Origin of the sequence: Sphingomonas flavescens (genome assembly GCF_030866745.1) — a bacterium.
GTDB lineage: Bacteria > Pseudomonadota > Alphaproteobacteria > Sphingomonadales > Sphingomonadaceae > Sphingomicrobium > Sphingomicrobium flavescens.
The window spans coordinates 112,013-169,683 of the sequence record NZ_CP133016.1; the positions used below are offsets into that span (position 1 = coordinate 112,013).

Genomic DNA, 57,671 nt, shown 5'->3' on the forward strand with positions numbered 1-57,671 from the left:
CGGTATTGCCGCTGCTGCTGCTCATGAAGCGCGGCAACAAGGCCGGCAGCGGCGGGCCGCCCCACGTCGCCATGGATTAAAAGGAGAAGCTCATGTTTCAGGTTGGCAAGCGCCGTCTCGGCAAGAACGGACCGGAGGTTTCCGCCATCGGTCTTGGTTGCATGGGCATGAGCGAATTCTACGGCAGCGGTGACGAGCAGGAATCGATCGCGACGATCCACCACGCGCTCGACCGCGGTTTGAACTTCCTGGACACGGCGGACATGTACGGCGTCGGCCGCAATGAGGAACTGGTCGGAAAGGCCATCCGTGACCGACGCGACGACGTATTCCTGGCGACCAAGTTCGGCAACGTGCGCGGGCCGAACGGCGAGTTCCTCGGCGTGAAGGGCGATCCCGCCTACGTGCGCTCGGCTTGCGAGGCGAGCCTCAAGCGGCTCGGCGTTGACGTCATCGACCTCTATTACCAGCATCGCGTCGACCAGAACGTGCCGATCGAGGATACGGTCGGCGAGATGGCGCGGCTGAAGGAAGAGGGGAAGGTTCGCTTCCTTGGCCTCAGTGAAGCGGCGCCCGTCACCATTCGCAAGGCGCATGCCACGTCGCCGATAACGGCGGTGCAGACCGAGCTGTCGCTGTGGAGCCGCGATGCGGAAGGTGGCGTGCTGCCGACAGTGCGCGAACTTGGCATCGGTTACGTCGCCTACTCACCGCTCGGCCGCGGTTTTCTGACGGGACAATTTAAGTCGCCCGACGACTTCCCTGAAGGTGACACGCGACGAAATCATCCGCGTTTCCAGGGAGAGAATTTCGCGAAGAATCTGCAGCTGGTCGATGAGGTTGGTTCGATGGCGCGCGAGAAGGGTTGCACTACCGCGCAGCTGGCGCTTGCCTGGGTCTTGGCGAAGGGCGACGATGTTGTGCCGATCCCAGGGACGAAGCACATCCGCTATCTCGACGACAACATCGGTGCGTTGGAGGTGAAGCTGACCGAGGCCGACCTTCGGCGGCTTGACGATATTCTACCGCCGGGCGCGGCGGCGGGCGATCGTTATCACGCCGCGGGTATGCAGACGATCAACGGCTGACGGCTTGCGTGACTGACGCAGCGCATTAACTTCGCGCAAAATCGCGGGGGATTCGCTGTGCGTCGAAACACTATTTTGGCATCACTGCTGGCAGTGACATCGTCGGCCGCCATCGCGGCGACGCCGGCGCTGAGCTTGCCGATCGAGAGCTATACGCTTAGCAATGGGCTGAAAGTTGTGCTGGTCCCGAACAGCAAGACCGGCACCGTCAACGTGAAGCAGTTTTACGGGATAGGCTTTCGCGTCGAGCCGCGCGATCGCACCGGATTCGCGCACCTGTTCGAGCATCTGATGTTTCAGGGATCGCAGAATGCGCCGAAGGGCCGGTTGATCGGCGACGTGACCGCAGCCGGCGGCTACATCAACGGCTCGACGCGCTTCGATTACACCGATTACGTCGAGTGGGTGCCGTCGAACGCCCTGGAGCGCATGCTTTGGCTGGATAGCGACCGCATGGCGCGTCCGGTCATCAACGACGTGGTGCTAAAGAACCAGCAGGGCGTCGTCGGCAATGAGGTAAAGGTCAACGTCCTCAATGCGCCCTATGGATCGTGGCCGTGGATCGACCTGCCGATGCTGGCCAACAGCAACTGGTACAATTCCCACAATTTCTACGGCGACCTGAAGGAAATCGAGGCGGCTACCGTGGCCGACGCCAAGGATTTTTCAGCCAGATATTACCGCCCCAACAATGCCTCGCTGGTCATCCAGGGCGACTTCGACCCGGTCCAGGCAAAGGCCATGGTGCAGAAATACTTCGGACCGATACCCGCCGGGCCGCCGGTCGCGCTGCCCGATCTTTCCGAAGCTCCGCAGACCAAGGCGCGCGTGGGCTCGCGTGTCGATCCGCTTGCACCGAAGCCGGGCTACAGCTTCGCATATCATGTCCCGCCCCGCGGCGGTCAGGACTGGATCGTCATGGGTCTGATCGATCAGATGCTGCTGAAGGGCGCCGACAGCCGCCTGAACCGCGCGCTGTCGATCGACCGCTCGATCACCGGCGACCTCGATGGCGGCATCAACGGCTATCTCGGAGACATGTACAGCTACAAGGGCCCTGCCTTGTGGATGGTCAGCTTCACCCACGATGCGTCGGTAAGCGATGCGGAAATCAAGCAGGTCGTCGACAAGGTGATGGACGATTTCCTTGCCGCGCCGCCCAGCTCCGAAGAACTGGCGCGCGCGAAAACCAAGGCAAAGTCCTCGCTCTATCGTGCGATCGCAGATGAGAGTGGAGCTCAGCTGGCGGACTTGGTTGGGCTTGCAGCTTTATTTGGCGACGACCCGCGAATGGTCAATTCACTGCCCGAGCGCTTCGACGCGGTTACCGCGGCGCAGGTTCAGGACGTTGCGCGCCGATATCTGAGACCCGAGCAACGATCGACCTTCACGATCGTCGCCGGCAAGGACGCAGGAAAGGCAGGCCAGTAATGCGTGCATCCATTCTTCTCGCCGCTGCCCTCCTAGCGCCGCCGGCGATCGCCCAGACGGCTCCGGCCGCGCCGCCGATTGGTACCCCAAGGCCGTTCAAGATGCCTACGATCGAGCGTGTGCGGCTGGCCAACGGCATGACGATCGCGTTCGTGCCCTTCGGGTCGGTGCCGCAAACCACCTTGGTGCTGACCACCTTCGCGGGCGATCTCGACGCCCCGGGCAAGCCGTGGTTGCCGGCGATCAACGCCGATCTCGCGAAGGAAGGGGCGGGGGGGCTGTCGGCTACCCAGCTAGCCGAGGCATTTTCCGGAATGGGGGGATCGTTGTCCGCGCGGGCGGACGCCAACCTGACGCAATATTCGACGACCGTGCTTGCGGAGCGCGCGGGGGATGCGGTTACCCTGCTTGGGGATGTGATGCGGCGTCCGACGCTTGCACAAGCGGACTTCGACAGGGTCATGGCCAATCGCAAGCGTGCCTTGGCGCAGGCGGAAGCAACGCCGCAGTCGATGGCCGACGCTTTGCTCGCCAAAGCGTTGTATGGTTCGCATCCCTATGGAACGCCGCTCCCGACCGCAGTGCAGTTGGCCGGCTATCGCCTCGCGGACGTGAAGCAGTTCCACGACACGCAATTCGGCGCGCGACGGTCGACCCTCTATGTCATCGGCCAGTTCGACAAAGCGGCGGTACGCGCTGCCGCCGAGCGCGCATTCGGATCCTGGACGGCCGGGCCGCCGCGCAAGCAGTTGTTGGCTCGGTTCAATGCCGGGCCCAAGCTTGTTCTCGCGGATCGGCCGGGAAGTGAGCAGACGACGGTGCGCCTTGCATTCGCTGCGCCAGCGGTGGGATCTGCGACGGATGTTCCATTTCGCGTAACCGATGCGCTGCTCGGCGGGTCGTTCGGCTCGCGCATCACGGCCAATATCCGCGAGGACAAAGGCTTCACCTATTCGCCTTACTCCAACATCGCGGGAAGGCCGGGCGGCGCCAGCTGGGTTTGGTCGGGCGACATCACGCCATCGGTCACCGGAAAGGCGATGGCCGAAGTGTTCAAGGAGATCCGCCGGTTGCAGGCGGACCCACCCGCTGCGGCGGAAGCGCAAGGCATGAAGACCTATGCCGGCTCCTATCTCCTGATGCGGACGACCAGTGCCGACCTGATCGCAGGACAGCTCGTTCGCGCCGACCTGCTTGGCCTCAAGCCCAGCTATTTCGACAGCTACGTCCAGCGCGCGATGGCGGTTACGCCGGCGCAGATCAGCACACTTGCCAAAACCGACCTCCCGATCGACCGGCTGGTAATGGTGGTGGTTGGCGACGTGAAGAGCGTCGAGCCGCAGTTGATGGAATTGCCTGAGCTTAAGCGCGCTGCTGTGCAGCGGGTCACGCTTCCGACAGGCAAATAGCTAAGGCGCGCGAACGACTTTCCCGCCCTTGATCACCAGACGCACCTGTCGCACGGCTTTGACGTCCAAGGTCGGATCGCCATCGACGGCGACAAGATCAGCAAGCAGGCCCGGCTTGATCGCGCCGCGGTCAGTCAAGTGCAGGATGCGTGCATTGCCGGCAGTCGCGGCGCTCAGGACCTGCGCGGCCGGCATCCCGGACGACTGCATCGCCTCCATCTCGCGCCAGTTCTCGCCGTGCGTGAAAACGCCGACGTCCCCGCCCATGCAGATCGGTACGCCAGCTTTGACGGCGAGCCGAAAGGCGCGCCGATTTTCCTGAACGCTTTCGGGTGCGGGTTCCTGGCCGTTCCAGTTTTGAAAGTAACGGGCGTAAGCTTCGGACGCGCCAAGGGTTGGGCAGAGTGCGACCTTCTTCGCTGCCATTTCCTTGAACACCGTTTCTGTGCCGCCGTACCCGTGTTCGATCGTATCTGCGCCGGCGCGGACCGCGCGCATCATGCCTTCCGCGGTGCTGGCGTGCACGGCGACCATCCGGCCGGCATCGTGCGCCGCGGCCACCCCTGCGTCGAGCTCGGCCTGCGACAGGGTAGGGCGGCTCGGCTCGCCCTTGCCCCAATGGTAGTCGGCGTAGAATTTGATGAGGTCGGCGCCGGCCGCGATCTGGTCGCGAACCGCGCGGATCGTCTCTTCGACGCCGGCGACTTCCTGGGCCCCCTGCGGAATCGGCACGCCCGGCTCGTAGCCCTTCGGCCCGTAGGCGCCGCGGGCGACGATCGCCTTGGTCGCCACGAGCAGCCGCGGCCCCGGGACGATGCCCTTGTCGATCGCCTGGCGCAGGCCGACGTCCGCAAAGCCGGCCCCTTCAGTTCCAAGATCGCGCTCCGTGGTGAAGCCCGCGTCCAGGGTGCGTTCCGCCTGCACGACGGCGCGGGCGGTGCGCAGCGCGAGCGGCTCGTGAAGGACCTGATCGTCCCACAGGGTCTCGTTGTACGGGTGCAGGAAGAGATGCGAGTGACCCTCGATCATGCCGGGCAGCAAAGTGGCGTTGGGCAAGTCGATGGTGCGGGCGCCGGCGGGTGCGGTGGGATTGGGGCCGGCGGCGGCTATGCGGTCGCCATCGACGAGTACCCTCCAGCCCAGGTGATTCGTGACGCCGTCGAAAACACGGGCGGGGCGGATCAGCAGGCTTTCGGCCGCAACGGGCGCCGAACATGCCAAAAGCGCGGCAATCGCGATGCCAAGGCGAGCAACGTGCTGACCCAGCCGCGACCCTCGGCGCTCCGGTAACTTTCCTAAGGTCGCAAGAGTCACGGGGACAGGCGCATTTTTCGTGACCTTAAGAAGCCTGGCGTCGGCGCGAATGGGCAAAGCGGCAAGTTGCTGCATCATCGGGCGAGTGGACCACAAAACAGGCCAGATAGGAAAGCCGCTTTTGCCGGTTTGAGGCGCGCGCGGCTTTCGCTACTCGGGCCGGATGCGCGTTGCCCTCTTCGAACCTGAGATCGCCGGGAATGTCGGCGCGGTGCTGCGGCTGGGCGCGTGCATGGGCGTGGCGGTCGACCTGATTGAGCCGACGGGATTCGCCTGGGACGACCGGCGCGTCCGGCGGACGGCGATGGACTATATCGACCATGTCGAAGTGCTGCGGCACGCGAGTTTCGACGCGTTTCGCGAAACGGTTGGCGCCGGACGGCTGGTGCTGTTCACGACGAAGGCGCAGCAGTCGGCCTACGAGTTTGAATTTCGAGCAGACGATGTGCTGCTGTTCGGCAAGGAAAGCGCGGGTGTGCCACAGGCGGTTGCAGATACTTGCGATGCCCGCGTGCGCGTTCCCATGCGCGATGAGGTGCGGTCGCTGAACCTTGCGACCACAACGGCACTCGCTGTCGGCGAGGCGCTTCGCCAGACGGGGATGCTACCGTCTCGACGTTGACATCGTACATTTCTGAAATTACAGAAATTACAAATGAGCGGATTGATCGAGATTCCCGAAGCCGAGGCCTTCATCCTCCATTGGGGGCAGATGGGGACCAATTGGGGCGTCAACCGCTCGGTCGCCCAAATCCATGCTTTGCTGTATCTGTCCGACCGGCCGCTGAACGCGGAAGACATCAGCGAAACCCTGAAACTCGCCCGGTCCAATGTATCGACCGCGCTGAAGGAACTGCAGTCGTACAGCATCGTGCGGCGACAGCATGTCAGCGGCGACCGACGCGACCATTTCGTGGCGGAGACCGACTTGTGGGAACTGCTGATGCGAATCAGCGCGGAGCGAAAGCGGCGGGAAATCGATCCTACCATCGATCTGCTCGCACGATTGAAGGAAAGCATCGCCGACCGAAAGGATGTGCCGGCCCACGTCCGCGAGCGGATCGGGCGCATGCACGAATTCATCAGCACGCTGACCAATTGGTACGACCAGGTTCGCAGGCTGCCCAAGCCCACGCTCATCACGTTGATGAAGCTGGGATCCAAGGTCGCTGCCCTCATTCCGGGCTCCAAACGCAAATCTGACTGAAGGGAGAAGTGAACGCAACGATCCGAACCACGCCTATCTATTTCTGTATTTTCAGAAATTCCGGTAACAGGAGGACTTCATGACCGAACTGGCTTATACACTCTATCTCGCAATCTCGCTCGGAATGACCGTCTGGGTCGCGCACACTCTGTCCACCAATGGCGAAGTCTTTTTGGTCCAGTGTTTCGGCCACAATGCGCAGGTGGCACGATCGACCAATCATTTGCTGGTGGTCGGCTTCTACCTGGTCAACATTGGCTTCATCACCCTGACACTCAGCAACGGCAGCGAGCCGGAGACCTGGCCACAGATGATCCGCTTCCTCAGCGGTAAGGTCGGGCTAGCGGTGATCGTGCTCGGCGGCATGCATTTCTTCAACATGCACGCCATCGCGAGGTTCGGCCGCAAAGTATCTGACTGGCTCGTCGAAGGTCAGTCATATCGGGCCGCGGCTTAGCGGTTTCTGCGGAAGGAAGGCGGAGCCATGGACCCGTATTCAATCGTCAAGACGGTCCACATTCTGAGTGCCAACATATTGTTCGGTACGGGCATCGGTACCGCCTTCTTCTTCTGGCGCGCTCATCGGGCGGGGAACGAGACCGGCCGATTGTTCGCGGCCAAAACGACGGTGCTGGCCGACCTGCTGTTCACCACGCCGGCAGTTATCGTGCAGCCACTCAGTGGCGCGTGGATGATCTGGCGAGCCGGACTCCAGTGGAATGACTTGTGGCTGACGACGACTTACGCGCTCTACCTGTTGGCTGCACTCTGCTGGCTCCCGGTCGTCGCAATCCAACTCCATCTGAAAGGGATGCTCGAGCGTGAAGCTGCCGGACATGGGCTGGACCGGACGCGCTATGAGCGACTTTTTCGAATTTGGTTCATGCTCGGCTGGCCCGCATTCGGCGGGCTTGTGATCGTCTATTTCCTCATGGTCATGAGGCCAAGCTGGTGACACGCGTCCTGATCCTCGGCGGCTACGGAAATTTTGGAAGCCACATCGCGCGTTCCTTGGCGCCGAACCCAAACGTCCAATTGGTGGTTGCCGGACGATCCTTGCAGCGCGCGGCGTCATTTGCCGCCTCACTTGGGGCCGCCAATCCCGCAGAAGCGTATGCGATTGATGTGCGCAGGGATTTCGGCCGGCGCTTGCGAGAAATTGCGCCGGGCATGGTCATCCATACCGTAGGGCCGTTTCAGGGTCAGGACTATGCCGTGGCCCAAACCTGCATCGATAATGGCGTCCATTATGTCGATCTTGCCGACGGCCGTGCATTCGTCGCGGGGATTGATGCGCTAGATGTGCCCGCCCGCGAAGCCGACGTTCTGGTTGTGGCAGGGGCGAGTTCGGTTCCGTGCCTTACGGCTGCGATCATTGACGAAGCATCCTCAAGGTTCGCCGCGATCGAGTCGGTCGATTATGGGATCAGCGCTGCCCAGCAGACCAACCGCGGTCTGGCGACCGCCGCAGCGGTGTTGAGCTATGTCGGCCAGCCGTTCGCGACGCTGCGTGGCGGCGCGAGCACGGTTGTCTACGGCTGGCAGGATCTTCATGGTGAGCGTTACCTCGAGCTGGGCCTGCGGCTGTTCGGCAATTGCGACATTCCCGACCTCGAACTTTTCCCGAAGCGCTATCCCTCTCTTCGCGATATTCGCTTTTGCGCGGGACATGAGATCAAGCTGCTCCACCTCGGTACCTGGATCCTAAGTTGGGGTGTCCGGCTAGGCGTCTTGCCGCCGCTAGGCCGGTATTCGAGCCGGCTGCTGAAATGGTCGTTCCTGTTCGATCCTCTCGGGTCGAGTCGGAGCGGCTTCCACATGGCGTTGGGCGGGAAAGGCCGCGGCGGTCGCGATCGAACCGAGCGTTTCTTCATCATCGCGCGCCAGGGGCATGGCCCGTACATCCCCTGTACGCCGGCGATCATCCTCGCCGAACGCCTGGCGAACGGCCAGCTGACCGAACGCGGAGCGCGGCCATGCCTCGACCTGATTGGGCTCGACGAATTTCTCGGCGCCATCGATCATCTCGACATTAGCATCATTCGCGAGGTGCCCGATGACTGAGGCCTTCAGCTACCGCGACGACCCCAAGGTCCCCGACTTTCCGGATGATAGGCCACTATTCGTGTTCGACGGCTATTGCGTGCTGTGTTCGACCGGCGTGTCCTGGCTCATGAAGTATGGCGGTGACTGCGTGCGATATGCCTCGGCGCAATCGCCGCTCGGCGCGGCGCTATTCGATCACTATCGGGTCGATCCCGACAAGACGTATTTGCTGATCGCCGATGGAAATGCTTCGGGAGAGTCGACCGGATATCTGCGGCTGTGCCGGCTACTCGGCGGGTTCTGGAAGCTCTTCCTCGTGTTCGGACTGATACCCAGGCCGCTCCGCGACTGGGCCTATCGGGTCGTCGCGCGCAACCGGTACGGCTGGTTCGGTAAGGTCGAGCAATGCGCGCTGCTGTCTGCGGAGCAGAGAGCGCGGATGCTCGGATGACCCTGGCGCCGGTATCGCTCTACGAGCGCTTGTTGGGCGACCGTTTTTCATCCCTGCCGCGCGCGGTGACATCCATGCACGCGATCGACGATGAACGCGTTGCGGTCGGCGACGGCTTTGTCGTGACCAATGGTGGTCTGTCCGGCTCGCTAATCCGCAAGGTGATGAAGCTCCCGCCAGCGGGGCACTATCAGCTTGAGGTTCGGTTTTTCGTGCGGGACGGAATGGAGATTTGGACGCGCCGTTTTGGCGACTTTCGTTTTACCAGCCGATTGTCCGCGGTGGATGGAAAGCTCGCCGAGCGCTTCGGCCCGTTGCGGCTCAGATTTGATCTCTCGCCGGACGCGAACGGTCTCCGCATGGCGCTTGCGAGTTGGGACGTGTTGGGCCTTCCGATGCCGGAATTTCTCGCGCCGCGGATCGCCGCAGGGGAATGGGCGGAGGACGATTGGTTTTGTTTCGAGGTCTGCGCGGCGTTGCCGCTGGTCGGGCCTGTTATCCGCTACTCCGGTCGGCTTACGCTGCAACCAGTTGGAGGTCGGGCATAAGAAAAAGGGCGGCTGGGGATGTCCCAACCGCCCTCGATCTTTGCTTGCCTGAACGCCTTAGCGCTTCGAGAACTGGAAGCTGCGGCGGGCCTTGGCGCGGCCGTACTTCTTGCGCTCGACGGCGCGGCTGTCGCGGGTCAGGAACCCGGCCTGCTTGACGGTCGTGCGCAGCGCCGGTTCGTAGCGGGTCAGCGCCTGGGCGATGCCGTGCAGCACCGCGCCGGCCTGACCCGAGAGGCCGCCGCCGACGACGGTCGCGACGACGTCATACTGGCCTTCGCGGTCGGTGACGCCGAACGGCTGGTTGATGACCAGGCGCAGCGTCGGACGCGCGAAGTAGACTTCCTGCTCGCGGCCGTTGACCACGATCTTGCCGGTGCCCGGCTTGAGCCAAACGCGCGCAATGGCGTCCTTGCGGCGGCCGGTCGCATAAGCGCGGCCCTGCTTGTCGAGCTGCTGCTCGCGCAAGGGGGCAGCTTCCTGCGCCGGAGCCTGCGGCGCGGCAGCTTCAGCAGCCGGAGCGTCGGCAGCGGGCGCCGCCGGGGCCGGGGTGGCGCCGAGCTGATCGGCGATCGATTCACGAGTGTCGGACATTATGCGCCCACCTTGTTCTTGCGGCTCATCGACCCGACGTCGAGAACCTGCGGATCCTGGCCGCCGTGCGGATGCTCGGTGCCGTTGTAGAGATGCAATGCGCGCATCTGGTCGCGGCCAAGAGGACCGCGCGGGATCATGCGCTCGACGGCTTTTTCCAGCACGCGCTCGGGGAAGCGGCCTTCAAGCACCTTGGCGGCGGTGATTTCCTTGATGCCGCCGGCATAGCCGGTGTGCTTGTAATAGACCTTCTGCTGGGCCTTGCGGCCGGTGAAGCGGACCTTGTCAGCATTGATGATGACGACATGGTCGCCGCAATCGACGTGCGGCGTAAAGCTCGGCTTATGCTTGCCGCGCAGGATGTTCGCGACGATCGTCGCCAGGCGGCCGACGACCAGCCCCTCGGCATCGATCAGATGCCACTTCTTGTCGACCTCGGCCGGCTTGGCCGACTTGGTCGTCTTCATCAGCGCCTTCATGGCTGAAAACCTCTTCGAAACGAGAAAAGCGGCCCATCGGAGGAGCCGCCGTGCGGCGCTAATCGCGGCGAGGGGCCAGAAAGTCAAGCAAATCCGGCACTTTCGGGACGGGTAAAATAATACCCTACGCGTTCGAACCGGTAGCGGAACGACGGGAACGGGAGCCGGCCGATTTTTGTTTCATGAGCAACACCAACAGGAGATTTGCCATGTACATCGGTCTTGGCGGTATTTTGCTTCTGATCCTTATCTTGTGGCTGCTCGGGGTAATCTAAGCCGGCGTCAATTAATGCCTTGCGCGCAGGAAATCTGCGCGATCAGCGAAAGCAGCGCCGCGGGTTCGAATGGCTTTTCGATCCGCGGCGCATGTTTAAGCCGCTCGGGAACGGACGGGCTGCGATAGCCGGTGGCAATGACGTACGCGCGGCCGGCCGCGGCCAGGCGATCCGCAATGCAGATAGCGCTTTGTCCATGCAGATTAAGGTCGAGGACGGCGCAATCGAACTCCGCCTGATCGACGACACGCTCCGCTGCTTCGACTGAAGACACTGGGCCCACGACCTCGGCACCCGCCTGCTTCAACAAGCGATATACGTCGTTCGCGATGTAAAACTCATCCTCGACGACGAGAATCCGCTTGCCGCGGAGATGCGGCTGGTCGTCGGCTTGCAGGCTTTCAACGATCACTGCGGCTCCATCGCCTTCGTCGCGCGTTGCGGTCGATAACATAGGTGAGAGTGACTCGCGATGTCCCGCCTTACGTCTGCTGCTGAATTCGTTCCCTCCTTCCCGGGTCCAGCAGTGGCGTCCAAGCTTGAAGCGTTCACCAAACTCTCCGTTGAAGATCGTGCGGCCCTTTCGGGGCTGACGCGAAACTTTCGCTTTATCGACGCGCGGCGGGACCTGATCTCCGAGGGCGACAAGCCGCGCCACGTGCACCTCGTGCTCGACGGATGGGCATGCCGTTACAAGACCCTGCCAGACGGCAAGCGGCAGATTGTCGGCCTGTTCGTCCCGGGCGATTTTTGCGACGTGAACGTCTATATTCTGAAGGAAATGGACCACAGCATCGGGGCCATCACCCGGCTCAAGGTTGCGATGATTCCACCCGACGAGATGGATGCACTGATGACGCGGCATCCCCGCATCAGCCAGGCGCTGTGGTGGCACGAACTGGTGGTGACGGCCATTCAGCGAGAATGGACTTTAAACATCGGTCAGCGCTCCGCCTACGAGCGGTTAGCCCATCTGCTACTGGAAATTTACATGCGGCTCCAGACGATCGGTCATGCATCGTTCGGACGCTGCGACTTCCCGCTGACACAGGCCGACCTTGCCGATGCGACCGGCCTGACCCCGGTTCACGTCAACCGGACGCTGCAGGAGTTGCGGCGCGACGGATTAATCGAGCTCGAGCGCAAGCAATTATACATCTGCGACATGGAACGGATGAAGAGCGTCGCCATGTTCAACCCGAACTACCTGCACCTCGACCATGAAGGACGACACCTCGACGCCAACAACGGAGGGCTCTTCTCCGAACGAGTTTGAGAGAGGAAAGCCGGGCACTGCCGCCCGCGATCAAGCCGAGGCCGCGATCGAGAAGTTGCGTCGGGAAGGGGGCGTGTTCGTCGATGCCGTGCGCGCCACCCGGATGGCGATGGCGATCACCGATCCGACGCTGCCGGGCGATCCAATCGTCTTCGCGAACGAATCCTTCCTGAAGCTGTCCGGGTACCGAATGAAAGAGGTGCTGGGGCAGCAGCCGCACTTCCTCAATGGGGCGGGAACCGACCCCAACGATGCCGCACGCTTCGCGGAAGCATTGCGCAACGACCAGGACGACCTGGTCGAGACGGTCCAATATTGCAAGAATGGGTCGCGGTTCGTTGCGACGGTGTTGCTCAGCGCGTTCAAAAACCACGAGGGGCGGACGATCCATCATTTCCTGTCGTGGTTGGACGTCACACGTCGGGTCGACGCGGAGGGGGAAGTCGCGGATCTCCGAAAGACGCAGTCGCTACTGCGCCAAAGCGAGGCGGCTCGTCGCGAAGGCGAGGAGCGGCATGCATTCCTCCTTAAACTCACCGACGCCCTTCGGCCCATCCGCGACGCAGGCGACATCCAGGCAACTACCGCGAGGATGGTTGCCGAGCACCTGAGAGCAGACCGTTCGATGTACGCGGAAGTCGAAGGCGCAGAGGGCGCCGAAAGCGGGCGGATCCGTGGCCAATATGTCCGTCGAAGAGAGGAGGTTGACGCTACCGTCCCGTTCCCGGAGCATTTCACCTACAGTCAGTTCGGCGAGCATACGATGGCGGCGCGCAATCGCGGGGACCGCTCATCGTCGCCGACGTCCAGAACGATCCGAAGTACAGTGTCGAAGACCGTGCGGCATGGGCGAAGTTTGGCGTCCGCGCTGCCGTCGTCGCGGCCCTTGCGAAGGATGGACGACTAGTGGCTGAGTTCGGCGTGCACTCGACTACCGCACGCGAATGGACTGAGAGTGAAATCGCTCTGGTTCAGGAGGCTGCCGAACGTACCTGGGCCGCGGCCGAGCGCGCGCGGTCCGAAGCGGCGCTACGCGAAAGTGAAGACAAGTATCGCTCGCTCTTTGATTGATGAACGAGGCCTATGCCGTCGTCGAGGTTCTTGAAGATGGCTCCGGCAATTGGGTCGACTTCCGCTTTGTCGAGGTCAATCCGGCGTTCCTCGAGCACACCAAGATGCCGCCGCCCGTGGGCAAGACGGCGACGGAACTGCTCGGCACTCCGAACCCGCGATGGACCGAGCTCTACGGTCAAGCCCCGGACACGGGTAAGGCGCTTCGCGTGGAGGAGGGTGAGCCGACCCTGGGGATAACGTTCGACCTCAACATTTTCACGCTTGATCGTGAGAAGAACCGGGTGGCGGTGCTGTTCACCAACATCACGGAACGGAAGCAGAGCGAACAGGCGTTACGCGAAAGCGAAGAGCGGCAAGCGTTCCTGCTCGCGCTGAGCGACGCTCTTCGCCCGCTGTCCGATCCGACCCAAATCCAGTTCGCAGCTTCGCGGATGCTGACCGAGCAACTGAACGTTCTTCGCGCTGGCTTCGGCGAGTTGGACGGAGGTGAGTTGATCGTCCGGGCAGACTATTCGCCGTCCGCTGCGTCGGTCATCGGGCGATATACAGTCGAGACGTTCGGTCCGACGTTGGCGAACATTTACCGCAATGGCGGAACGGCTGTGCTGCGCGACGCGGACACCGACTCCGGAATCACTGACGAAGAGCGCGATTTATATCGGTCCTTGCGCATTAGGGCGCACGTCACCGTTGCAATCTGCAGTGCCGGACAACCGGTGATCTCGCTCGGTGTCCAGAACGCGGATTCTCGGCATTGGTCCGATGCCGAGATCGCACTGATCAAGGAGGTGGCTGAACGCACATGGGCCGCGGTCGCGCGCGCTCGCGCCGAGAATGCGCTGCGGGAAAGCGAGCGGCACGCGAAAATCCTGCTAGCCGAACTCCAGCACCGCGTGCGCAATACGCTTGGCGTGGTCCGCTCGATCGCGCGGCGCACGGCAGAGAACAGTGACAGCGTCGAGAGCATGTTGGCCCACTTCCAGGGGAGGCTCGACGCCTTCTCGCGGGTACAGGCCGCGCTCACGCGAAGCCCTGACGCAATGGTCGATTTGGCGTCCTTGATCGAGGACGAGATGGTCGCCCACGCCGCGCGCGAAGGCGAGCAGGTTTCGATCGACGGGCCCGACGTTCAGCTGGAGCCCAAAAATGCAGAGCGGCTAAGCTTGGCGATCCACGAATTAACCACCAACGCGGTCAAGCACGGCGCCTTCGTTACTCCTGTCGGTAAGGTTCGCATTCAATGGACGGTGGAGCCGGATGATCGTGGCGGTTCCGTGCTGTGTCTGCGCTGGAGCGAAAGCGGTGTCTCGATCGATCCCGCCGAAGGGCGGCGAAAGGGTTTCGGGATGGAGCTGCTCGAGCGCTCTTTGCCCTACGACCTGCAGGCGGAGACTGCGGTAGAATTCCGGCCGACCGGGCTGCAATTTGAACTGAGGATGCCGCTCAACGATCGGCAGAAGGACAACTGACCGCCAAATCGGCTCGGATGGACCCGAACGATGGATAGTGCGCCGCGGGTTTCGCGTTGCCCTTCATCTGCGGTCAACCTACTGCCCCTATCGACATCTCATCCCGCCTGGAGTTTTCAGTGCCGAGACGCGTCAAAGACTTTATCGATATCAGCGAGTTTACGTCGCTTGACGACCTGATCCGCTACCTCGAGACCATTCGTGACAATCTGCCGCCGGAGCATCAGGCAGAGATGAAGATTCGCGGAGACGAAATCTTCGGCAAGCGGCTGACCATCACCTTTTTCCGCGAGCAGACACCGGAAGAGGCGGAACTCGAATCAAAATATGCCGGAGACGGTGAGGAGAATGCCTCGATCGATGCGCTCCGGCGTAAGCTAGATGACGTGCCCTATGCGCCGGTCAAGAAGGCGGGCGGATCGCGCTGACCACCTGTAACTTAAGTTAAATCCAAAATTGTGAGCCCGATGCACAAGTCCGCGGTTCATGATCAACGCGCATTTGAAGAAGCTGAGACGGCGTATCGACGTCAGCGCCGAGGAGGAGCGCGCGATTTGCGGCATCGTCGCCGAAACGCGCCGTGTCCCGCCGGACCAGGTGCTGATCCGCGCCGGTGAGCCACTATCGAACAGCCTGTTGTTGCTGAGCGGCTGGCTTTCGCGGAACAAGGATTTGTCAGGTGGTGAACGCCAAGTCCTCCATCTACATGTCGCGGGCGATTTCGCGGACATGCACGGTTACACGCTGAAGCGTCTCGACCACGACGTCATGACGTTAAGCGAATGCGAGATTGCCGTGGTCCCGCATGAGCGGATCCACCAACTGATCGAGCGGCACCCGCGTCTTGGCCGTTACTATTGGTTTTCGACGAACCTCGATGCCGCGATTACGCGCGAATTCGTGCTGTCGCTTGGGCAACGGTCGGCAATCGCGCGCATGGCGCACCTGTTTTGCGAACTCCATATCCGCTTGGGGATCGTGGATCAGGCGCGACCGGACGGGTTCGAGTTTCCGCTGACGCAGCGCGAGCTCAGCGAATGCCTGGGCCTGACGGTCGTGCACGTTAACCGCACCTTGCAGGAGATGCGTCGGCGCGGGCTGGTGGAACTGGAAAATCGCCAACTGACGATCGTCGATCGCCGGGGCCTCGAAGGCGTCGCTGAGTTCGACCCCAACTATCTCTACCTGGAGCGCATGCCCTTTTAGCGGGTACTGTCTTCCACCCAATGGGCATAGCTGCCGAGGATTTTGTCGACCGGCGAGCTGACGATGCAGGGCACATCGTAGCTGTGCAGGCCGGCGATGCGAGTGATCAGCGCATCGGCACGCTCATCAGATGTTTTAAAGATCGCGGCGGCTTCATTGCTTTCTTCAACGGCACCCTTCCATCGGTAAACGGACCGGATCGCGGGCAGGATGTTGATGCAGGCGGCGAGCCGCTCATCGACGACCTGCCGGCCGATGCGCTCCGCCTCATCCTCATTGGCAAACACGGCGTAAACCGAGATCACCGTCATTGCCGGCGTCCGAGTTCGTGCGCGCCCCATACGGTCGCCGCCACGAGCAGTGCCCCGGTTGCCTGGTGAAGCACAGCAAGCCAGATCGCGATGCCCGACAGCACGGTGAGGATGCCAAGGATGATCTGCGTACCGAAGGTGCTGTGGATCGCCACGGAAGCCGCACGGCCGCCTTCGGCCTTTCTCACCTGGCGCGCGAAAAGAACCATGACCACGACGACGACCCAGGCCCACCAGCGGTGCATGAAATGCAAAAGATATGGGTCATGGGTCATCGCGAAAAGCGCGCCGTGCGACCAATCGATTCCGGCAGGCACAAGGTGCCCGCCCATGTCGGGCCAGCTGTTCGAGACATAGCCTGCGCGAAACCCCGCGACCCATGCGCCGAGCAGAAGCTGGAGGAAAAGGGTCAGGAGCGCGGCCACACCCCAGCCGGTGAGGCGGGCTGGGCGCTCGTCGGCGCGCCGGAGGTCGAGCGCGGTCCAGATCAAGGCAGCGAACAGGAACAGGGCGAACAGCAGGTGGGCAGACAGTCGGTAAGGACTGACTTCAGTTCGCCCTTCGAGCCCCGACATCACCATGAACCAGCCGACTGCGCCCTGCAGACCGCCGAGGATGAACAGGGCGGCTAGGCGCCAGGCGTAGCCGCGAGGAATCGCGCGCTTGATCGCAAACCAGCCTACGCCCAGGAAAAAGACCAGTCCAAGCACACGGCCAAGCAGTCGGTGCACCCATTCCCAGAAGAAGATGAACTTGAAGCCGGACAGGGTGATCCCGGCCGGACCCGCGACCTCGCGATACTGCGGGGTCTGCTTGTAGAGATCGAAAGCCTGGACCCAGTCCGAATGGGTAAGTGGCGGAATCGCGCCACTGATCGGCTGCCATTCCGTGATCGACAGTCCGCTCTCGGTCAGGCGCGTTATGCCGCCGACAACGACCATCCCGAAGACGAGCGCGGCGACGAAGAACAGGAGTTTCGATAACCCCCGCGCTCCGCTGACGGGGAAGGAGGTGGCATCGTTCATGTTATGGCCCTTTCGCCCGCGCCGAGCCGCGGAGCAAGCGCGACCAAATGCTCATGTGATATTGTAACCGCGGCAACGTTATTCTATATCGTCGCGGCATGCATCCGCTGAGCATCTCGACGGGGCGTCTCGATCGCCTGGCGATGGGCCTATCCGGGCTGTGCGCCGTGCATTGCGTGGCAACGGCGGTGCTGCTCGGCCTGCTGGCATCGGCGGGCGGATTTCTGGGGCAACCCATCATCCATGAAGTCGGTCTTGCACTGGCAATGATCGTCGGTGCGTTCGCGTTGGGCCGCGGGATCCTGGAGCATGGTTTCATGTTGCCCAGCGCGATCGGCGCCCTCGGCCTTGGCGTGATGGCAGGCGCGCTCAGCCTGCCGCATGATGGCCGGGAGCCGGTTTACACCATCATCGGCGTGTTGATCGTCGCACTGGGGCACCGGCTGAACAGCCTCGCCAGCGAATAAGCGAGTCGCTTGCCCGTGAGTCGGGCAGGCTCTATTTCGGAGGAACGATGGGCCGGCACGATCACCAGCTCCACCAAGGAGAATCGCTCAAGGATGCCGCGCGTGAGCGGTTGACCAAGCAGGGCGAGCAGTGGACCGACATGCGTGCTGCGGTCTTCGATGCGCTGGCCGGGTTCGACAAGCCAGCCAGCGCCTACGATATTGCCGAGCAGGTGTCCGCTGCCCAAGGCCGGCGGGTCGCGGCGAACAGCGTCTACCGCATCCTCGACCTGTTTGTTGGTGCGAACCTCGCCCGCCGGGTCGAGAGTGCGAACGCCTATGTCGCCAACCAGCATCCCGGCTGCCTCCACGACTGCATCTTCCTGATCTGCGACGAGTGCGGGCAAGCGGTTCATATCGACGACGACAGCCTGACCAGCGGCGTTCGTGCGGCGGCAGCCGACGCCGGTTTTTCGGCACCACGTCCGGTGATCGAGGTCCGCGGAAAGTGCGGGGACTGCGGATAGGTCTTGAACTCCGCCGTGAGCAAAGGCTGAGCAATCGCTGAAATCGGCGTGAAGGGCCCTGCTAGCCCTTTGGGCGAGGTGACAGCGATGGGCAGGCCGCGTAAGGCCGTGAACGATGAGTGACCGCCCTGTGACACCGCTGCTCGACAAGGTGCAGCTTCCCGCCGACCTTCGCGCGCTGAGCAAGGAAGATTTGCCGCAGCTGTCCGAAGAGCTGCGCCAGGAGATGATTTCCGCGGTCTCGGTGACCGGCGGACACCTCGGCGCTGGGCTCGGGGTCGTCGAGCTTACCGTGGCGCTCCACTATGTGTTCGACACGCCGTCGGACAAATTGATCTGGGACGTCGGACACCAGGCCTATCCGCACAAGATTATCACCGGCCGCCGCGATCGCATCCGCACATTGCGGCAGGGCGGTGGTCTCAGCGGCTTCACCAAGCGTAGCGAGAGCGAATACGACCCGTTTGGCGCGGCACACAGTTCGACCTCCATTTCCGCGGCGCTGGGCTTTGCGATCGCCAATAAGCTGGCGGACAAGCCGGGCCGCGCCGTCGCGGTGATTGGCGATGGTGCAATGTCGGCGGGCATGGCCTATGAGGCGATGAACAATGCTGCGGCCGCCGGAAACCGGCTGGTCGTCATCCTCAACGACAATGACATGTCGATTGCGCCGCCGGTCGGCAGCTTGCGCAACGCGCTGGCGCGGCTGGTCAGCTCGGGCAAGTACCTGACTCCGCGCAAGCTTGCGAAGAAGCTGGCCAAGGCGATGCCGGAAGGCATGCACAGTTCGCTGCGCAAGATGGAGGAATATGCCCGCGGGATGCTGACGGGCGGCACGCTCTTCGATGAGCTGGGCTTCTATTATGTCGGCCCCGTCGACGGGCATGACGTGCGCGCGCTGGTCGAGGTGCTGGAGAATGTCCGCGACGCCGAGGACGGGCCAATGCTGGTCCACGTCGTCACGAAGAAGGGCAAGGGATACGAGCACGCCGAGAATGCGGCGGACAAGTACCACGGCGTGGTCAAGTTCGACGTCGTCTCGGGCAAGCAGGACAAGGGCCCGGGCGGCGGCCCGCCGTCGTATCAGAACGTGTTCGGCGAAACGCTGGCGAAGCTCGCCGAGAGCGACCCGAAGATCTGCGCAATTACCGCGGCGATGCCGTCCGGCACGGGCGTGGACAAGTTCGCCAAAGCGCATCCCACGCGCGCGTTCGATGTGGGGATTGCCGAGCAGCATGCGGTGACGTTTGCCGCCGGGCTAGCTGCGCAGGGCATGCGGCCGTTTGTGGCAATCTATTCAACCTTCCTGCAGCGCGCTTACGATCAGGTCGTCCACGACGTCGCGATTCAGAACCTGCCGGTGCGTTTCGCAATGGACCGCGCCGGGCTCGTCGGCGCGGATGGTGCAACCCACGCGGGTAGCTTCGATCTCGCCTATCTGTGCACGTTGCCGAACTTCGTCGTCATGGCGCCTTCCGACGAGGCGGAACTGGCGAACATGGTCACGACGATGGCCGAGCACGACAGCGGGCCTATCGCCGTCCGCTACCCGCGCGGCGAAGGACGCGGCGTGCCGCTGCCGGCCGAGCCGCAGGTGCTCGAGATTGGCAAGGGCCGCGTCGTTCGCGAAGGCAAGACGGTCGCAATCCTGTCGTTGGGTACACGCCTCGCGGAAGCCGAAAAGGCTGCAGCCGAACTGGAAGCGAAGGGTCTGTCGACCACCATTGCCGACCTTCGCTTCGCCAAGCCGCTCGACAATGAGTTGATCCGCAAGTTGCTGGCTACGCACGAAGTCGCGGTAACCATCGAAGAAGCGGCGGTTGGTGGGCTCGGCGCGCACGTGCTGACGCTGGCGAGCGACGAAGGGCTGATCGACGCGGGGCTCAAGCTGCGCACCATGCGGTTGCCCGACACATTCCAGGATCACGACAAGCCCGAAAAGCAATATGACGAGGCGCGGCTGAACGCGCCGCACATCGTCGAAACCGTGCTCAAGGCGCTCCGCCGCAATAGCGTCGGCATCGAAGAGGTGGTCGCGTAGCCAAGGTCCGCGTGGATCAGTTACTCGTGTCTCGCGGGTTGGCGGAAAGCCGGACGCGGGCGCAGGCGCTAATCATGGCGGGGGCGGTGTTCAGCGGGGAGCGGAAACTCGCGAAGGCGGGCGAGATGCTGGCCGAAGATGCGGCGCTGGAGGTGCGGGGCAAGGATCATCCGTGGGTGTCGCGGGGCGGCATCAAGCTCGATCATGGGCTGACGCATTTCGGCTTTAACGTGAACGGCGCGGTGGCGCTGGACGTCGGAAGCTCAACGGGCGGGTTCACCGACGTCCTGCTGACACGCGGCGCGGCACGGGTCTACGCCGTCGACGTCGGCACCAACCAGCTGGCGTGGAAGCTGCGGCAGGATCCGCGGGTGGTCGTCCATGAGCAGACGAACGCGCGGGCGGTGACCGCAGAAGAGATACCAGAGTCGATCGACATCGTGGTGTGCGATGCGAGCTTCATCGGGCTGGCCAAGGTGCTCGAGACACCGTTGAGGTTTGCGCGGCCGGGCGCGGCGCTGGTTGCGCTCATCAAGCCGCAATTCGAGGCCGGTCGGCCCGAAGTCGGGAAGGGCGGCGTCGTCCGTGATCCGGCCGTTCACGCGCGCGTCTGCGAAGAGGCCAAAGCCTGGATTGAAACGTTGGGCTGGACGGTGCTGGGCATCGTGCCGAGTCCGATTACCGGGCCGGAAGGTAATGTCGAATTCCTGATGGGAGCGCGGAAGAATGACTGAAGCCACGTTGAAGCAAAGCTGGTGGAAGATTGCGCTCGTCGCGGTGATCGTCATCGAGGCCATTGGGTCGCTCAGCGGATGGGTGTCGAACAGCGGGTTCGGCAACGGTTGGTTTGATTCTCTACAAAAGCCGAGTTTCATGCCGCCCGGCTGGGCGTTCGGCGTGGTCTGGCCGGTCCTCTACGCGCTGCTGGGTATTGCGGTGGCAATGATCATCGCGGCGCCGCCTTCGGACCGGCGACGGCTCGCGCTTACCCTTTTCTTCGTTCAACTCGCGCTCAATTTCGCCTGGTCGCCGTTGTTTTTCGCGCTGCACGACATCCGCCTGGCGAAGTATGTGATCTTCTTGATGGCGATCATCGCGGCCGCGGCCGCTGGTCAATTCTTCCGCATACGCCGCGCAGCAGGACTGCTTATGGTGCCCTACCTTTGCTGGCTGATCTTCGCAGCCACGCTCAATTCGACGATCGACGCCCTCAATCCGGGGGCAGGAACGTCGCTGTTCGGCTGACCAATATCTGGGGATAGTTCACCGAGTTGGGGATAGCTTGAAAGCCCAGGGTGGCGGATGACGCCACCAACCCCTATTTTCCGGCTGAAATCGAGGAGAAATTGCGATGCAGTCCGAGAACAAGCTGTTCGACGACTTCGTGAAGATGGTGAACGGCATGGCCGGAACCTTCGCCGGCATGGGCCGCGAGGCGGAATCGTCGGCGCGCGAGAAGTTCAAGGAATGGATGGGCGGCGCGGATTTCGTCGGTCGTGACGAGTTCGAAGCCGTGAAGGCGATGGCCGCTGCTGCGCGCGATGAGAATGAAGCGCTCAAGGCGCGGATCGCGGCGCTCGAGACACAGGCAAGCCCCGCAGCGCCCAAGCCAGGCAAAGGCAAGGCAGGGGCGTGAACCTGAGCGAGGAAGAATTCCAGGGGGAGCGCGATGACGGCGCGCCGATCGAGGTGCTCGAACAATATTTCGAAGCTCGCGGCTGGTCATGCGAACGCACTGCTGAGGGCGAGATCGTCGCCTCGGCGACGGGTAGCTGGGCGCAATATGAGCTGCGCGGCGTCTGGCGGCCAGAGGACCAGGTCCTGCAGTTCCTGGCTTTTCCCGATATCAAGGTCGGGCCGGAAAGGCGGGCCGCGGTCTTCGAATCGCTGAGCTTGATCAATGAGCAATTGTGGCTGGGCCATTTTGAACTCTGGTCGAGTTCAGGGCTGGTGGTCTTCCGTCACTCGACCATTTTGGACGCGCGCGGCGGCGACGGTCTCAGCCTCGATCAGGCGGAGGCGATCGCCGAAGCTGCCGTGGAGGAGTGCGAGCGGTTCTACCCGGTGTTCCAGTTCGTCCTGTGGGGCGGCAAGTCCCCGACCGAAGCCCTCTCCGCCGCGCTGATCGAAACGCACGGCGAAGCCTGATCGATGGCGACCGTGCTTCAGCTTCCGCAACCCACCTGGTTTATCGGGTGCGGCAACATGGGCGGCGCGATTATCGACGGGTGGCGGGCCGGAGGGCTGGACCTTAATCCGATCACGGTCATTCGCCCGAGCGGGACGCCGGTTGCCGGGGTGCGGACGGTTGCCAGCATCGGCGATGCGGGCTTTGAACCGAAGCTCGTCGTGCTGGCATTCAAGCCCCAGAAGCTGGATGAAGTCGCCGCCCAACTGCGCCAGTATGTTGGCAATGACACCATTGTCGTTTCGTTGCTCGCGGGCGTCGAACTGCAAAGCCTGCGCCACCGTTTCCCGGACACTTTCGCCATCGTTCGTGCCATGCCCAACCTACCGGTCGCCGTGCGACGGGGTGTGGTCGGTCTCTACGGCGAGAATTTGGATGCGCAGGCGCAGGCGCAGCGGTTCGTCAACGATCTGTTCTCCGCGCTGGGCTTCGCGATGTGGACATCGGACGAGCAGCGGCTTGCAGCGCTGGGTTCCGTTGCAGGCGCGGGGCCGGCCTATGTCGCCCGGTTCGTTGCTGCCTTGACTAAGGCAGGGATGGCGAGAGGACTGACCGAAGAAATTGCCGCCACCATCGCCCAGGAAACCGTGCTCGGCACGGTGTGGATGGCGTCGGCCAACCACGAGGACATGGCGTCAGTGGCACGTCGGGTGGCCAGCCCCAATGGCACGACCGAAGCGGGTCTAGCAGTTCTCGACGGGGACGAGCACGTGCTCGACCGCCTGATTGCCGCAACGATCGATGCCGCAGCGCGGCGCGGAGCGGAATTGGCAGCCGAGGCCCGCCGGGTTGAAGAGCCTGCCCGCCTGTCCTAGGCGCGGGCGATGGTAGCTCCTTCTCCAAATTTCGACGACCGCGACGGCTTCATCTGGTTCGACGGTGAGCTGATTCCGTGGCGTGACGCGCGGGTCCACGTTCTGACCCACGCGCTTCATTATGCTTCGTCCGTGTTCGAAGGGCAGCGGGCCTATAACGGGCAGATCTTCAAGCTCACCGAGCATAGCGAGCGGCTGCGCAAGAGCGCGGCACTGTTGGGCTTTGAACTGCCGTGGTCGGTGGACGAGATTAACGCGGCGTGCGTCGAGGTGTTGAAGGCGAACAATTTTACCGATGCCTACATGCGTCCGGTTGCATGGCGCGGATCCGAATCCATGGGCGTCGCGCCTGGTAAGACCCAGCCGCATTTGGCGATCGCGGCCTGGGAATGGGGAAAGTATTACGAGCCGCGCGACAGCGCCAACGGCATCCGGCTGGACATCGCTCCATGGCGCCGGCCCGCGCCCTACACCGCGCCGACGGAATCCAAGGCGGCGGGTCTTTACATGATCTGCACCTTGTCCAAGCAGCATGCGGAATCGCGCGGCTATAATGACGCGCTGATGTTCGACTGGCGCGGGCGGGTGGCGGAGGCGACCGGCGCGAACGTCTTCTTCGTTCGCGACGGGGAACTGCATACCCCGACACCAGATTGTTTCCTCGACGGCATCACCCGGCGGACCATCAAGGATTTGGCCGGGCGCCGCGGGATCACCGTCAATGAGCGCGCGATTTGGCCGGAAGAGCTGGAAAGCTTCGAACAAATGTTCCTGACCGGCACCGCCGTCGAGGTGACGCCCGTCCAGTCAGCAGGACCGTACACCTTCGAGGTCGGCGACATGACGCGCCAGCTCGCCAAGGATTACGACGACCTGGTCAACGGACGCATTCCGAACGCGTGACCCTTTAATCTTGAAAAGCGGCGGCTATAAGCGCCGCTCTCCCCGCATATGCGGAGCGCCTGCTGGGGCGTCGCCAAGTGGTAAGGCACCGGTTTTTGGTACCGGCATTCGCAGGTTCGAATCCTGCCGCCCCAGCCAATCGCGAGCACGGACATCGTGTTTACGCACTCTAAGTGACTGAAAACTTAAGCGAAAGCGTCAGAAGCTGTTAATCTGTGGCGGCGTAACCCACTGAACATGTGGAGGAAGATTGCGCTTTTCGTGGCCTCGATCCCGCTGTTCGGTAGCGCGATGACCAGTGCAGACGCTGCGCCTGCGCGGCAGTGCCGCGTGCTCGCGGCGGAGAAGCTCGCGTCCGGTTCCGCAAGCGCGGCGGCCATTTGTGCGGAGGTTGAACGCGCGATGGACGCAGCGATTCCGGGTTCGCGATATCAGATCGATATTCGCGTCATTTCGCCGGCGCGCCTGTCCGCCACGGGCTCGGTCGATGGCCACAAGTTCCCCGAGCAGAACCTCGCATCGAGCGATCGCAACCTGACGCCCGGTGCGATCCGGCGGTTTGCGCGGGCATTGGGCGAAGCAGTGAAGGCAGCGCGCTAGCTGATTTTAAGAGTTCGCAAACCAGTTTTGGGTGAGAGTACGGCTGGAACATCGTCTGATGGCGACGCCGATCTGGGGTTAGGGAGTATCTGCGTTGGCTGACATTGCGGGAGACAGCTCGACCACAACGAGTCTCACGATCGGTGGGACGCTCACCGACACCATCGAGACGGTGGGCGATCATGACTGGATCCGGATCACGCTTACCGCCGGTCAAGCGGTGGTCGTCACCGTCAACGGGGGGACACTGACCGACCCGTATCTCAACATCCGCGATGCGTCGGGAAACATCATCTTCTCCAACGATGACATCAATCCGGGTGTCGTTACAGATAGCCGCGTCGCATTCAATCCGACCTACACCGGCACTTATTACATCGACGTCGGCGCCTATGCCGATCAGACGACGGGCACGTACACGGTCTCCGTCCAGCCCTACACGCTGCCGCCCGTAGCCTCGATCGATCAGATCGCGGATCAACTAGTAAACGGGTTCTGGGGTGGCAGCAGCCATCACTTCAACGTCACGCAGGGCGGCACGATCACCGTCAACATCAGCACGCTTACCGCGGCCGAACAGAATATTGCACGCACGGCGCTGAGCGAGTGGACGGACATCATCGGGGTCAAGTTCGCGGACGTCACGACCGGTGGCCAGATTGTCTTCGACAATACCGAAGACACTCCTGGAACGCCGGTGGCGGCGACCGATGCCAATTACTCGCGCGGCATTACGACATCGGCTCACGTGCAGATCTCGAGTTCGTGGACGAACAAATATGGAACTGGGCTCTACAGCTACAGCCTGCAAACTTACGTCCATGAGATTGGCCACGCTTTGGGGCTCGGCCATGCCGGAAACTACAACGGAACGGCGGACTATCCGTACGATGCGCTGTTCCAGAACGATGCCTGGTCGACGTCGATCATGTCGTATTATGATCCGCAGGAGAATACGTACTTCGCGGGCAAGGGATTCACGTTCAACTATGCCGTGACCCCGATGCAGGCCGACATCGTTGCCATGCAGCGGCTGTACGGTTTGTCGACGACGACCCGTACTGACGATTCCGTCTACGGTTTCAATTCGACTGCCGGCGGCCTTTATAACGCCAGCGTCTATCCCCGCGCGTCCTACACCATCTTCGATAGCGGCGGGAACGATACGCTGGATTTTTCAGGCGCAACCGCCGCGCAGACCCTTAATTTGAACGCTGAAGCCTATTCGAACGTCAACGGCTACGTCGGCAATATTTCCATCGCCCGAGGCGTGGTCATCGAGAACGCGATCGGCGGTAGCGGTGTCGATACGATCATCGGCAATGTCTACGACAACGTCTTGAAGGGTAATGCGGGGGCCGACGTTTTCACGGGCGGCGGCGGCAACGATACCTATCTCGACACGATAGCCAACCATAATGGCGACCGCATCACGGATTTCAATTACGGCGACAGGATCGTTTTCAGCAACGCTACGCTGCAAAATTTCACCTATGGCCTGTCTGGCGGTGTGCTGACGTTCAGCGGCGGATCAATGACGTTGAGCGGCCTGGCCGGCGGAACCTTCCTGGCTTCTAACTACGCGGGCGGCGGCGTCCAGTTAGTCCTGCAAACCGGCCAGACAATTGGGCCGCTTCGTCCTGACAATGATTTCAATGGTGACGGTCGGAGCGACATTCTCTGGCGCGACGACAACGGCCAGCTGTCGCAATGGATTGCGACCGCCACGGGTGCATTTGGCGCCGGCGCGGGAGCTTCGGTCGCAATATCCTGGAAAGTCGCCGGCCTGGGCGATTTCAACGGTGACGGCCGCTGGGATATCCTGTGGCGTAATGACAACGGAGCGTTGGTTGACTGGCTGGGTTCCGCGAGTGGCGGTTGGCTTCAGAACGGGGCCAACTGGAACGCATCGATCGGCGCCGACTGGCATGTCGTCGGGGTTGCGGACTTCAACGGCGATGGGCGCAGTGACATCCTGTGGCGCAACGATAACGGGCTGCTGTCCGACTGGTTGGGAACGAGCACTGGCGGGTTCGTGCAAGGCACCGGCACCGGTGTTCCCCTGGACTGGAAGGTTGCGGGCACCGGGGATTTCAATGGCGATGGCCGTGACGACATCGTCTGGCGCAACGACAATGGCCAAATGAATGTCTGGCTCGGTCAGCCGAATGGCGGATGGATCGACAACCCCAATGCGTCAACGACGGTCGGAAACGACTGGCACATCATCGGCACCGGCGACTTCAACGGCGATGGCCGCAGCGACATCCTGTGGCGCAATGACAGTGGCGCCATCTCCGACTGGCTGGGAACGGCGGCGGGTGGATTTGGGGCGGGCGCGGGGACGGCTCTCCCGTTAGCCTGGAAGGTTGCCAGCATCGGTGACTTCAATGGCGACGGCCGCGATGACATCGTCCTCCGCAACGACAACGGGCAGGTGACCGAGTGGCTAGGACAACCGAATGGTGGCTGGGCGGATAATTCCGCGCAGGTGTCGACGTTGTTAGGCGTCAACTGGCACGTCCAGGACCCGTTTCTCTAAAAATCGAGTCCAGACCTTGGCGCTCGACATCTGAGGGCGCTGGCTGACTGCCAGCGCCCTCGGTGTCGCTTTACAGGAACGGATCTACGATGTGCCAGCTGGTGGCCACCGACGAAGACGCGTGCGAGGAGTTGTCGATCCAGCCGCCCGTGGATTGACCGAGCCACTGGTTCATCTGGCCGTTGTCGTTCCGCCAGACGATGTCGTCGAGTGCATCGCCGTTGAAATCGCCGATGCTCGCGACCTTCCAGTCCAGCGGGACGCCGGTTCCGGCACCAGCAACGAAGCCTCCCGCCGCCGTTCCCAGCCAGTCGGAGATGGCGCCGCTATCGTTTCGCCACAGAATGTCGCTGCGGCCATCGCCGTTGAAGTCGCCGGTGCCGATGATGTGCCAGTCGTTTCCGACCGTCGTTGACGCATTGGGGTTGTCGATCCATCCGCCGTTGGGCTGACCGAGCCAGACATTCATTTGGCCATTGTCGTTGCGCCAGACGATGTCGTCACGGCCATCGCCGTTGAAATCCCCGGTGCCCGCAACCTTCCAGTCCAGGGGAACACCGGTGCCGGTGCCTTGCACGAACCCGCCAGTGCTCGTTCCCAACCAGTCGGACAGCAGCCCGTTATCGTTGCGCCACAGGATGTCACTGCGCCCATCGCCGTTGAAATCCGCAACCCCAACGACGTGCCAGTCGGCGCCGATGAACGACTTAAAGTTATCGGTGTTCGCGGTCCACCCAACCTGAGCACCAAGCCAGTTGGTCATCAGGCCATTGTCGTTCCGCCAGAGAATATCCTGATGGCCGTCACCATTGAAGTCGCCAGTCCCAGCAACCTTCCAGTCTGCCGATACCGTGGTCCCGGCGCCTGCGGAAAACGCGCCATTGGGACCGCCGTGCCAATCGGACAGCGTGCCATTGTCATTGCGCCAGAGGACGTCGCTATAGCCGTCGCCGTTGAAGTCGTTGTGTGCAACGGCCTGCAAGCGGATTTCAACGCCACCGCCCGTGATCTGGCGCAAAACCAGCCGGCCTGGACCGAGATTGTCGATGGTGATTGAACCGGTGCCGTAATTCAGGCTGTTGCCCTCGACGGTTATACTACTGGCCGAGGTGAGATCGAGGATCTGAATTCGGTCGCCGATCAGGAAGTCGGTGATCCGATCCCCGTTCATTTCGGCCATCGTGCCGCGAAAGATGTCGGCGCCCGTGCCGCCAGTCAGGATGTCGGCACCCGCGCCACCTATCAGAAGGTCGTTACCACCGGCACCGTCAAGTGTATCGTTCCCGTCCAGCCCAGAGATTGTGTCGTCGCCCGAAGTGCCGGTGATAACATTATTACCGGCGTCGCCTACGAAATCCGTCATACTTTCCCTCTCTCAGTCGGCTCGACGCCGAAACGCACACGTCAACGGGAAATGCCCCGCCCGAACGGCCTAACGGCGCGTGCGGAAGAAATATCCCGACCACCGTCACTTATAGAAAAAACGAGGAAACTGTGCCCTTTATCGCACTAGTTTACCGCCTGAGTGTCCCATTTTGACATGACAACGCTTGGCAAAGACCCCGCAGCAAGCGACAAAGCCGACCTGACGTTCGGTCCTTTGCGGACCGGACTATTGGGCCCGGGAGCAACGTGAGAAAACTGCTGGAAAAACTGATCGGTGGCGACGTGCCGCGTCCGCTCGCGGACGCGCTCCAGCAGTGCCAGCGCCACTTCATGGCGGCGGCGGTGTTCAGCCTCCTCATCAACATCCTCTACCTCGCGCCCACCATTTACATGCTGCAGGTCTACGACCGCGTCGTGCCGACGGGTGGCAAGACGACCTTGCTCTTCGTCACCCTAGCGCTCGCGTTCGCGCTGGCCGCGATGTCGGGCCTGGACATGGTGCGTGCGCGGCTGCTCGTTCGTGCCAGCGAGCGGGTTGACGCATTGCTGGCGCCGCGGATCCTCGATCAGATGATGCGCAGCGATACCGGCAACACCGCCCAGGCCATGCGCGATTTCGATACGATCCGGCAGACGATCGGCACGCCCGTCATCGCCGCCATGTTCGATGCGCCGTGGACGCCGGTGTTCCTGCTGGTCGCCTTCATGCTCCACTTCTGGATCGGAATCATGGCCGTCGTTGCGGCCATCCTGCTGGTCACGCTCGCATGGTCGAACCAGCGCGCGACCCAGGCGAAGATGGAAGTGGCGACGACGGCGATGGCATCCGCCCAGAACACACAACAGGCGGCCGCGATGCAGGGCGCGACCGTACGTGGTCTCGGCATGACGGGCGCAATGGTCGCTCGCCAACTCGACCGTCGGCGGATCGCCCTGTCGCACATGGTCGATGCGCAAATGGTCGGCGGACGGCTGACCGCGACAAGCAAATTCTTTCGGATGTTCGTGCAATCGGCGGCACTCGGCCTGGGCGCCTTGCTCGCTATCGCGGGCTACATTTCGGCCGGCGCGATCATCGCATCTTCGATCCTGCTAAGCCGCGCGCTGGCGCCGATCGAGGCCATCATCGGCGGCTGGTCTGCCCTGGCGACGGTTCGCGCGGCCGTTCATCGCCTGTCGGACGTGCTGGCACACATCGATTCGACGCGAGGCTATACGGTGCTGCCGCCGCCCGCGGGCCATATCGAGGTTGAAAATGTCGGCGTTCGCGGCGGCGACGGGCGCACGATTTTGATCGGTATTTCGTTCCGCGCAGGGCCAGGTAAGATTCTCGGCATCATCGGACCCAACGGCTCGGGCAAGTCGACATTGGGACGCGTGCTCGTTGGCGCCATCCAACCCGCGCTAGGCACCGTCCGCCTAGACGGCGCGCGCCTGACGGATTGGGAGCCCGCGGAGCTTGGCCGCTACGTCGGCTACATGCCGCAGGAACCGTCGCTGTTCGAAGGCACCATCAAGGAAAACATTTCCCGTTTTGCCCGGCCATCGACGGCAGAGGAGGCGGCTGAAGTGGACGCCGCCGTTATCGCCGCCGCCAAGGAAGCGGGCGTGCACGAACTGATCTTGCAATTGCCCGGCGCATATGAGGCGCGCCTAGGACTGATGGGCGCGGGATTGTCGCTCGGCCAAGCGCAGCGGATCGCGTTGGCGAGGGCGCTCTACGGCGTCCCGACCGTGCTGGTACTCGATGAGCCCAACGCCTTTCTCGACAACGCCGGCGAGACGGCGCTGATCGGAGCACTGACCCGCGCCCGCGCCCGCGGAGCGACGGTCGTCGTCATCGCCCATCGGCGGTCGGTGGTCGAAGCGGCTGATGAGTTGCTGGTGCTCGAAGAAGGACGGCCCAAGATGATGGGGCCGTCAGCCGCAATCGTGCGCCGGCTCGCCGCGCCGCAAAAATCCAAGGCGGAGAATGCCGCGTGAGCGAGACCCTGGTCCTTCCTGCTGGCCCCGAAGCCATTGAAGGCGATCCCAGTCGCGACATCCGGCTCGGCACGATCATCGCGGTCGCCTTCTTCGTCGTCTTCCTGGGCTGGGCGGCGCTGGTGCCGCTGGATGCCGGGGTGACCGCCGCCGGGCAGATTGCCGTGGCCGGAAATCGCCAGAGCGTCCAGCATCGCGACGGCGGGGTCATCACCGCGATCAATGTTCGCGAGGGACAGCACGTGAAGGCCGGCTCGATCCTCATCGAACTGTCGGCGCCTGAGTTGAAGGCCTCCGAGCGCGCGCTCACCAGCGATTATCTGACGCTGCTGGCTCAGCGGGCGCGGCTGATGGCCGAGCGGATGGGAAAGCGAGATTTTGCACCGCCGCCGGAATTCGCGTCGCTGAGTCCGGAGGACCGCGACATCGCTATGCAGGTGATGGCCCTGCAGCGTTCCGAACTGCGGGCGCGTTCGGGCTCAGTCTCGGCACAGCAGTCGGTGCTTGGCCAGCGCGCCAAGCAGCTTGGCGAGCAGCAGGGCGGCTATGTGAAGCAACGCGAGTCGCTGCGTGAGCAGCAACGGTTGATCGCGGAGGAACTGGCGGGCTTGAAATCCGTCGCCGAAAAAGGGTTCGCCTCGATGAACCGGGTCCGGGCGCTCGAGCGGGCGCAGGCCGAGCTTCAGGGCCAGGAAGCGCAGATGGTCGCCGAATATGCGCGGGCGGGGCAGGGGATCGGCGAAACGCGCATGCAGTCGCTGAGCGTCAGCAGCGACCGTCTCGCGCAGGTTGAGAACGACCTCAAGGACACGCAGAGCAAGCTTTCCGAGGTGCTGCCGAAGCTGGTGGCGACGCGCGAGCAGCTCCAGCATTCGCAGGTACGGGCGCCCGCGACCGGCCAGGTTGTGGGCCTTCAGGTGTTTACCGTCGGCGGCGTCGTCACGCCCGGCCAGAAGCTGATGGATATCGTTCCGGACGGGAAGGAGCTGGTGATCCAGGCGCAACTCAGCCCAACCGACGCCGACGACGTATACGCGGGCCAAAAAGCGCAGATCCGTTTCGCCAGCGTCCATAACCGAACGCTGCCGCTGTTCACCGGAACGGTGCGCACCGTGTCTGCTGACAGTTTCAGTGACGAGAAGACGGGTCGGTCCTTCTTCCGCGTCGAGCTGGTTGTGCCGGAGGCCGAGCTCAACCGCGTGCGTTCAGTCCTAGGCAACGGGGAACTGCGTCCAGGTCTTCCGGTCGAAGCGGTGCTTACCGTCCGGAAGCGCACCGCGCTGCAGTATCTGCTCGAGCCGTTGACCGGTGCGCTATGGCGCTCTGGTCACGAGGACTGATCAGCGGAGACCATCGAGTGTTGGATGAACCTGCCGAGGCGCCAGTGAACCGCCTTGAGATCGACCACGAAGCGACGCGGATCGTTTCGAACCTGATCGAGTTTCGGAAGAACGACCGTGTGCTGGTCTACGAGAATCATTCGCTGGGACTTGCAGCGGGACTAGCGCCCCATGTGCAGCTGGTCGTCGGGACGTGTGCTGACGAGCATTCAATCGATAGCGATCGGGAAGCGGCGCGCCCGACTGGGCTGAATGTCGAATTCGAACTCTTTTCGCCCGCTATCGCGGAGGTTCCGTCTCGTTCAGGCACCGCGCTGGGTCCATCGGTTGAAGAATTTGCAGCGACCTACTCAAAACATTTCGACATCATCGTTTCCCTGCGGAGCTTCGCATCGTTCTCACCTGATGCGGCAGACCGGGCGCTGCGCCTTTTTTCGGACGTTTTGGCGCCGATGGGTCAGGTGATCCTGGGCACGCGGCTACGTCTGAGCTTCGCCCCGACGGATAATCTAACGTCGGACACAATGCCGGTCGATTCGCGGAGGCTCTTCACCTCGCTCGCGGACGAGGGGCTACGACCTGTGAGTCTCACTTTTGGGACCTGGCGAGGCTATAATGCCGGCCGGGTCAAGACACCCAGCGAGTTCGATGTCGTTCTGGTAACCCGGCAGCCCGCGTTGCCCCGCAATTTCTCGGCAGACCGGTACCTTGAACTGCACCCCGATATCGCCGCCGCAAACATTGACCCGGTCGAGCACTACATGCTCTACGGCTTCTACGAGGGACGACAGACGGCCTGATCAAGAGGAAGCTGTCGATCCGCAGTCCAGAAATCCCAGAGGGCCGCGTCGACCGGCGTCGGCCCCAGCATCGAGAGGCGCAATGGCTTCTGCAAACGCGGACCTGCATGCGAATGAAGTCAGGCAAGGGCAGCGCTTCCGATTCGGGAAGAACTGGAGCGATTTCCTCGGGCACCTCACAGTTCCGCGCATCCGCCTCGCGGAGAAGTCGCTAAAGGAAGCTCTGAACACTGAACGGCTCGACGGCCTCACCTTCCTCGACATCGGAAGCGGCAGCGGCCTTTTCAGTCTGACGGCGAGGCGGCTGGGTGCGACGGTCACCTCCTTCGACTTCGATCCCGATTCGGTTCGATGCACCGAGTCGCTAAGGGAGCGCTATTTTCCTGGGGACCCGAACTGGCGCGTTGAGCGGGGCTCGGCGCTGGACGCCGATTACCTGCGGAAGCTCGGGACTTTCGATATCGTCTATTCGTGGGGCGTATTGCACCACACCGGTGACATGTGGCGTGCTCTGGCGCTGGTCGAGCCCGCTGTGAAGGTGGGCGGAACGCTTTTCATCTCGCTTTACAATGACCAAGGCGAGGCGACCGACCGGTGGGCCCGGATCAAACAGCGTTACAACGCGCTGCCGGCCCCCTTGGCCTTCGCTTATGCGTGCGCGATCATTTCGCGAGAAGAGGGTCGCGAGCTTGTGCGCCAGCTCCGGCGCGGAAGCGTCGGTGATTGGCTCCGAACCTGGACCGAATACGACCAGATCAGCACAAGAGGAATGAGCCGCTGGCACGACTGGATCGACTGGATCGGCGGGTATCCTTACGAACGCGTTCGCGTTGAGCCGATCGTTGATTTCTACGCGCGCGATGGTTTCCAGCTTGTGCATCTCGTCGATCGAAGCAGCGGCTACGGATGTAATGAGTTCGTGTTCAAACGCGTGGCAGAGGCTGGCGTGCAGGTCGAGAGCCGCTTGCCGCGCAGCGCTTCGATGGCCCGGCGTTTCGGTCGCCGTCTCAGTGGTCCGCTCGAACAACTTCCCGAGGGAGTATTTGCCCCGCTCAACGGACTCGAAAAGCCTGCCTTCGGCTCCCGGTTATTCGTGCTGAAGGATGATCAGATCATCGGCAAGGCGCGTGTCGCCGGACCCGACCGCGTGCAAATCCTCGAGGTGGATAAGGCGATCCTGGAAACCGACCCCCGAGACCTTGTCGTGTTGGAGGCCAGGGAGCAGCCGTTCCCGGGGCCTTATCGGCACGCCAGGGGCAAGATGTACGAAGTCGTGGTCTCAGAGCTCGCCGATTTGTCGGACAACGAGCAGGACATCAATGGCTCGCCCGTCCATCTGTTCGAGGACGGCAAGCAATTGCCGATGCCGCACGCGACGCATGACGAGATCGCGAGGTTTGGCGAGGGACGGTTCTCTCACTGGGGTACGGCGGTTCTGTTCTCGTCGCTCGATGGCAGCGATCCGAACGCGAACGGTCGCGACTATACCCTGTTGCTTCCTCCGGCCCAGCTGGGCGTTCACAAGACGGCCGAGCCTGGTTACGCGATCCCGGTCGTCGGGCCATTCGAACTCGATGGTGAAGGTTGGCGAGGGAAGATCATGACTTCTCCGCCGGCGGCGGAGGAGGGCACGCTGCTTCTGTTGCGTGACGGTATGTTGGTTGGGCCGATCGTCCCGAATGCCGACGGCTCGGTAATCATCGCGGCGCCCGATGCAAGTGAGGACGTGGTCGCCGCGGCGGATTACTCGTTGATGGCGGGACACTTTTTCGAATTGAAAGCCCCGTTTGGCCGTGCGCGCGGTCAAATGTTTGAGATCGGACTGCCTGAGTACGCTTCTTTGTCCGATCGACCCGGCGACGACCGGCGATCACCGCTGTTCATGTTCGAGGATGGCCATCCGCTGCCCAAGCCCCACGCTGTTCACGACGAAATCGACCAGATTGGCCGGGGCCGTTATTCCCACTGGGAGGGATCGCTGTATTTCTCTTCGTCGGACGGGTCCGACCCCAATGAAAATGGCCGAGATTATCGCGTTTTAGTCGCCACCCGCACCTCCTGATCGAGGATTTCCGGAGCGGCGTAGCTCTGTTCGGGGTCGCGAGACTGCGACCCGCGATCCCGAACTGGGGAGTTCAGCAGCGCGATGTAGCGTTCGCCGAGCTTCGTCTTGTTGAACTCGGTTTGCATCAGGATGCGTGCCTCGCCACCCATCGCGGAAGCCCGAGCCGGGTCCGACAGAAGTTCGAGGCACGATGCGGCAAGACCGTCGACATCTCCGATGGGATGGACGAAGCCGGTCCTGCCATCCTCGATTAGCTCGACCGACCCCCCGGCGGCCGTCGCTACGACGGGAATGCCGATGCTGCCGGCTTCCATCACGACGTTCGGCATCCCTTCGAAGCGGGATGTCAGCAGGAATATGTCGGCCATGCTCATAAGGAGGTGCACGTCGGTGCGTGCTCCAAGCAGGAGGATGCGGTCGGACATGCCGAGCGCGGCAATCTTGTCTTCCAGGCGCGACTTGAGTGGTCCAACGCCGACCAGAAAGGCGTGGGCATCCGGATTTGCACGAAGGACCCGCCCCGCGACGTCGATCCAGGTGGAAGGATCTTTCTCGGCGGATAGGCGCGCAACGCCCAGGATGACCTGTGCCTTGGTGGGCAGGCCGAAGGACCGGCGAAGGGCGGAAATTTCCTCCGGCGCGGCTTTCACGAACACGTCGGAATCGACGGCGTTTGGAATGTGCGCCACGCGTCGGGGATCGATTCCGATCCACTCGGCATAATCTTCGTTTGCGCCGGCATGATTTCCGGACAGCAGAACCCGGGGGGACTTGCTCAACGCCTGGTACGCCGGGCGGTACCAATCGTTGGAAATGTAGGGGAAATTGGTCGGGTTGTAGTTGCGGAAAGACATGATCTGGCGAGAGACGCCAGCGATCTCCGCGGCAAGGCCGGCCAGGATGTTGGGATCGTCCAACTGGCTGATGACCGCCTTGGGCGCAATCCTGGTAAAAACGGCGACGAGCCGTGCCACGGCTTCACGGTCCGGAACGAGGTTCGTCTTGGTAAGGCGTCGGCCAAGGTCGCTCTTCGGCCAGGCTCGGAGGCTCTCGATAGCGGACACCGCCGACGCATCGACATGGCGAATGCCGCTGTCCTGCAACATTTGGAGATAGTGGCGCCGGGCGCCTTCCAGTTTCCGAAACGTGACGAAGGTCACATCGTAGCCGGCGGCCTTGAGCGCCTGCGCGAGATAGACCCACTGACGCTCGGCACCGCCGGGGGGTAGCGAATGAGTGCAGATGACGATCGGATCCCCGGCGCGGACCGGCTCGAAGTCGGAAGGTCGCTGAACGAGTTCGTCGATGGCCGAACCCTGGTCCGCCGAGAGTGACCGTTCCGACCAGCGAGAGACGACCGTCGACAGCTTGTCCCGGTTCTCGGCGTTGATCGGGACTACCCAAATGGGCTTGCCCTCGCGGCCCGGCTCCGTGGCGGAGACGGTCAGACGCTGGTCGAAGATCGAGTATCGCCCGCCGCCTTCGCTAGCGATGATCTCGTGGGACAATGGCAGGGGCGGCAATTGCCGTCCGCCCTCAAAAACCGCGAAATCGGTCGCGAATTCGATGTCCGGGAAGGCAGGGAGCGCGCGAAGCACCTGCGATTGGCGGGCCAGGCCCTTTTCCTTTCGAAGGGGGCGCGCCCCGAACACACGTGCCGCGCGGGACGTCGACAGCAGCGCGCACCTTTGCCGGAACAATTGAAGGTGGTCTGCGGATGAGATCCGCTGACGCATGGAAACTTCGAGGAGTTCACCATTCACGTATGGATTGCGAACGATGACTTTCGATACGCCCTGCGCACGCAGCTTCTCAATTGCGCGGTAATCTAGGCGCAGCGCAGGCTCTCGGCCGGTCGCTAACAGCGTTGCGCCCTTTAGATCCACCGACCTGTCTGGCGCGTCACTGGACTCCCAAGCGGGGAGGTGCACGGTGGTCGAAGCTCCGTCCGGCACGGGTGCGGCTTCGGACAGGAGCTGGAACGCCCGGGCTTCGATCTCTCGCGGCAGATTTGCGAACTGATCCTCATCGGGCCCCGAGCTGCCGTCCGCGACGATGAAAACCTTGTCGCCGACTTGAGCTGCAACGAGGTCATCGGTGCGGTTGTGCGCGGTGCCCTGCGCGAGCGTTCCCGCACCCTCGTTGAATTCGGGCAATTGGGCGGGATGATGGCGTAGCCAGGACTCCAGCGCGACCACGCCCCAGACTTGGTAGGGAGAGAAGTTGCCCGGCGAGCGCTGCCTGGCCATGAAGCGGGCAATACCGGCAGAACCGAATGCCTGTCGCAGGCGGCTATCGTCCTGCTCCAGCAACCGCGATGAGATGTCGAGCAGGCTATCCTTGGCCCAGTCCGACATCGGGAGCGCAAAACCCTGCTTGGGCAGATCAACCAGTTCGCGCGGGAGGTAGCGGTAGGCGATCTCCTTCAGGACCAATTTGCCGCGTCCGCCTTGTACGAGGTCGCGTTCGGGCATCCGCTCGGCAAAGCGCGCCAACTCCACGTTGAGGAACGGCGTCCGGACCTCAAGCGAATGTTGCATGCTCATCCTGTCGACCTTGGGCAGCACGGCGCCCGGCATGTAATTCTCGACGTCCGTCTGACGCATCGTTTCCAACAGCGCGTCCCGGCCTTCATCAAGATCGGTGCGGAGCAGGCCGACGTGGTCCGCAAAACCCTGCGGGACAAACCCGAAGAGTTCCTGGATCAGCGGTTCCGACCCGACGAGGATCGACGACCCGTAATATGCGCTTCCCGGTTTCCAGCCGGGTGCCTCCCCTTCCTCGTATCGCCGCTGCTGATCGAGCGTATGCATGTAGCGGCCGTAACCACCGAACATCTCGTCGCCGCCGTCGCCCGAGATTGAAACGGTCACATGCTGACGCGCAAACTCCGACAGCAAGTAAGTCGGCAGGCATGAGCTATCGCCGTTTGGCTCATCGACCTTCGCCCCGAAGTCCAACAGAAATTCCGCTGCGTTGGGGCTCAGGATCTGATCGTAGTGGCTGGTGCCAAGATGGCTGCCGAACTTCCGTGCGATCAGGTGCTCGCTTTCCGAAGCGCCCTCGAAGCCAATCGAGAAGGTCATCAACGGCCGGTTGAGCCGTCGGCGAATTAGCGCACATACGGTCGATGAATCGACACCGCCGGACAGGAATGCTCCGACGGGAACGTCTGCGATCAGGCGCCGCTGAATGCTGGAAACCAGGATTTCTTCCAGCTCATCGGCAAGATCTTTGAGCGGCCGGTCGCTGTAGCCGGTCGAACCTGGGCGGAATGTGAAGAATCGGCCAATCTGCACGCGCCCGGAAGCCTCGATGCGCAGCCAATGCCCGGGTCTGAGCTTCTTGGTCGAAGTGTAAATGCTCCGCGGGGCGCCCACGTACTGGAAGCTGAGCATCTCCGCCATTGCGTCGACGCTGACGGTCAGATCCACCGTCGGCGCGAGTTCGATGGCCTGAAGTTCCGAAGCAAAGGCATAGGTGCCGTTGCCTAGCTGCGAATAGTAGAGCGGTTTCTCGCCAAAAGCGTCGCGGGCGAGCACGAGTTCACCGGAATGCGTGTCCATGATGGCAAGCGCAAACATGCCATCGAAGCGGGCGAAGGCATCGGTGCCCCATGCCACGAAGGCCTGGAGAACGACTTCGGTGTCCGTGCGGCCACGAAATTGATGTCCCGCGGCTTCCAGATCAGCCTTGATCTGAAGAAAATTGTAGAGCTCACCATTGTAGGAGAGCACGAAACGGCCATCGGCGGTCGCCATCGGCTGTCGCCCCGCATCCGAGGTATCGATGATGCTCAGCCGGCGATGGCCGAGGACGCAGCGACCGTCCGGGTCGACCCACAAGCCGCTCGCATCGGGTCCGCGATGGACCAGCGAGGCCTCCATGGCTTCGACCGCGCGACGCATTTCCTCGGTCGATGTCGAGGCTTTGAGCGGTCGATAGATGCCGGCAATGCCGCACATTAAGAGAGCTCCGAATTAAGGTCTGGACGTTGATAACCCGAAGGGGCTGACCGGCATAGCTTCAAGCCGGGAACGGTCACGGCAACGGGTTCAGTACCTGCTTGGTCACCAGGGCCGCACCGCACTCGTTCAGCCAGATCGGATATTCGCGAAAAATGACGCGAGCTTCGGGCCTGGCTTCGGAAAAATCGTGTAACGCGCGTCGGACACCGCCGTTGCCGCCTGGGTCCATGAGTGGTGATCGCTTGCCCACATCGTGCAGGATCATAAGCCCGTTTGTTCTGAGTAGGTCGTAACAAAGTTCGATATCGTGTCGGGCCGATTCGTAATCGTGAGCGCCGTCGATGAAGATCAGGTCGAAGGGTGCTTCCTCCTCTAGGCGATCCTGGCATTCCTGCTGGTATGAAAAGAAAGGCAGGATTTCGACACAGGACGATACGCCGGCGGCCTCGACGTTCTTGGCCGCGATGTCCTGGTAATGCGCTTGTGGCTCGAGCGTGAGCAACTTCCCATAGCCGTTGCGCATCAACGCCGATCCCATGATCACGGATGCGGTGCCAATGTGGGTGCCGATCTCCAGAACCCGTCGCGGGCGATTGTTCAGGATCTCGGAATAGAGGAGATTTTGAATGCCGACGTCAGAGTGGCCCGGTGCCTCGTCACTCGACATCATGGCCTGCAGGGCCTCGGTCAATTGCCGGTTGCCGTCAAAGACAGGAAGAACCTCCCATCCGCGATTGGGGTCGATGCCCTGCTTTTCGTCCATTGCCTGCCCGTACGGTGACGGCCCTCACTGTCAATCTCCGCGGTATCAAATGGACGCAAACAATTGCATGGCTTGACTATTATCGGTGAAGTTGTGTGAAACCGCGATCAGCCGATCGGTCAAAGCAGCCCGGGCGTGGGGAGATTTCGTGACATCAGTTTTACAGCGGCAGCCGGCGGACCGGCTGCCGGAATTTCGAGTAGATTGGCATGACGACTCTGCCAATTGGTCTGTCGCTCCCGAATTCATGGGCAATTCTGATCTTCGTGCGCTTGCGTTGACCGACGAGCGTGAGATCGTGTTCGAGATCGTCGCGCCGGCCGAAGCGTTAAGTTCGCTGCACATCAATCTCGCCACCTTCGCGCGAAAGAATAGCGTGACGCTAACCTGCGACCTGCTCGATTCAGACGGGGCGCTGCTGTTGCGACACCATTCGTCGGCGGACCAGATTTTCGACAATGCGCTTCACAAGTGTCTCGATCTTCGGGTCCTGCAGTTCGAAATCGGAAAGAAATATTGGGTACGGCTCAGCTCGGTTGGCGCAACCGCCGATGATTGCTTTGGAGTCTGGTGCCGCGAAGTGGTCGCGGGCCGTTACCAACTGCCGCGAAAGATCAATCATTTCCGAGAGCGGCGGGTCTTCGATTACGGGGTTGAGAGCGCCGGTCCCTCGACCAAGCTCAACTGCTACGCTGTTTTCGACACTGCATATTGGCAGGCGAACCAGACGCTGGCGCAGCTTGATCAAGCCTTTCCCAATCAGACCTTTCAAGTTCTCAATTTCGATCCCGCTCGCGATACGGCGCGGCTTTGGGACCGTCTGGCCGCTGCAGACGTGGTGGCCTTTTGCGACGTTCACCCGACCGACGATGCCGGACAGCGAAGCTACGACGGATTGGTATTCGAGCTGTTTCGGCGAGGAATCTGCACGCTTTTCGTGGATGGCGGGTCGTTCGCATTCAGGGGGGCTCGCGCAAATTTCGCCTATGCAGACGGACTTAAGGATCAACTCAGCCGACGCACCGCGGATGCGCGGCGCTGCCAATTTACTCTTCGTCCTGACGATGTGCGCCTGGTTCACAACGATCGTCCGAGCGAAGACCTGAGCGAAAGCGTCCAAATCGGCACTCCGGCTGCGCTGGACAACTTGATGCGGCTCGCGCGCCATGGCCGGACGCCGCGCGTCGCGATCGTATCTGTTCTGTATAACAAGTCGGACATCATTGAGCGCTTCGTGGAACACGTCGTGAGCCAGTCCTACCCCGGCGAGATCGCGCTCGTTCTGGTCAATGACCGTTCGCCCCAGGACGACGCCAAGCGCGCGATGAAGCTGTCCAAGGAACTGGCCAAAAAAGGCGTAGCCAATCGAACTGTCGAGGTTGTCGAAAACGCGGATAATCTCGGCAACTGTGCGTCGCGCCTGGTCGGCCTCGCGTCCGTCGAGGCCGACATCTACATCGTCATCGACTGCGACTGCCTGATCAATCGCGACTTCGTCTCTGCGCATGTCTTCGAGCACGCTCGCGACGATGTGGATGCAGTGGTTGGTCCCTTGAACATCGAGAGCTGGCAACGGGATCCGGAAGAACTGGTGCGGATCCTGGAGGCTGAGCCGGAGCGCATTGCTGCGGAGGCGTCGGCACAGGATCCGGTGCAGCCGGATGGCTTCGTCAATTGCATCACCCGCAACTTCTCGGCCAAGCGCAGGGTCGTTGAGCGCGAGCCGCTCTTTGACGTCGACTTCGGCTATTCGGCGAAGCCCGGTTCAGGCTTCGGCTGGGAAGACGTGGAGATGGGTTACCGGCTCTACGCCAAGGCTTCGGTGATCCGCTTCACCGAACTCGCCTTCTCCGTGCACGCAACGCACGATGCGTCGACCAACGAGGAAGGCAAGATCAAGGGGTCGTTCCGGAACTTTGAGCGGATGTTTGCCAAGCACCCGGCCATGGAGCTGGCGGCCCGGCGCTGGTCGGTGGACACCTACGACAAGCTTCAGCGCTGGGCGGGCAAGGACGTTGACGCCGGTGAGCCTCAAAAGGCCTTGGCCAAGCGCTTCGAGAAGATCCTCGAGGCGGACCGCAAGCTAATTCAGTCGTATCGCCCGGGCGCACGGCGTCTCCGGATCCTAACCTATCGCTGGCACGTGCCGCACCAGTACGAACTGTACAAACTGCCCCATGATTTCACGCTCGCCACGCACATCGGCGAGAACGGGATGATCAATGCGTGGAGTTACGATCAACGACCGTTCCGCCCGAACGTCCGAATGGTACCTGCCCGGCACATCGATCCGCGAGATTATGATCTCGCGATCCTGCATTTCGACGAAAACCTGCTTGCACCCAACCTCTGCAACAACGTGATCCCAAGCTCATGGGGAGAGGCGTTCGACTGGTTGCTGGAGACATCGCTACCCAAAGCAGCGATCTGTCACGGAACGCCGCAGTTCCGCGGGCAATACGCTTTGGACGCCAGGCAGATGGCAACGTTCGACATCCACGAAGACGAGCGGTTGCGAATGGTCCGCCATCTGGCCGACGCCAATGTCAAAGTCGTCTGCAATTCCTGGCAGGCCCTGGCCGAATGGGAGTTTCAAGACTCGCGCGTGATCTGGCACGGCTTTGATCCGCAAGAGTTTCCGGCGGGCACCCAGGAACGAGGCATCCTCGCGCTAGGCCAGGACCGCCACCGTCCTCACTATCGCGGCGCGTGGGAACATGCCGAGATCGAAGCGATGCTCGACCCCGCGATCAAGATCGAGACCGCGGCCCATGTCGGAGCGGCGATCGATCCCCGGGATACAAACGCTTTCGCGGTCCGGCATTTCAGATCCTACGTGGACAGAATTCGCCAATTCACGGCGTATCTCAACACCACTCTCCGGTCGCCCATGCCTCGCTCGCGCGGTGAGGCGATGATGACCGGTGTCATTCCGGTGTGCCTTGCCAACCATGACGTTCAGCGTTTCATCGAGCCCGGGAAGGACGGCTTCTATTCGGATGAGCCGGCGGAGTTGGCCGATTGGCTCAATCACCTATTCAAGCGGCCGGCGGAAGCTCGCAAGCTAGGTGAGGCTGCCCGCCGAAAGGCAATGGATGTGTTCAATCATGATCGATACCTGTCGGCCTGGACACAATTGATCGAGGACGCGCTCGGAGAGTCGATCAGCCGCTGATTTCTGGCCGGGGCGGGATCGCTTTGCCGCGGTTCCAATAAAAAAGGGGCGGACCCGAAGGCCCGCCCCAATCTTGCTAGCTTAGCTGACGCTTAGCCGCGTTCACCACGCTGCGCCGGAGGCGGCGGCGGGGGAGGCGGCGGCGGCGGCGGCGGGCAGGTTGCCGTCGCGTCGATCACCGACCCGTCCGGGCACGTCTGCGTCGCCGGGGGCGGCGGAGGCGGCGGCGGCGGCGGCGGCGGCGGCGGAGCCGCTTCAACCGGGGTCGAACCGAACAGCAGACCAACGCCGATCAGGCCGGTGAGGGCATGCGTGTGACGCTTGTAGTCCGAGTAACGGCCTTCAGCCTTCACGTAGAGGTTGTTCGTGAAGAGCTGCTCGATGCCGCCACCCCACTGAATACCCGTCGCGTGATAGTGGTCGTAGTAGTAACCCGGACGACCGGCGCCGGCATAGCCGCCACCCGGAACCGCCGGGAGGAATTCCTTACGCTGCTCATCGCGAACGTAAGCAACCTTACCATAGACCAGCGTCGACGGCGTCACCATGACGCCAGCGCGGAGACCAAGGCCCCACTCCTGGAACATCTTGTGGTTGACGTAGCCCGCACCGTCGATGCCGTGGTTCTCAGGACGCGCGTCCCAGTACGAACCCTCGACGCCGAGGACGAACGAATCCGCCAGGTAAGCGTCGACACCAGCCGCCGCGCCCCAGCCGATCTTCGACTTGTGATTGCCTTCCGAGTGGAAGCTCGTGATGCCAACCTGACCCTCGGCGCGGAAACCGCGGAGAGACTGTGCATCAGCCTGAGTAGCCGTGACGCCAAGCACAACTGCAAGCGCCGAAACTACGCCAGTATGCAATAGCTTCATGTTGTAACCCCTTTCTACTGAACTGTCTTTTGTTGTTAAGAAGTAAATGAGAACTTAATCTGTCTTCAATGCGAGCCTTCAAATTGATTTAGGAAACGACCTTCGACTTCATTAGCAGCATCACGTTTATTGCAAAAGCGAAACTGTCAAAGCGCCGCACTTTCGTAAAGCGTCCCCTCGCTCCGTTCTGCAACCAACCGCAATGCGTGAGCGAAGTGGAGACGCAAACGAGGGCGGTCAAGTTCCAAGGCCATCGGGAAAATGACGAACTATGTTGCCTTGATGCAACAGGTCTTGGTTCTGCTCCCCATGCGCAATTGGGGGTGTTGGTCCGTTGACCTGTTCACTGCAAGGCGACTAACCCCACCGAAAATTCTCCCATCTCAGACACATGGATAATCAGGTGCAGACTCCAGAAGCCGACCCGAGGCGTCGCAACGTGACATTGGATTGGTCATCGGTCGCCAATTACAAGCGAGATTATGCGGCGGCGTTGAGCGCGGCCATCGGCGGAATTGCCGACGATGCTGTCGAGACGCTGTGCCGGAAAGTCCAGGAGGCTGCGGCCGCTGGGCGGCATATTTTTGCCGTCGGCAACGGTGGATCCGCGGCGATCGCGGAACATCTGTGTTGCGATTGGACCAAGGGCACGAATGCAGAAGGCCATCCGACCATCCCGTCGCGATCCCTGACCGCCAACAGTTCGGTCTTCTCTGCAATTGCCAATGATTATGGATACGAGCGTGTCTTCGATACGCAGCTGGGCTTCTTCGGAAAGGCAGGCGACGTCCTGATCGCGATCTCGTCCTCCGGGAACAGTCCGAACATCCTCAATGCCGTGCGCAAGGCGAAAGAGATCGGAATGTTCGTCGCGGGCTTGTCCGGTTTCTCCGGCGGCAGGCTCGCGGAAGAGGCCGACTGCTCTGTCCACGTCAGCGTCGAGAATTACGGCCTGATCGAAGACGCGCATCAGGCGGTCATGCACATCGTCGCGCAATTCATCGCCTGCGAACGCGACTTCGGCGCCACGGACGCCCGCTCGTGAAACTTCTCGTCACGGGCGGCGCCGGCTTCATCGGCAGCCATCTTTGCGATCAGCTGATCGCGCATGGTCATCAAGTTGTGGCGGTGGACGATCTCTCGCTGGGTCGGGAACGCAATCTAACCCAATTACGCGACACGGCGGAATTCACATTCCATCGTGGCGATGTTCTTGACGGAGACTGGTTCGGACCGTTCGTGCGGGACGGAAAGTTCGATTGCATTTTTCACATGGCAGCGAATTCGGACATCGCGCGGTCGCACGCCGATCCTTCCGTCGATCTCGATCGGACGTTCCGGACGACTTACGCGGTGCTCGATGCAATGCGGAGCAGTGAGACGCGACGCCTAGTATTTGCGTCGACATCTGCGGTCTATGGCGAGGCAGCAGGAGAGATTGGCGAGAATTTCGGGCCGTTATTGCCAATCTCGCATTATGGTGCGGCAAAATTGGCTTCCGAGGCCTTCATCAGTTCGTTCGGTGAGAATTATGGGATCCAGAGCTGGATCACGCGCTTTCCGAACGTCGTCGGTCCTCGCGCGACCCATGGCGCCGTATACGATTTCATCAAGCGATTGCGCGCCAACCCCGAAGAACTCACCGTGCTCGGTGACGGCTCGCAGGAAAAACCATACCTCAGCGTCCATGATCTGGTTGCGGCCATCCTGCTCGTTTGGAGCAGGACGGACGATCAGGCCAACGTCTACAACGTCGGCGCGCGAACCCGGACTAAGGTTCGCGATATCGCGCGGATGGTCGTGGAGGAAGGACCCAGCGAGGCCAAGATCTCGTACACCGGAGGCGACCGCGGCTGGATCGGCGATGTGCCGAAATTCGCTTACGATATCTCGAAGATCGAAGCTCTTGGCTGGGCGCCGACCATGTCCTCCGACGAAGCCGTAAGGGCAGCCGCCCGCGCGGTGTGGAACGAACCCGAATGAAAGCGGTGATCTTGGCGGGTGGCAAGGGCACTCGCCTGGGACTGAGCGGTGTTCCGAAGGCGATGGTGGACATCGAGGGAACGCCAGCCCTCGAACGCATCATTCGTGGGGTGGTCCATTCCGGGATGACGGAGATCATCCTTCTGACTGGCTATCTGGGCGACGTCATCGAAAATTATTTCGGCAACGGCGGCCGGTTCGGCGCCTCCATCGAATACGTCAGAGAGGACACGCCACTTGGCACGGCGGGTGCCTTCAACGCGATACGGGCCAAGCTGTCGGAGCCATTCATGGTGGTTTACGGCGACCTGCTCATGGACGTTGACTTGAGGGCATTCGCCGACTTCGCCTTGGCGCGGGGTGGGGCGGGAACCCTGTTCGCGCATCCAAATGATCACCCCTTCGACAGCGACTTGCTCGAGGTCGATGAGAACGGTCGGATCCTAGCGGTTCACCCGAAGCCGCATCCGGAAGGTCGGGCTTATGCCAATCTCGTCAGTGCGGCGCTCTATGTCCTATTTCCGAAAGCTCTCGAATTCGTTCCGCAGGACCGTCCGTCGGACTGGGGCCGGGAAATCCTTCCGCGCATTGCCGACGCGGAACCGCTCTTTGCCTATCGGAGCGTCGAATATGTGAAGGACATCGGCACGCCGGATCGCCTCGCCAAGGCGACCCGGCATCTGCGTGAGGGCCGGCTGGACCATTTGTCTCTTCGCAAACCGAAGCCGGTATTGTTTCTGGACCGCGATGGCGTGATCAATGAAGAGGTGAACGGCGCCCATTCCGGGCGAGATATTAAGCTGATTGCTGGGGCGGCCGCAGCGATAGGCGCTGCCAATAAAGCCGGCATGCCGGTCATCTGTGTGACCAATCAGCCGGACATTGCCAAAGGCTTGATGGACTGGAAAAACCTTCGCGACGTCAATGCTGAAATCGACCGCCAGCTCGCGCAGGAAGACGGTGCCTACATCGACGACATCTTCGCTTGTCCGCATCATCCCGAACGTGGCTGGGAAGGTGAGGTGCCCGATCTCAAAATCGAATGCGACTGCCGCAAGCCGCGTGACGGCCTACTGAGACAGGCTGCAGAAACTCATAACATCGATCTTGGCCGCTCGTGGCTGATCGGCGATCGCTATTGCGACGTGGCAGCGGGGCAGTCGGCGGGAACCATGACTATATTGGTCAGAACGGGTCACGCGGGCGACGACCGCGATCGTTTCGACATCCAACCGGATGCCATCTGCCGGGACATTGGTGAAGCGGTCGAAATCGTGCTCGGACAATCCGCATGATCATTTCGCGCACACCGCTACGAGTAAGTTTCGTCGGCGGCGGATCGGATCTACCCGCCTTCACGCGCCAGCACGCGGGTGCCGTGCTGAGCATGTCGATCAAGAAATATGTTTATCTCTCGATGCACGAATATTTCGAGAACCGTGGGTGCATTCTCAAATATTCGGAAATCGAAAAGCCCCGCACCACTGACGAGATACAGCACCGCATCATTCGTCAGGTGTTTCACGACCTCCAGATCGATCGAGTCGATTTCAATTCAAGTGCGGACGTCCCGGCGGGGACTGGGATGGGCTCGTCTAGCGCGTTCACGGTCGGTCTGCTGAACCTTTGCTACGCTTATCGCGGAGAGTTTGTGTCTCGCGCGAAGCTCGCGGAACTCGCCTGCGAAATCGAAATTGAAAAGCTGGGGGAGCCTATCGGCAAGCAGGATCAATATGGTTGCGCCCTTGGGGGTGTGAACTTCCTGGAATTCCACACAGACGGCACGGTATCGCATGAAAGTGTGCCGTTGACCGCAGAACAACGGCACCAAATGGAGCAACGGCTCCTGCTGTTCTATCTCGGCGGGACCCGATCGGCGAGCAACCTGCTCGCCGTTCAGTCCAGGAACATTGTCGAGGACCCACACGTAACGGCGAACCTGCAGGCCATGGTCGAGCAGGCGCATCGGCTGCGCGGAGACCTTGCCGCGGACGTCGATAATCTTGGCCTTTACCTTCACGACGGTTGGCTTCGGAAGAAAGCGCTATCCGCCGGCGTTTCCAACGAGGTCGTCGAGCGTGCTTACGAAAAGGCGCTTGCGGCCGGTGCGACCGGGGGCAAACTTTTGGGGGCGGGTGGGTCCGGCTTCCTCCTCGTCTATGCCCCGGGGGACACGAGGAATGAAGTGATCGACGCCTTATCGGACTATCAATTGCACTTGGTCCAGCTCGATACTTCCGGCTCCTCGATCATATACAGCGATTGATGACTTTGTTGTCGGATTCGGGAACGGTTAAGCGGCCAGAGCAACCGACTGTTATGGCCAGAATGATGAAGCCTCTCCGCAAGGCAATTGGGAAGTTCAAAAAGAGATTTATGACCCGCGACTATGACTTGATCGCCGCGAGCGGATTATTCGATGAGCAATATTATCTAAGCCGCAACACCGACGTGGTGGAAGGCGGCTTCGAAGCTCTCCGTCACTTTGTCGAATTCGGCTGGCGGGAGGGCCGCAATCCCAACAGCCTTTTCGATTCCGCCTGGTATCTTGAGACCTACCCGGATGTTGATCGTTTGGGCATCAACCCGCTGGTCCATTATATTCGCTTCGGGGGCACCGCCGGACGCGATCCAAGCCCGCGCTTTGACGGGGCCTGGTATCTTGAAGAGTATCCGGACGTTCGCGAGGGGAAGATCAATCCGCTCGCGCATTATCTGAATTGGGGCAAGGACGAGGGCCGCCTGGCGCGGAGCCGGAGCGACTTTCGCGGCGGCGCAACGGCATCGCTTTCGCCTTTCGAAAGCTGGCTCGCCGTTAACGAACCGAGCGATCGCGACTTTAGGGAACTGCAGCAACGCCTGGACAAGCTGGCCGACCGGTTGCCAAAGATCTCGGTCATCACGCCCGTCTACAACACCGATCGCCGGTATTTGGAAGCCGCCGTCGAATCCGTCGTCGGGCAGCTCTACGAAAATTGGGAACTTTGCCTCGTCAACGACGCAAGCCCGGCGCCACACATCCGGCCGCTGCTCGACCGTTTTGCGATCGAGGATCCGCGGATCGTCATCAAGCATTGCGCGCAGAACGGTGGCATTTCACGAGCGACCAACGCCGGAGTGGCGATAGCCACCGGGGATGTCGTGCTCTTCCTCGATCACGACGACCTCCTCGAGCCGACATGCCTGGCGGAGATTGCGTTGGAGTATGCCCAGCACGATGATGCCGACATCGTTTACAGCGATGACGACAAGATCGATGCGGTCGGGCGTCGTTACGCTCCGCAGTTCAAGCCCGACTGGTCTCCGACGCTCCTGCTATCGTGGATGTACATCAGTCACGTGTTCAGCGTGCGCCGGTCGCTTTTCCTCGAACTCGGCGGCTTTCGCCCCGACTTCGACGGGTCGCAGGACTACGATTTCGCCCTTCGCGCGGCCGAACGTGCTCGGTACGTCGGGCACATACCAAAAATCCTGTATCACTGGCGCGCGGTCGAAGGGTCGACCGCCACCGGGGGCGATGCCAAGCCCGAGAGCATGCAACGCGGCCTGCGGGCAGTGAACGAAGCGCTCGAACGGCGCGGAATCCGTGGAGCGCGCGCTTTCCACCCCGATTGGGCAGCCCTCGCCAATGTCGGCATGTTCGACGTCCGATTTCCCGACCAGGGTCCATCGGTGACATTGATTGTGCCCACCAGGAACCGAGCGGATCTGCTACGCAACTTGCTCGAATCACTCGAGAAGACGAGCTACCAGAATTACAGCGTCCTGATCCTCGACAACGAAAGCGACGAGGAGGAGACACTCAGCTATTTCCGGTCGCTAGAGGGTGCCGAGCGGATCAGGGTCGTGCGGATTGCGAGCGGCCCGAATGGATTTAGCTTCGCCAAGCTCAACAACGACGGCGTTGGGCACACATCCTCGGACTATGTGCTCTTCCTCAACAACGACACTGAAGTCATCAATGACAACTGGCTGACTCAGATGATGGGCTACGCTCAGATGTCCGGCGTCGGCGCGGTTGGCGCCCGCTTGTACTTCGAGGACGGCACTCTCCAGCATGGCGGCATCGTTCATGGCTACCATGAAGGGTTGGCCGGTCACGCGTTCCGTGGTCTTCCGCCGCACGACTGGGGCTACCTTGGGTTCGTCCGCAGCACGCGGGAGTATTCCGCGGTCACCGCCGCGTGCCTGTTGACGCCGCGAGCGCTCTTCGAGGAACTCGGCGGTTTCGACGACGAACATTTTTCGGTCGCCTACAACGATGTGGATTACTGCTACCGCGTCGTGAAGGCAGGCAAGACCTGCGTTTACTGCGCTTCGGCCGAGCTTTGGCATTACGAGGGCAAGACACGGGGGTTTGAGGACGATCCGGCCGAACGCGCCAATTTCCGGCGCATCTACGGCGGTTGGAAGGATCGGTGGTACAATCCCAACCTGTCGCTGGAAGACGAGCGTTTTCAGGTGGCCGCGACAAGGCCGGAAACGAATGACGCCCGCCCGGTGAGACTGGTCGCGGTCACGCATAATCTCAATAGCGAGGGTGCGCCGCAAACCCTCATGGACCTAGTAGTGGGTCTGACTGAGCGAGGCCTGATTGATCCGGTCGTGCTGTCTCCCGCGGATGGCCCCTTGCGCCGTGAATACGAAGCCAAGGGCGTCAAGGTGGTCGTCCTTAACGGCGTCCTGCACGGAGTGAAGGACGCGGATACTCAAGCGGCCGGCCTTGCCGGTGTCGGATTGACGCTGAAAGCGCTCGGGGCGGATGTAGTCCTAGCCAATACGCTCCAGACTTATTGGGCGGTGAAGGGCGCGCGGATGGCCGGCATCCCGTCCATTTTCGCACAGCACGAAAGTGAGCCTTGGGAGACTTATTTCGACTTCCTGCCTCCGGACATGCGTCCCGCAGCTTACGAAAGTTTCGCCGACGCCTATCGCGTGACCTACGTGGCGGAGGCCACCCGGCGGGCGTGGCGCCCGGTTGAAAGCCGCCGGAATTTCGAGGTCATTCGGCATGGCATCCCCGAGCAACGTCTGTCGGAAGAGGTCGGTCGTTGGGATCGCGAAACCGCGAGGAAGGAGCTCGGGCTTCCCAAGGACGCGATCGTCCTCTCGGTGGTCGGCACAGTCTGCCGACGCAAGGGACAGCTCGACCTCATCGAGGCCTGGCACGAGCTTCCCGATAGCCTTCGCGAGAAAACCTACGTGTTCCTTGCAGGTAAACTGGCCGATGAAGACTATACCGAAGAACTTCGGCAAGCGATCGGCGACAATTTGGACTTCATCGTCCTTACCGACCGCATTGAAGATCCATTCCTTTATTATGCGGCCAGTGACATTTCCGTCTGCACGTCTCGCGTAGAGAGCGCGCCGAGGATTATCGTCGAAGCCATGGCGTGCGGATTGCCGATCATCACCACGCCCGTGTTCGGAATTCCCGAGCTCGTTCGCAAAGGGGTCAACGCTCTGTTCTATGAGGTCGGGGACAGCCGCGCATTGGCCGAAGCGATCGAACGCTTGTTGGGTGATCCGAAATTGATGAAGAAGCTCGCGCAAAATAGCCCGAAAGTTCTCGAGGGGCAGCCAGGCTTCGAAGAGATGGTGGACCGCTACGCCAGCGTTATTCGGCAAGCGGCCAATCTGCGGATTGAAAGCAGTATCGACAGCCGGCCGAAGAAGGTAATCCGATTGCGCTCAGACAAGGGCGAACTGGCGGACGCCTAAAAATTCTTATCGGCAGATGAAGAATGAAAAATCGGACTTGCCGTCGGCGATCAGCTGGCCGTCCAATTCGATCAACAAGTTCATATAGGCCTGATGAAAGTCTGGTTGGTCTCGGAACGCGTCGACATTGATGAACGGAAAAATAGGGTGCAGGATCGTACCTCCAAGCCGGCGCTCGTCGACATTCTGGAAATAGATCCGGAGGAAATCCGGGATCAGCTTCGCGCGGACGCCCTCGGTCGGATCGCGGTCGAAGACCTGTTCGATAGTTGGAACGGGGTAGCTAGCCGCGTGACGCAACGAGGGGGGTAGTCCGTCGAGCAAGGAAGTCAGCAGCGCCACCTGCTCCTTGCCGTAGATGTTGTAGCAGTCGCCGACATATTCGTTGACGACGAACACGCCCCCGGGGGCTAGCGCGCTCCGGACCTGGCCCAGAAGATGTTCGAGCTCACGGACGTGGTGAAGAGAGCCTGAGCACAGGATCAGGTCGAATGCCCCGGGTTCAAGTTCGATTGTGTTGAAATTGCCTTGGAAAAACCGGACGTTGGTTAGTCCCTCGTCAAGGGCTTTTCGCGATGCAATCTCGACGCTTGCAGCGGAAAAGTCGAAGGCCTCGACCATTGCTTCCGGATTGAGGCGACCCATGGCCAGCTCATGGTCGCCGACCCCGCATCCAATCGACAGCATCCGGCCGAAAGTTCGTTCGGACCGCAGCTTATCAAACAGCCACCCGATCCAATGGCCCTCGCTTTCGCCGTTCGAAATGCGGCGATAAATCGTCGACGCGATGAAGGGGTCGGACGTCCACTGGCTTTCTTGGGCAGCGTGGGGATTATCTTCCCAGAAATTGCCGCTCGAGGCGTCGGCCATCCGACCATTCTCCTGCTTTGATCGTCGGCAATTCGCTAGATCCGACGATGAAACGCGGCTCTTCTGTAAGAGGGCGCCCGGTTTGCCAACCCGAAATTAAGCGGCGTCGAACAGTCCGCCTGAATGCGATCTTCGGCCGGGCGAAAGGTCATTGCTGCAAACAAACCAATCGCTTAGGCGGTCGTGGAAAGTGCGGAGTGACTAGTGGGCGACGTTCCAGAATCCATGCGCGAAGGCCGCGACCGCGTCGCCGATCGCTTCATTACTGGCGAGGGCATAGAGATTGGCCCCGGCAATTCGCCCATTCGGCTGCATCCCGACATATCGGTCAAGCATGTCGATCGGTCGACAAGAGATGTGCTGGTCGGCGTGCAGGGATGCGCGGAAGATTGGTCCGAACCCGACATCGTTGACGACGGTGAGGTTCTGTCGTCGATCCCGGATAATAGCATCGACTTCGTCATCGCCTGCCATGTGCTTGAACATACGCAGAACCCGCTTTCAGCGCTGGAGACATGGCTTTCCAAAATCCGCCCAGGTGGCGTCCTGTTCCTGGCGATCCCCGACCGGCGCCATTCATTCGACAGGGATCGGCCGCTTACGTCGTTCGAACATCTTGTCGCGGATTATAAGCTTGGGCCCGCCGATTCCGAAGACGATCACCTGCATGAGTGGGTGACTGTCGTGAACGGCGAAACGGATGACGAGCTGATCGCTTCGCAGAAGGCCGAATTGCGGAAGATTGACTATCGCATTCACTATCACGTGTGGGATACGAACAGTTTCATCGAGACCCTCGTTCGCAGCAACGGAATGGTCGGCGATTTCGACATCGAATATTGCGGATTCAATTGGATGGAGGCCGTCACTGTGCTGAGAAAACGTCCCAACGCGGCAGACCGGCCAGCGGCCGGCGCGTCGAGGACATCGGTCGCCGCGGGTGCTGGAGAATCAGCCAGTACGACGGTGCGATCGGCGCTGGAGCGAGCTCAGGCAGATCTTGAGATCGCCAGAACTGAAATTGACTCGCTGCGGCAGGCTGAAGCCATGCTTCGCGGACGTCTGGCGCGTCAGGAGAGGTTGCTTGAAGGCCTGCAGCGGCGAGCGGACGACATCTCGCTGCTCAAGGCCGAAGTCGGAAAACTGGAGCGTTTTCTGTCGGAGGCGCAGGAGCAGATCGACGTGCAGGACCGGGAAATTCGATCCCGGTTTGATGAATTGGCCACCGTGACCAAAGCGTTGCTCGAAGAGGAGCGGCGGGCTGAAGCGGCCAAGCAAACAGCTGACCAACTCCTGGAGATCACGCGCGTGCTGCTGAAGCGACAGCCCTGGTGGCTGGTCATGGCGCCGAGCACGGTTCGTCGGAAGAGGACCGCGCGACAGCTGGCGCGCAGCGGTTCATTCGACCCCGTGCAATATGCGGAAAGATTTCCGGACGTGGTCGCGGCGGGCCACGATCCATTCCGACATTACATCTATCACGGAATCGACGAGATGCGGTCGGGAACGCGTTAAGCATCTGACGATGCTTGGCGCTAGATCATTGCAATGTAATCAAAAAATCTGACAAAGGCGGCAAATTCGATTAATTTGCCCCTCAGCGACATTTCCCTATTCATCGCGCTTAGCCTCGACAGGGCTTCCATCGAAAGCGTATCAGAGGTCTTATGAATATCACTACGATCGACCACGACGCGCTGCGGAAAGTAGTTCGCAGGTCGAAAACCCGCGAGCGACTGTATCGCCATCGCTGGATCGCGTTGTTCGTGGTGCTGCCAACGGTTTTGGCCATCATTTACTACGGCCTGATCGCGTCCCCGATCTATGTTTCGCAATCTAGTTTCGTGGTCAAAAGCCCTGGGCAAAAAACCCCACCGACCTTGTCGCTTGCCAGCATCGTACAGACCACCGGTCTGTCGGGAGGGCAGGAGCAGACCAAGGAGATCGTGAAATATATTGAATCACGCAACGCGCTGGCGGACCTGCAGAAGCAGACCGACATTCGCGCCAAGTACGCAGGGCGCGGGGCTGACTTTCTCAGCCGTTTTCCCGCCCCTTGGCGCGATGACACCTTCGAGGATCTGTATCGCTATTACGGTTCGGTGGTTTCGGCCGATGTCGATGCGGAGTCCGGGCTTGCGGTCGTGGAGGTAAACGCTTTCACGGCACAGGACGCTTACCAGATCAACGCCAAGTTGCTGGATCTCAGCGAAGAGTTGGTGAACCGGCTCAACGTTCGAGCCGAAGGCCGTGCCATCGCCGAGGCGGAAAGGCGCGTCGAGGATGCCGAGGCGCGGGTCCGGAACGCTCGGGTGGCTCTAAGCACTTTCCGCAACCAGCAGGACATCATTGATCCGACGAAGCAGGCTGCCGGAGTTCTGGATATTTCAAACCGGCTCATTTCTGAGCAGGCCGCCTTGCAGGCGCAACTGGACTTGATGGTCCGGGCCGCGCCGCGGCACCCGTCGATCCCGGCGTTGCGCAATCGGATTGCGGCGATTGGCCGAGCCATTGCGGTTCAGAACGGACGGGCCGTCGGCACCCCGACGGGCATCGCTTCCAAACTTTCATCGTATGAAAAACTCAATGTCGAGCAGGAATTTGCCACGCAAATGCTGACCGCTGCTAGCACCGCGTTGGAGCAGGCTCGTACGGAGGCGCAGAAGCAGCAATATTATGTCGAGCGCGTGGTTGAGCCCAATCGGCCGGACATGCCGACGCTGCCCCACCGCCTCAAGCGAATCCTCATCGTCTTCGCGTCGTCCTTGTGCCTGTACTTCATCGGCTGGATGCTTGTGGTCGGTATTCTCGAGCACGCCCCGGAGGACTGATCGTGAGCCGACTGACTGCCGGCTGGCGCATTCAGCGCCGCGTCGTCGGCGCGCTGATGATCCGCGAGCTGGTTACCCGCTTCGGACGCGAGAACATTGGCTTCCTGTGGATCATGGCCGAACCGCTGCTGTTCGCCGTTCTGGTGGGCGTCATGTGGCGGTTCATGAAGGGGCCCGAGGAGCACGGCGTCAGCGTCATCGCCTTCGTCGCCAGCGGATACATTCCTCTGACACTGTTCCGCCACGCCGTGATGCGCGCCATTCGAGCTTTCACGGTCAATAGCGGCCTGATGTACCACCGACAGATCAAGGTTCTCGATTTCATCTTCGTCCGATTTCTCATCGAGATGATCGGCGCGATGATGGCCTACCTGTTTATCGGTGGCCTGCTGATGGCGATTGGGGAGTTCCCCGTTCCCGCCGACCTTGGCGCCTTCCTGCTGGGCTGGTCGCTGTACTGCTTGTTCAGTTTCGCGCTCTGCCTCGTTCTCGCGCCTTTGTCGGAGATGTCCGACGTGCTTGAGAAATTCATACCCGTCACGACTTACGTCATGATCCCGTTTTCGGGCACCTTCAACATGGTGTCGTGGCTGACGCCCGGTGCTCAGGACGCAATGTATTACTCGCCGTTCGTTCATGGCATGGAATTGATGCGATACGGCATTTTCGGTGCGAAGGTGGACGCGCGCTGGGATGTTACGGTGCCGCTGGTAGCCTCAATGATCTTCATCATCATCGGCCTCGCAATGTGCCGCCGGGTTCGTCGCGAGCTCGTCGTCGAATGATACAGTGCCAGCAGGTCAGCAAATCCTATCCCATGGGGCACGGCCGCAAACATGTGTTGCGGGGCATCGACCTCAACATTGAGCGCGGCGCACACATCGGTTTCCTGGGGCGCAACGGAGCTGGGAAGACGACGCTAATCAAGCTGCTGGGCGGCGTTGAGATGCCGACGTCCGGACGGGTCGTTAGGTCGATGAGCACTTCATGGCCACTCGGGTTCGGCGGCGGCTTCCAGGGCAGCCTTACCGGCTATGACAACGCCCGCTTCATCGCCCGCATCTACGGCAACGATTACTCGCAAATTCGCGAATTCGTCGAAGACTTCACCGAACTTGGTCCCCAGCTGAAGATGCCGGTAAAGACCTATTCGTCGGGCATGAAAGCGCGGCTCGCCTTCGCGCTGTCACTGGCGATCGAGTTCGATTGTTACCTGATCGACGAAGTGATCATGGTCGGCGACCAGAACTTCCATCGCAAATGCCATTATGAGCTGTTCGAGAAGCGGGGGGACCGGACCCTGGTATTCGCTTCGCATAGCGCCGAACTGATCCGGGAATTCTGCGACCGCGCGGTGGTCCTGGATCAGGGTACGGCGACGGTCTACCCCGACGTCAATGAGGCGCTGACCGTTTACAATGCGCTCTGAGACTCGCTAGCCGCGGTAGCGGTAGCGGCGCCCTTCCTGTTTCCCGTGCGTTAAATAGTGAGTGACTGCATCGAGTTTGGCGACCGCGACGTCCGGGTTTAGCTGGTAATAAGCACCCGGATCAAAATCGTCGGGCAGTCCGGCCGGCGTCCGCATCCGCCGCCGAATGCGCGTGACGAGGGAAGTGCTGGCGGTCTCCTCCGCATCGATGGGCGTCCCAAGATAACAATTCGGCTTCAATTTCTCCGTCGCAACATCAACGATCCGCCGCGTATCGTATTTCCCAACAGCCTCGTCGGAGAACGCCGGCGTGTAGTAGATGCAGTCGTCGAAATAATAATGCGTCACCTGGGACCATCGTGTGCGCTTGGGGTCGAGCCGTGGACTGCCGCCATGCAACAGATTGGCAGCCCAGATCAGCGCCTGGCCCTTCCGCGCGAGGAAGGTTTCCTGTGACGCCCCCGATTGTTCGACCAATGCAGCCCAAGCCTGTTCGAAGGGCTGTTGAGCTTTGTCCCGGGGGGCATCCCAGCCGCTTCTGCCCAACATGATGTTGCTGAGGATCGGCCAGCGATGCGAGCCCGGCAGATAGGTCAGCGGGCCCGCCTCTGGATGGACGTCCTCCATCGCGAGCCAGACGCCGCACATGAAGCGTTCGGGGATGCTGGAGAAATGGATGGAATCGCTGTGGAGGTGCTGCGCCGTCCCGACCGGAAAGTTCAGCGTCTGAAACGGGAAAGCCGGTCGGCCATAGAGTTTAGCTAAGAGATTGCTGACCTGCCGGTTTGCGGCGATCTCCCGAACATCTTCGTTGTAGACCCATGCATCCTGAATGCGGTGGCCCGCCTCTTTGACCGTGTTCGGGTCGAGGATGTCTTCGCCGAAACGCGGCGCCAAATAGTCCTGAACGCGAGCGATGCGCTCCTCGATATGGTCATCGGGGAAATCGATGACTGCATATCCGCGTTCATGCAGATCGCGGGCGACGCGCGCTTCTTCAACCGTAAGATCTAGCTGTCCCAACAGGCGTTCGAACAGAGGAGATTCGACGTATGGTATGCCGGGAAAGATCGATCGCAGGTCGGTCAAGGAGACACTCTCACAGACGGATGACGTATTTCTCGCTGTAGCGATCCAGGTTTGGATTGTGCAGCGGGTCCTGACAATTTCTCGTGTCCCACCGCGCTTGGAGCGTGCTTAATTCCCTTCGATACCGGTCG

The 57,671-nt window shown here is 61.5% G+C and carries 55 protein-coding genes and 1 tRNA gene (2 of these 56 running past the window's edge); 43 read left to right on the forward strand and 13 right to left on the reverse strand.

All coding sequences use genetic code 11. The features are described from left to right. The 4 genes from QU596_RS00635 to QU596_RS00650 form a co-directional block, all read left to right on the forward strand. Positions 1-80, forward strand: the 3' end of a protein-coding gene (locus tag QU596_RS00635) for a DHA2 family efflux MFS transporter permease subunit (protein ID WP_308516369.1). It extends 1,465 nt beyond the left edge of the window; only the last 80 of its 1,545 coding nucleotides appear in the window; its start codon lies off the left edge, out of view; its stop codon occupies positions 78-80. A gap of 12 nt (positions 81-92) precedes the next feature. Beyond that, positions 93-1,088 (forward strand): aldo/keto reductase, encoded by a 996-nt coding sequence (locus QU596_RS00640; RefSeq protein WP_308516370.1) that lies wholly within the window; start codon positions 93-95, stop codon positions 1,086-1,088. 75 nt (positions 1,089-1,163) lie between these two features. After that, entirely contained in the window at positions 1,164-2,519 is a 1,356-nt protein-coding gene (locus QU596_RS00645; protein ID WP_308516371.1) for a M16 family metallopeptidase, read from the forward strand. Continuing rightward, positions 2,519-3,928: a M16 family metallopeptidase gene (locus QU596_RS00650; protein ID WP_308516372.1), complete on the forward strand. Its 1,410-nt coding sequence runs from the start codon at positions 2,519-2,521 to the stop codon at positions 3,926-3,928. Before QU596_RS00645 ends, QU596_RS00650 begins: the two co-directional genes overlap by 1 nt. Here QU596_RS00650 and QU596_RS00655 read toward each other — a convergent pair whose 3' ends face one another. Further along, the gene (locus QU596_RS00655) at positions 3,929-5,320 is read right to left on the reverse strand and encodes a metal-dependent hydrolase family protein (protein WP_308516373.1); all 1,392 of its coding nucleotides are present in this window, start codon (positions 5,318-5,320) and stop codon (positions 3,929-3,931) included. Positions 5,321-5,405: 85 nt separating this feature from the next. Here QU596_RS00655 and QU596_RS00660 point away from each other — a divergent pair, with 85 nt between their 5' ends. From QU596_RS00660 to QU596_RS00690, 7 genes are all read left to right on the forward strand, one after another. Further along, positions 5,406-5,864: a tRNA (cytidine(34)-2'-O)-methyltransferase gene (locus QU596_RS00660; protein WP_308516374.1), complete on the forward strand. Its 459-nt coding sequence runs from the start codon at positions 5,406-5,408 to the stop codon at positions 5,862-5,864. A 33-nt stretch (positions 5,865-5,897) separates the two neighbouring features. Further along, entirely contained in the window at positions 5,898-6,449 is a 552-nt protein-coding gene (locus QU596_RS00665) for a GbsR/MarR family transcriptional regulator (RefSeq protein WP_308516376.1), read from the forward strand. A 79-nt stretch (positions 6,450-6,528) separates the two neighbouring features. Then, complete coding sequence (locus tag QU596_RS00670) at positions 6,529-6,906, forward strand: hypothetical protein (protein WP_308516377.1); 378 nt, start codon at positions 6,529-6,531, stop codon at positions 6,904-6,906. A 27-nt stretch (positions 6,907-6,933) separates the two neighbouring features. Continuing rightward, positions 6,934-7,404: a DUF2269 family protein gene (locus tag QU596_RS00675; protein WP_308516379.1), complete on the forward strand. Its 471-nt coding sequence runs from the start codon at positions 6,934-6,936 to the stop codon at positions 7,402-7,404. After that, positions 7,401-8,513 (forward strand): saccharopine dehydrogenase NADP-binding domain-containing protein, encoded by a 1,113-nt coding sequence (locus tag QU596_RS00680; RefSeq protein ID WP_308516381.1) that lies wholly within the window; start codon positions 7,401-7,403, stop codon positions 8,511-8,513. The genes QU596_RS00675 and QU596_RS00680 overlap by 4 nt, the downstream gene beginning before the upstream one ends. After that, the gene (locus QU596_RS00685; protein ID WP_308516383.1) at positions 8,506-8,946 is read left to right on the forward strand and encodes a thiol-disulfide oxidoreductase DCC family protein; all 441 of its coding nucleotides are present in this window, start codon (positions 8,506-8,508) and stop codon (positions 8,944-8,946) included. The genes QU596_RS00680 and QU596_RS00685 overlap by 8 nt, the downstream gene beginning before the upstream one ends. Beyond that, positions 8,943-9,494 carry a DUF4166 domain-containing protein gene (locus tag QU596_RS00690; protein ID WP_308516384.1) on the forward strand — a complete coding sequence of 184 codons (552 nt, stop codon included), beginning with the start codon at positions 8,943-8,945 and terminating at the stop codon, positions 9,492-9,494. Before QU596_RS00685 ends, QU596_RS00690 begins: the two co-directional genes overlap by 4 nt. 57 nt (positions 9,495-9,551) lie before the next feature. Here the strand turns inward: QU596_RS00690 and rpsI are convergent, their stop codons facing one another. The 3 genes from rpsI to QU596_RS00705 all read right to left on the reverse strand — a co-directional run bounded on the left by rpsI (position 9,552) and on the right by QU596_RS00705 (position 11,296). Further along, a complete protein-coding gene (gene rpsI / locus QU596_RS00695; RefSeq protein WP_308516385.1) occupies positions 9,552-10,088 on the reverse strand; it encodes a 30S ribosomal protein S9 in 537 nt (178 codons plus the stop codon). Continuing rightward, complete coding sequence (rplM, locus tag QU596_RS00700) at positions 10,088-10,567, reverse strand: 50S ribosomal protein L13 (protein WP_308516387.1); 480 nt, start codon at positions 10,565-10,567, stop codon at positions 10,088-10,090. Before rplM ends, rpsI begins: the two co-directional genes overlap by 1 nt. A gap of 282 nt (positions 10,568-10,849) precedes the next feature. Then, a complete protein-coding gene (locus QU596_RS00705; protein WP_308516388.1) occupies positions 10,850-11,296 on the reverse strand; it encodes a response regulator in 447 nt (148 codons plus the stop codon). 72 nt (positions 11,297-11,368) lie between these two features. Here QU596_RS00705 and QU596_RS00710 point away from each other — a divergent pair, with 72 nt between their 5' ends. The 6 genes from QU596_RS00710 (at position 11,369) to QU596_RS00735 (ending at position 15,867) form a co-directional block, all read left to right on the forward strand. After that, the gene (locus QU596_RS00710; protein ID WP_308516389.1) at positions 11,369-12,118 is read left to right on the forward strand and encodes a Crp/Fnr family transcriptional regulator; all 750 of its coding nucleotides are present in this window, start codon (positions 11,369-11,371) and stop codon (positions 12,116-12,118) included. Then, the gene (locus QU596_RS00715) at positions 12,063-13,025 is read left to right on the forward strand and encodes a PAS domain-containing protein (RefSeq protein WP_308516390.1); all 963 of its coding nucleotides are present in this window, start codon (positions 12,063-12,065) and stop codon (positions 13,023-13,025) included. Before QU596_RS00710 ends, QU596_RS00715 begins: the two co-directional genes overlap by 56 nt. Beyond that, the gene (locus QU596_RS00720) at positions 12,911-13,189 is read left to right on the forward strand and encodes a GAF domain-containing protein (RefSeq protein WP_308518010.1); all 279 of its coding nucleotides are present in this window, start codon (positions 12,911-12,913) and stop codon (positions 13,187-13,189) included. The genes QU596_RS00715 and QU596_RS00720 overlap by 115 nt, the downstream gene beginning before the upstream one ends. Beyond that, positions 13,189-14,661 carry a sensor histidine kinase gene (locus QU596_RS00725; protein ID WP_308516391.1) on the forward strand — a complete coding sequence of 491 codons (1,473 nt, stop codon included), beginning with the start codon at positions 13,189-13,191 and terminating at the stop codon, positions 14,659-14,661. The genes QU596_RS00720 and QU596_RS00725 overlap by 1 nt, the downstream gene beginning before the upstream one ends. A gap of 119 nt (positions 14,662-14,780) precedes the next feature. After that, complete coding sequence (locus QU596_RS00730) at positions 14,781-15,089, forward strand: hypothetical protein (protein ID WP_308516393.1); 309 nt, start codon at positions 14,781-14,783, stop codon at positions 15,087-15,089. A 58-nt stretch (positions 15,090-15,147) separates the two neighbouring features. Then, positions 15,148-15,867 carry a Crp/Fnr family transcriptional regulator gene (locus QU596_RS00735; protein WP_308516394.1) on the forward strand — a complete coding sequence of 240 codons (720 nt, stop codon included), beginning with the start codon at positions 15,148-15,150 and terminating at the stop codon, positions 15,865-15,867. Here QU596_RS00735 and cutA read toward each other — a convergent pair. Next, complete coding sequence (cutA, locus tag QU596_RS00740; protein ID WP_308516396.1) at positions 15,864-16,178, reverse strand: divalent-cation tolerance protein CutA; 315 nt, start codon at positions 16,176-16,178, stop codon at positions 15,864-15,866. The two genes, QU596_RS00735 and cutA, sit on opposite strands and share 4 nt — an antisense overlap. Next, complete coding sequence (locus QU596_RS00745) at positions 16,175-17,203, reverse strand: COX15/CtaA family protein (RefSeq protein ID WP_308516397.1); 1,029 nt, start codon at positions 17,201-17,203, stop codon at positions 16,175-16,177. The genes cutA and QU596_RS00745 overlap by 4 nt, the downstream gene beginning before the upstream one ends. Before the next feature lie 98 nt (positions 17,204-17,301). Between QU596_RS00745 and QU596_RS00750 the strand changes: the two genes are divergently transcribed. The 12 genes from QU596_RS00750 (at position 17,302) to QU596_RS00805 (ending at position 27,265) form a co-directional block, all read left to right on the forward strand. Beyond that, positions 17,302-17,670 (forward strand): MerC domain-containing protein, encoded by a 369-nt coding sequence (locus QU596_RS00750; protein ID WP_308516399.1) that lies wholly within the window; start codon positions 17,302-17,304, stop codon positions 17,668-17,670. A 47-nt stretch (positions 17,671-17,717) separates the two neighbouring features. Beyond that, the gene (locus QU596_RS00755; protein WP_308516402.1) at positions 17,718-18,176 is read left to right on the forward strand and encodes a Fur family transcriptional regulator; all 459 of its coding nucleotides are present in this window, start codon (positions 17,718-17,720) and stop codon (positions 18,174-18,176) included. Between the two features lie 115 nt (positions 18,177-18,291). Continuing rightward, complete coding sequence (gene dxs / locus QU596_RS00760) at positions 18,292-20,217, forward strand: 1-deoxy-D-xylulose-5-phosphate synthase (RefSeq protein ID WP_308516404.1); 1,926 nt, start codon at positions 18,292-18,294, stop codon at positions 20,215-20,217. A gap of 11 nt (positions 20,218-20,228) precedes the next feature. Beyond that, positions 20,229-20,951, forward strand: coding sequence for a TlyA family RNA methyltransferase (locus tag QU596_RS00765; RefSeq protein WP_308516405.1), 723 nt, complete (start codon positions 20,229-20,231; stop codon positions 20,949-20,951). Then, entirely contained in the window at positions 20,944-21,462 is a 519-nt protein-coding gene (locus tag QU596_RS00770; RefSeq protein ID WP_308516406.1) for a TspO/MBR family protein, read from the forward strand. Before QU596_RS00765 ends, QU596_RS00770 begins: the two co-directional genes overlap by 8 nt. Positions 21,463-21,568: 106 nt before the next feature. Then, positions 21,569-21,853 (forward strand): accessory factor UbiK family protein, encoded by a 285-nt coding sequence (locus tag QU596_RS00775; protein WP_308516408.1) that lies wholly within the window; start codon positions 21,569-21,571, stop codon positions 21,851-21,853. Between the two features lie 2 nt (positions 21,854-21,855). Continuing rightward, positions 21,856-22,365: a type III secretion system chaperone family protein gene (locus QU596_RS00780; RefSeq protein ID WP_308518011.1), complete on the forward strand. Its 510-nt coding sequence runs from the start codon at positions 21,856-21,858 to the stop codon at positions 22,363-22,365. A gap of 3 nt (positions 22,366-22,368) precedes the next feature. After that, entirely contained in the window at positions 22,369-23,220 is an 852-nt protein-coding gene (locus QU596_RS00785; RefSeq protein WP_308516410.1) for a pyrroline-5-carboxylate reductase family protein, read from the forward strand. 9 nt (positions 23,221-23,229) lie between these two features. Then, complete coding sequence (locus tag QU596_RS00790; RefSeq protein WP_308516412.1) at positions 23,230-24,123, forward strand: branched-chain amino acid aminotransferase; 894 nt, start codon at positions 23,230-23,232, stop codon at positions 24,121-24,123. Positions 24,124-24,186: 63 nt separating this feature from the next. Beyond that, positions 24,187-24,261, forward strand: a tRNA-Gln gene (locus tag QU596_RS00795). A 153-nt stretch (positions 24,262-24,414) separates the two neighbouring features. Next, on the forward strand, positions 24,415-24,723 hold the full coding sequence (locus QU596_RS00800) for a hypothetical protein (RefSeq protein WP_308516413.1): 309 nt from the start codon (positions 24,415-24,417) through the stop codon (positions 24,721-24,723). Positions 24,724-24,817: 94 nt separating this feature from the next. Further along, positions 24,818-27,265, forward strand: a complete 2,448-nt coding sequence (locus tag QU596_RS00805; RefSeq protein ID WP_308516414.1) for a M10 family metallopeptidase C-terminal domain-containing protein — start codon at positions 24,818-24,820, stop codon at positions 27,263-27,265. A gap of 70 nt (positions 27,266-27,335) precedes the next feature. On the opposite strand, the gene QU596_RS00810 is transcribed toward QU596_RS00805, so the two are convergent. Beyond that, positions 27,336-28,628, reverse strand: coding sequence for an FG-GAP-like repeat-containing protein (locus QU596_RS00810; RefSeq protein ID WP_308516416.1), 1,293 nt, complete (start codon positions 28,626-28,628; stop codon positions 27,336-27,338). 269 nt (positions 28,629-28,897) lie between these two features. Here QU596_RS00810 and QU596_RS00815 point away from each other — a divergent pair, with 269 nt between their 5' ends. From QU596_RS00815 to QU596_RS00830, 4 genes are all read left to right on the forward strand, one after another. After that, a complete protein-coding gene (locus QU596_RS00815) occupies positions 28,898-30,634 on the forward strand; it encodes a type I secretion system permease/ATPase (RefSeq protein ID WP_308516418.1) in 1,737 nt (578 codons plus the stop codon). Beyond that, positions 30,631-31,974: an HlyD family type I secretion periplasmic adaptor subunit gene (locus QU596_RS00820; protein ID WP_308516419.1), complete on the forward strand. Its 1,344-nt coding sequence runs from the start codon at positions 30,631-30,633 to the stop codon at positions 31,972-31,974. Before QU596_RS00815 ends, QU596_RS00820 begins: the two co-directional genes overlap by 4 nt. Positions 31,975-31,991: 17 nt before the next feature. Beyond that, entirely contained in the window at positions 31,992-32,774 is a 783-nt protein-coding gene (locus QU596_RS00825; RefSeq protein ID WP_308516420.1) for a class I SAM-dependent methyltransferase, read from the forward strand. A gap of 82 nt (positions 32,775-32,856) precedes the next feature. Continuing rightward, positions 32,857-34,836 (forward strand): class I SAM-dependent methyltransferase, encoded by a 1,980-nt coding sequence (locus QU596_RS00830; protein ID WP_308516421.1) that lies wholly within the window; start codon positions 32,857-32,859, stop codon positions 34,834-34,836. Here the strand turns inward: QU596_RS00830 and asnB are convergent. Further along, positions 34,803-38,804: an asparagine synthase (glutamine-hydrolyzing) gene (gene asnB / locus QU596_RS00835; protein WP_308516422.1), complete on the reverse strand. Its 4,002-nt coding sequence runs from the start codon at positions 38,802-38,804 to the stop codon at positions 34,803-34,805. The genes QU596_RS00830 and asnB overlap by 34 nt on opposite strands. Before the next feature lie 76 nt (positions 38,805-38,880). Continuing rightward, on the reverse strand, positions 38,881-39,570 hold the full coding sequence (locus QU596_RS00840) for an O-methyltransferase (RefSeq protein WP_308516423.1): 690 nt from the start codon (positions 39,568-39,570) through the stop codon (positions 38,881-38,883). A gap of 148 nt (positions 39,571-39,718) precedes the next feature. On the opposite strand from QU596_RS00840, the gene QU596_RS00845 reads away from it, so the two are divergent. Further along, the gene (locus QU596_RS00845) at positions 39,719-42,745 is read left to right on the forward strand and encodes a glycosyltransferase (RefSeq protein ID WP_308516424.1); all 3,027 of its coding nucleotides are present in this window, start codon (positions 39,719-39,721) and stop codon (positions 42,743-42,745) included. A gap of 92 nt (positions 42,746-42,837) precedes the next feature. Here QU596_RS00845 and QU596_RS00850 read toward each other — a convergent pair whose 3' ends face one another. Continuing rightward, entirely contained in the window at positions 42,838-43,617 is a 780-nt protein-coding gene (locus tag QU596_RS00850; protein ID WP_308516425.1) for an outer membrane protein, read from the reverse strand. Between the two features lie 439 nt (positions 43,618-44,056). On the opposite strand from QU596_RS00850, the gene QU596_RS00855 reads away from it, so the two are divergent. The 5 genes from QU596_RS00855 to QU596_RS00875 all read left to right on the forward strand — a co-directional run bounded on the left by QU596_RS00855 (position 44,057) and on the right by QU596_RS00875 (position 51,321). After that, positions 44,057-44,662 carry an SIS domain-containing protein gene (locus QU596_RS00855; protein WP_308516427.1) on the forward strand — a complete coding sequence of 202 codons (606 nt, stop codon included), beginning with the start codon at positions 44,057-44,059 and terminating at the stop codon, positions 44,660-44,662. Next, positions 44,659-45,600 carry an NAD-dependent epimerase/dehydratase family protein gene (locus tag QU596_RS00860; protein ID WP_308516428.1) on the forward strand — a complete coding sequence of 314 codons (942 nt, stop codon included), beginning with the start codon at positions 44,659-44,661 and terminating at the stop codon, positions 45,598-45,600. The genes QU596_RS00855 and QU596_RS00860 overlap by 4 nt, the downstream gene beginning before the upstream one ends. Continuing rightward, complete coding sequence (locus tag QU596_RS00865; protein ID WP_308516429.1) at positions 45,597-46,895, forward strand: HAD-IIIA family hydrolase; 1,299 nt, start codon at positions 45,597-45,599, stop codon at positions 46,893-46,895. Before QU596_RS00860 ends, QU596_RS00865 begins: the two co-directional genes overlap by 4 nt. Further along, a complete protein-coding gene (locus tag QU596_RS00870; protein ID WP_308516431.1) occupies positions 46,892-47,866 on the forward strand; it encodes a GHMP family kinase ATP-binding protein in 975 nt (324 codons plus the stop codon). Before QU596_RS00865 ends, QU596_RS00870 begins: the two co-directional genes overlap by 4 nt. 110 nt (positions 47,867-47,976) lie before the next feature. After that, positions 47,977-51,321: a glycosyltransferase gene (locus QU596_RS00875; RefSeq protein ID WP_308516432.1), complete on the forward strand. Its 3,345-nt coding sequence runs from the start codon at positions 47,977-47,979 to the stop codon at positions 51,319-51,321. Between the two features lie 6 nt (positions 51,322-51,327). Here QU596_RS00875 and QU596_RS00880 read toward each other — a convergent pair whose 3' ends face one another. After that, positions 51,328-52,191: a class I SAM-dependent methyltransferase gene (locus tag QU596_RS00880; protein ID WP_308516433.1), complete on the reverse strand. Its 864-nt coding sequence runs from the start codon at positions 52,189-52,191 to the stop codon at positions 51,328-51,330. A gap of 204 nt (positions 52,192-52,395) precedes the next feature. Between QU596_RS00880 and QU596_RS00885 the strand changes: the two genes are divergently transcribed. From QU596_RS00885 to QU596_RS00900, 4 genes are all read left to right on the forward strand, one after another. After that, positions 52,396-53,706 (forward strand): methyltransferase domain-containing protein, encoded by a 1,311-nt coding sequence (locus tag QU596_RS00885; RefSeq protein ID WP_308516435.1) that lies wholly within the window; start codon positions 52,396-52,398, stop codon positions 53,704-53,706. A 251-nt stretch (positions 53,707-53,957) separates the two neighbouring features. Next, complete coding sequence (locus QU596_RS00890) at positions 53,958-55,022, forward strand: KpsE/RkpR family capsule polysaccharide export protein (protein ID WP_308518012.1); 1,065 nt, start codon at positions 53,958-53,960, stop codon at positions 55,020-55,022. 2 nt (positions 55,023-55,024) lie between these two features. Beyond that, positions 55,025-55,807, forward strand: coding sequence for an ABC transporter permease (locus tag QU596_RS00895; protein WP_308516436.1), 783 nt, complete (start codon positions 55,025-55,027; stop codon positions 55,805-55,807). Then, positions 55,804-56,451 (forward strand): ABC transporter ATP-binding protein, encoded by a 648-nt coding sequence (locus tag QU596_RS00900; RefSeq protein WP_308516437.1) that lies wholly within the window; start codon positions 55,804-55,806, stop codon positions 56,449-56,451. The genes QU596_RS00895 and QU596_RS00900 overlap by 4 nt, the downstream gene beginning before the upstream one ends. A gap of 6 nt (positions 56,452-56,457) precedes the next feature. On the opposite strand, the gene QU596_RS00905 is transcribed toward QU596_RS00900, so the two are convergent. Next, a complete protein-coding gene (locus QU596_RS00905; protein ID WP_420030930.1) occupies positions 56,458-57,540 on the reverse strand; it encodes a phytanoyl-CoA dioxygenase family protein in 1,083 nt (360 codons plus the stop codon). Positions 57,541-57,550: 10 nt separating this feature from the next. Continuing rightward, positions 57,551-57,671, reverse strand: the final stretch of a protein-coding gene (locus QU596_RS00910; protein ID WP_308516439.1) for a glycosyltransferase family 2 protein. It continues 1,493 nt past the right edge of the window; 121 of the gene's 1,614 nt are visible here — the last part of the coding sequence; the start codon falls outside the window, past its right edge; the stop codon is at positions 57,551-57,553.

Excerpts from the sequence above, each read along its gene's own strand:
- QU596_RS00745 (WP_308516397.1), bottom strand. The coding sequence starts at position 17,203 with ATGAACGATGCCACCTCCTTCCCCGTCAGCGGAGCGCGGGGGTTATCG.
- asnB (WP_308516422.1), bottom strand. The coding sequence starts at position 38,804 with ATGTGCGGCATTGCCGGCATCTATCGACCGCTCAAAGCCTCGACATCG.
- QU596_RS00670 (WP_308516377.1), top strand. The coding sequence starts at position 6,529 with ATGACCGAACTGGCTTATACACTCTATCTCGCAATCTCGCTCGGAATG.
- QU596_RS00755 (WP_308516402.1), top strand. The coding sequence starts at position 17,718 with ATGGGCCGGCACGATCACCAGCTCCACCAAGGAGAATCGCTCAAGGAT.
- QU596_RS00785 (WP_308516410.1), top strand. The coding sequence starts at position 22,369 with ATGGCGACCGTGCTTCAGCTTCCGCAACCCACCTGGTTTATCGGGTGC.
- QU596_RS00810 (WP_308516416.1), bottom strand. The coding sequence starts at position 28,628 with ATGACGGATTTCGTAGGCGACGCCGGTAATAATGTTATCACCGGCACT.
- QU596_RS00790 (WP_308516412.1), top strand. The coding sequence starts at position 23,230 with ATGGTAGCTCCTTCTCCAAATTTCGACGACCGCGACGGCTTCATCTGG.
- QU596_RS00685 (WP_308516383.1), top strand. The coding sequence starts at position 8,506 with ATGACTGAGGCCTTCAGCTACCGCGACGACCCCAAGGTCCCCGACTTT.
- QU596_RS00870 (WP_308516431.1), top strand. The coding sequence starts at position 46,892 with ATGATCATTTCGCGCACACCGCTACGAGTAAGTTTCGTCGGCGGCGGA.
- cutA (WP_308516396.1), bottom strand. The coding sequence starts at position 16,178 with ATGACGGTGATCTCGGTTTACGCCGTGTTTGCCAATGAGGATGAGGCG.
- QU596_RS00800 (WP_308516413.1), top strand. The coding sequence starts at position 24,415 with ATGACCAGTGCAGACGCTGCGCCTGCGCGGCAGTGCCGCGTGCTCGCG.
- QU596_RS00830 (WP_308516421.1), top strand. The coding sequence starts at position 32,857 with ATGGCTTCTGCAAACGCGGACCTGCATGCGAATGAAGTCAGGCAAGGG.
- QU596_RS00675 (WP_308516379.1), top strand. The coding sequence starts at position 6,934 with ATGGACCCGTATTCAATCGTCAAGACGGTCCACATTCTGAGTGCCAAC.
- QU596_RS00880 (WP_308516433.1), bottom strand. The coding sequence starts at position 52,191 with ATGGCCGACGCCTCGAGCGGCAATTTCTGGGAAGATAATCCCCACGCT.
- QU596_RS00665 (WP_308516376.1), top strand. The coding sequence starts at position 5,898 with ATGAGCGGATTGATCGAGATTCCCGAAGCCGAGGCCTTCATCCTCCAT.
- rpsI (WP_308516385.1), bottom strand. The coding sequence starts at position 10,088 with ATGTCCGACACTCGTGAATCGATCGCCGATCAGCTCGGCGCCACCCCG.
- QU596_RS00875 (WP_308516432.1), top strand. The coding sequence starts at position 47,977 with ATGACCCGCGACTATGACTTGATCGCCGCGAGCGGATTATTCGATGAG.
- QU596_RS00640 (WP_308516370.1), top strand. The coding sequence starts at position 93 with ATGTTTCAGGTTGGCAAGCGCCGTCTCGGCAAGAACGGACCGGAGGTT.
- QU596_RS00900 (WP_308516437.1), top strand. The coding sequence starts at position 55,804 with ATGATACAGTGCCAGCAGGTCAGCAAATCCTATCCCATGGGGCACGGC.
- QU596_RS00735 (WP_308516394.1), top strand. The coding sequence starts at position 15,148 with ATGATCAACGCGCATTTGAAGAAGCTGAGACGGCGTATCGACGTCAGC.
- QU596_RS00725 (WP_308516391.1), top strand. The coding sequence starts at position 13,189 with ATGAACGAGGCCTATGCCGTCGTCGAGGTTCTTGAAGATGGCTCCGGC.
- QU596_RS00715 (WP_308516390.1), top strand. The coding sequence starts at position 12,063 with ATGAAGGACGACACCTCGACGCCAACAACGGAGGGCTCTTCTCCGAAC.
- QU596_RS00750 (WP_308516399.1), top strand. The coding sequence starts at position 17,302 with ATGCATCCGCTGAGCATCTCGACGGGGCGTCTCGATCGCCTGGCGATG.
- rplM (WP_308516387.1), bottom strand. The coding sequence starts at position 10,567 with ATGAAGGCGCTGATGAAGACGACCAAGTCGGCCAAGCCGGCCGAGGTC.
- QU596_RS00770 (WP_308516406.1), top strand. The coding sequence starts at position 20,944 with ATGACTGAAGCCACGTTGAAGCAAAGCTGGTGGAAGATTGCGCTCGTC.
- dxs (WP_308516404.1), top strand. The coding sequence starts at position 18,292 with ATGAGTGACCGCCCTGTGACACCGCTGCTCGACAAGGTGCAGCTTCCC.
- QU596_RS00655 (WP_308516373.1), bottom strand. The coding sequence starts at position 5,320 with ATGATGCAGCAACTTGCCGCTTTGCCCATTCGCGCCGACGCCAGGCTT.
- QU596_RS00660 (WP_308516374.1), top strand. The coding sequence starts at position 5,406 with ATGCGCGTTGCCCTCTTCGAACCTGAGATCGCCGGGAATGTCGGCGCG.
- QU596_RS00865 (WP_308516429.1), top strand. The coding sequence starts at position 45,597 with ATGAAAGCGGTGATCTTGGCGGGTGGCAAGGGCACTCGCCTGGGACTG.
- QU596_RS00690 (WP_308516384.1), top strand. The coding sequence starts at position 8,943 with ATGACCCTGGCGCCGGTATCGCTCTACGAGCGCTTGTTGGGCGACCGT.
- QU596_RS00705 (WP_308516388.1), bottom strand. The coding sequence starts at position 11,296 with ATGTTATCGACCGCAACGCGCGACGAAGGCGATGGAGCCGCAGTGATC.
- QU596_RS00850 (WP_308516425.1), bottom strand. The coding sequence starts at position 43,617 with ATGAAGCTATTGCATACTGGCGTAGTTTCGGCGCTTGCAGTTGTGCTT.
- QU596_RS00775 (WP_308516408.1), top strand. The coding sequence starts at position 21,569 with ATGCAGTCCGAGAACAAGCTGTTCGACGACTTCGTGAAGATGGTGAAC.
- QU596_RS00840 (WP_308516423.1), bottom strand. The coding sequence starts at position 39,570 with ATGGACGAAAAGCAGGGCATCGACCCCAATCGCGGATGGGAGGTTCTT.
- QU596_RS00650 (WP_308516372.1), top strand. The coding sequence starts at position 2,519 with ATGCGTGCATCCATTCTTCTCGCCGCTGCCCTCCTAGCGCCGCCGGCG.